The organism is Streptomyces sp. NPDC107581, assembly GCF_055657175.1.
In genome coordinates this window covers 1-53,162 of the sequence record NZ_JBVKBH010000028.1, presented here as the reverse complement: position 1 = coordinate 53,162, position 53,162 = coordinate 1, and the positions used below count along the sequence as shown (strand labels likewise).

The window sequence follows — 53,162 nt, the reverse complement described above, 5'->3', positions numbered from 1 at the left end:
CCCGAAATCGGTGGCCACCTGCTCGACCGTGACACCCGGGCCGCGGTTCCTCGCGACCCGCACGACGTCCTGGCGGAACTCTTCCGGATAGGGCTTGGGCACAGCGACATCCTTCCCACCCGCCCCACAGGGCAAGCCAGTTCAGATGTCACCCGATCGTGCAGCAGACCCCAGGATCAATCCGTAGCTTGGCAGCTCGTCAGAGCGACCCAGCGTCGATCCGGCGAACGCGATGCCTCGACGACACGACCAAGATCGTGTTACGAGGTCTTACGTGACCAATTTCTTCGCCGACTCCGTGTCAGTAGTCGAACTGTAATGGGCTCGGCCCTCTCTCTGACAGCCTCGGCTGTTGGTGAATGCGAGGGCCGGATTGTGACAACGGTCAATCCCCTTATGTGGCCAGCCTCGTGGTGAGAACGGCGCTACGGTGCGGACGAGCAGCGTGCGTGGTGCTCTCACGCGCGCACGGATCTTCACTGGTACCACCGGGCCTGCATGGAGTGCGGAGGTTGTAACGGTCCTTACCTGATGGATACGCAGTTTGGCGCCGAATGAAGTGGGGGAGTGGTGCACTCCGACCGTGTTGCGAGCGGAGCAACGTCGGATGACACTTGTAGGGGGGTCGGCAGGGGAAGAGGTAAGGAAAAGGCGGGGTATCGATGACCAGTCATACGAAAGCACCAGTTTATGCTGAAACTCCGGTGGCCGACACGCAGCCGGTCCACCCCGAGGGAGGGGCGATTAAGCCAAGGTCGTCCGTGCGACGCGGTTTCGGCGGTCATCATCGCCTCTTCAATCAAGGCTTCAACATCCCCGGTCTCACCGGGAACAGCTCCGTGTTTTGTAGCCTGACAGAGGTCGACGCGAACCAAAACCCCATATTCGCGACAGCAGGGGTGCACCTCTACAACGTTACTCCCACGAACGGTGTCGTTTTTGTTCGCGGGGAGATCGATTGGGACACTGATCTGCTGATCAGGTTCGACTTCCTTGTCGATTGATCGAACCCGGTTAACCTCGATTCGTCAACGGTCGTGAGTGCATGACCAGGTCGTTGGTTCGCCCTGTTTGTTCCGCGTGGTCGCGGGTGAGGCCTTCGCGTTTCGCTGCGGCTGCGCCGGGGTTCCACGGCTCCCGGAGTGTGCTGGTCCTGCTCCTTCCGGGTCTTCGACGGGTCTGGCGGCCGGTCGTCAAGTGACGGCGGGCAGGGCGGTCAGCAGGTGGCAGCAGGTCGTGAACGCCTCCGCCTAGCGCGTGTCTCTTTGATGGGTGGATCAGTTGATCGGATATGCCTGTCCGATTACTGATCACTGATGCGATGTGGGACCGGATTCTGCCGCTGATGCCGGCCGATCCGGTCCGCGGGCGGCGGTGGGCTGACCACCGCCGCACCCTCGAGGCCATCGCGTGGAAGTACCGCAACTTCGGACTCAAACCGAGCTGGCCGCGGCTCGGATTCTAGAGGACATCGGCCGTGAGGGCTGAGTCTGTGGCATTCCGTTCGGGATCGAAACTCCGGGCCTGATGACCGGACTTGCCAGCATCGGTTACGGCCTTCTCCGGCTTGCGAAGCCAAGTGCCGCCCGTGCTGCTGGCCGCACCGCCGGCCCCGGAGCGACATCGAGTCAGCTGACTTTTTGCGCCGACCTCGCCTCATTGCCCAGTGCAAGGTTCGATTGCCGCTGAGAGCAGGAAGTCAGCGAAGTGCTCGGTTAGCGGCTCGCCCGTAAGCGGTTCTAGGAACAGGAACTGTCCCTGTGGGTTTACTTCAAGCCATACTGGCTCGTCCTCTGGTGTCAGTTTAAGACGCCATCCGCTTATCGATCACGTGGATGGCCTGGTCGAACTGGGTTCCTGATCGGGTGATCGTGTGCGGACTGACGCATGGAAGCAGGGCCTCTTGGTAGTTCGGGGGTGCGATCCCATCCGAGTACCAGGAGGCCCTGTTGCCGCAGTCTTTCGTGTCCGCGTGCGTGGAGTCCAACTCGCTGTCACCGTCGTGTGACTGCCTCGCGCACAGGTTCGGCAACGCGGCGGACAGGCCGGAGCGCACTTCGAGCTATGGCTCCGACATGACGGAGGCGGAGTGGCGGGTCGTGCGGCCGTTGCTTCCGGTTCCGGCCTGGCTGGAGGGACGCGGCGGGCGGCCGGAGGGCTATGGCCACCGCGTCATGCTCGACGCAGTGCGCTATGTCGTGGACAACGGCGTGAAGTGGGCCAATCTGCCTGCGGACTTCCCGCCGTATCGGCGCGTGCATGCTTTCGCCCGCCGCTGGCAGGTCACGGGGCTACTCGCCGAACTCCACGACCGGCTGCGCGACCGCGTCCGGGAGAAGGAGGGCCGTCTGCGGGACCCGACGGCCGCGATCGTGGACTCGCAGTCGGTGCGGGCGGCGGCGAACATCCCGCGTCCGACGTCCGGGTGGGACGGCGGGAAGAGGGTGGGCGGCCGCAAACGGCACCTGGTGGTGGACTGCCTCGGCCTGGTCCTGGCCGTCGCAGTGAGCGCGGCGAGCGTCCAGGACCGCGACGCCGCCGTTCCGCTGCTTCAGCGGCTGCGGGGGCAGTACTTCTCCATCCGCCTGGTATGGGCGGACGGCGGCTATGGCGGCCGGCTCGTCGACTGGACCCGCGAAGAGCTCCGGATCACCCTCCAGATCGTCAGACGCACCGACGACACGACGGGATTCGTGGTGCTGCCGCGCAGCTGGGTGGTGGAAAGAACGCTGAGCCGGCTGATGCGCTCACGCCGCCTGGTGCGCGACTACGAGACGCTGCCCGCCATGCACGAAGCCATGGTGCTGTGGTCGATGACCATGCTCATGAGCGGTCGCCTGGCCGGACGCCGACCGGCCGGCTTCAGCGGGCCGGCATCGTGAGCGTGGTGAACACCCCCGGCCGCACCCGGAGTGCCCACCCTCGCTCCACCAGCCGTTTCGCCTTCGATCGCAGTCCCTCGACCTTCGCCGGGACCGCCTCCAGCCCCAGCGCGACGGCCAGCTGCTGGCAGCGCATGCCCTCCCGGCCCACGTCAGACTCCAGCACCGACAAGATCCGCTGGTAGTCCGGCGCGAGGGCTGTCGCCGCCATGCCCGCCTCCCGCAGCGGCACCGTCGAACCCGCCACCGCGCTTCCCATCGGCTCCGTGACCACCGAAGGCGGCCCGGCCAGCACCTCGGCCACTGTCACCCGGGCATCCACCAGACGCTGAAGGGCGCCTTCCGCCTCGCCGAGCGCGGCCTGCACCCGCTCGGCCTCCTCCCGCAACCGCGCGATCTCTTCCCGGACCTTCTTCTCCCGGACCTCCAGCAGACCGAGCACCGACGACACCAGCCACCTCCACGAGCAAGACGAACGGACGAACCACGCCCATCTCTCCCGCCACAAACCGGAGTCCATGCCCACCCAACCCGAACCAACCGATCACGTTCGGAAAGCGGATGGCGTCTGACAGCGAGCCAGACCAAAACCCGCGGCCCCCCAACCCCCCACCAAGACACTGTCTCGATGGGGGGTCGCGGGCATGCGCTGGTCAGTGGTTGTAGCGGGTGCACTTGTAGGGGGGCGGGGGGACGTCGGTCGAGCCGTCGTCCAGGCAGATACGGACGAACGCGGCGCCTCCCTCCACGTCGGCCTGCACGTCGAAGGTGAACGCTTCCGACTTCCCGCACACGCCCTTGTGGCTGTACCCGGCGGAGATCTCGTGGCCGGCGCTGTTCAGGGTGTAGCCGGTGGTCCCCCGGCAGGAGGAGGCCGACACCGACTTGTGTTCTCCGGCGATGGTGACGACGCGGTTGTACCAGGTGATCGTGCCCCGGGTGTACGTGTTGCCCACCGTCACGTCGAACGGGGTGACCGGGTAGGCGGTGGCGTGAGCTGCGGGCGCGGCAGTCGCCAGCAACGCGCCGGCAGTCAGCACGAAGGCGCTGAGGGTGGCTGCGGAACGGGTGCGCATGATGTCTCCAAAGTCGGGGCCGTGGTGGCCGGTAGCGGCCCCAGTCTCCCGACACCCGTCGACGACGTCCATGGTGCCGGCGCCCTGGCTCAACTCGTGGAACACCGCCGACGACTGCGGCCCCCACCGGGATACGTCGTCTCGGTGGGATCAGGCGGCAGCGTCCTCGGCGGTCTGTTCCGGGTCCAGGGTGGCGCCGGCGATGACGGCCGCTTCCAGTGCGCGAAGCCTCACGTAGTCTCGCACGAGCGCTTCCGGTACGACTGCGGCGACGATGCGGCCCTTACGGGGATGTGTCCAATCAACGGCTGATCTTGGTTGTTGAGTCAGTTGCTGGTGGTGAGGGTGAGGCGTCTCTCGAAGGCGATCTGGAAGGCGTTCAGGGGGGCCTTCCAGCGCATCGTCCAGCGGCGGCGGCCCTTGCCGGTCGGATCCAGTGACATGAGCGCCATGTAGACGCATTTCAACGCGGCGTTCTCCGAGGGGAAGTGGCCGCGGGCCCTCACGGCTTTGCGGATGCGGGCGTTCACGCTCTCAATCGCGTTCGTTGAACAGATCACCTTGCGGATCTCGACGTCGAAGGAGAGGAAGGGCACCATCTCGGCCCAGGCGTCGGACCACAGCTTGATCACGGCCGGATACTTGGTGCCCCACTTCTCGGAGAACTCCAGGAACCGTTCGCTCGCGGCGGCCTCGCTCGGCGCGGTGTAGACGGGCTTGAGATCCATGGCGACCTTGTCCCAGTCCTGCCGGGCCACGTAGCGGATGCTGTTCCGAATCAGATGAACTATGTATGTTTGCACCACAGTTCGCGGCCAGACGGTCTCGACCGCGTCCGGCAGGCCCTTCAGTCCGTCGCAGACGAGCATGAGCACGTCCTCGACGCCGCGGTTACAGAGCTCGGTGAACACAGTGAGCCAGTGCTTGGTACCCTCGCCGCCATCACCTGCCCAAATCCCCAGAATGTCCCCGGTGCCCTCGACGGTCACAGCCATGGCCAGGTAGATCGGCCGGTTGGCGACCTGACCGTCGCGGATCTTCACGTTGATGGCGTCCACGAAGACGACGGGGTAGACGCGGTCGAGCGGACGTGACTGCCATTCAGGCATGCCTTCCATCACCTTGTCCGTGATGGTGGTGATGGTCTGCTTGGAGAGGCTCCGTACACCTCGGCCAGATGAGCCGATATCTCCCCATGAGTGAGGCCCGTCGCCGACAGCGACAGCACCATCTCGTCGACACCGGTCAGCCGGCGCTGCCGTTTCTTGACGATCTGCGCCTCGAAGGTGCCGGCCACATCCCTCGGCACCTTCACCTCGACCGGACCGACATCGGTCAGCACTGTCTTGGCGCGGGGGCCGTTGCGGCTGTTGCCGCTGTTCCGGCCCGCCGCGTCGTACTTGCCATAGCCGACATGGTCGGTGATCTCGCCCTCCAGGGCGGACTCCAGCACCCGCTTCGTAAGCTGCTGCAGCAGCCCGCCCTCCCCGGTCAGCTGGGGCCCGTCATTGCGGGCACGATCGACCAGCATCGCGATCAACTGCTCGTCCGACACCGCCTCCGCCGCCGACTCGACGACCGGCTCTTCCACGATCTCGTGCTCGGTGATGACCTCGCTCATCAGGCGTCTCCTTGATCATCGGATCCGCCGTTGATTAGACACTCCCGCGGCAGGAGACCAGTTCGAGCAGTCCGTGGCCGCACTCCTGCACCATGCCGCCGAGCTTCACAAAGCCGCCTGCGGAGCGCACGAGAAATGACCTCCTGCGACGTCCCTGCCGACAAGCACCACGAGACCGTTCGCCCATACCCGTGCGGCTGGCGCTGTAACTCCCAGGCCTCATGGGCCCAGAAGGGCCTGCCCGAGCCGCAGCCCGGCCCCGTTTGGCCCGCCAGAGCCTGGACCACCTCCAGCCCCATCAATGCTCCCGCGTTCACGACCAGCGCGCCATCACCTCGGGAATCCGCTGGAAGTACGGGCATGGGCCCACGCCTGAGGGAGCGCATGCGAACGCTGAACCCTGACGCTATGGCCGCAGCGAGCGAACTACTGAGCCGAAACTGCTCAGTTTCCTACTGGGTCTGGAGCGCTGCTGCCGAAGAAGGAACAAGGGACGCGGGTTTCGGCCCTGGGGACGGCTGCCCGTGGAGACCGGCAGGTTGCTCAGGCGGTCCCGCCCTTATATCCTCACCGTTCTCCCGTACGACGAGGACGGACGGCGGCTCGCAAAGCCACCCCAGCCCGGTGCAGTGTGCCACTTGAACTGTGGGCAGCTCAAGAATCCACCGATGGAAAGCGCATACGAACGACTTTCGCTCATTTCGAGGGGGAACTTCTTCGTGGTGGCGCAGATTGTTGCCAGCATGATCCGGACACCACTCCAGCCCTCAAGGACGGGTACGAGAGTGCCACGTCTTTCGGAGGGATGGCACCACCACACGAAGGGGTCTACTGATGTATCGAGCCCTCGGAGCGGTCCTCACCACAGCTGCGTTGACCGCAACCGCCCAAGCCGGGATAGCCGCATCACCGGCTGCTGCCAGTTCTGTCCAGAACATGATCAAGAACGCGGCCACTGGCAAGTGTCTGCAAGGCACTGACAACGGCACCAAAGAGGCTCACGCAGTGAAGATGGTGCCCTGCACACGCAGCAATCAGGCCATCTGGTGGGGGCTCGCCGCCGGTCAGATCATGATGGTGCGCACCGGCGGAAGTGCCAGCCAGGTCTGTCTGAGCATCCCAATTTCGCCCAAGGGAGACTTCGCCCATGAGGTGGTGACGGCGCGCTGCGGAGATCGAGACTACAACCAGTTCTTCAGCACAATCCGTGGCACGAGCATAATCGGCTCCCCCGAACCCTGCCTCGTCGGTCACTACTCCTCCGGTGACACTTGGGCTTCCTGCTACGTCAGGAGCGGGAACTACACCAAGTGGACGTGGCTCTCCTAAGCCGTGTCTCTCCGATCATGACCGGAGCCAGATGAGGAGTGCTGCGGCGGTGGCGGTGCCGAGGTAAACGTATCCGCGCTTGTCGTAGCGGGTCGCGACGGCTCTGAACTGCTTGAGCTTGTTCACCGCTCGCTCGACGGTGTTGCGATGGCGGTAGCGCACGACGTCGAAGCCCGGGGGGGCCGCCCGCCGCGCGATCCCTTGCGGCGGCGGGCGGCCTTGCTGTCTCGTTTCTCCGGGATCACGTGGCGGATCCCGCGCCGTCTCAGGTAGGCGCGGATGACGCCGTTGCTGTAGGCACGGTCCGCGCTGACACTGTCAGGCGTGCGTCGTGGCCGGCCCACCCCGGTGCGGGGTACCCGGATCTGGTCCATCACCACTTCGAACTGGGTGTAGTCGGCCCGCTGCCCCGCGGTGACGACGAGTGCCAGTGGGCGGCACTTGCCGTCCGCAGCCAGGTGAAGTTTGCTGGTCAGCCCGCCGCGGGACCGGCCGAGCGCTTCGCCTTCTGAATCGCCTCCTGGAGGAACTCGCCCAAGCCCTGGTGAACCCGTCCGTGCACGGCCCCCTTTGCCGTGCTCGCCGCATCCTTACGGGCCCCGGCGGCGTGCTGATGGGCACGGATTGACGTGGAGTCGACGTTGATGTCCCAGTCGATGTCACCGGCCGCGTCGGCAACGGCCTGGACGTGCCGCAACAGCTTCTCCCAGGTGCCATCGGCCGACCACATCAAATGCCGCTTGTGCACGGTCTTCCACGGACCGAACCGTGCCGGCAGCTCACGCCACTGACAGCTGGTACTGAGCCGGTGAATGATCCCGTTGATCACTTGCCGGTGATCCCGCCACCGCCCGCACCGCCTGTTGCTCGTCGGCAACAGCGGCTCCAGCACTGCCCACTCGTCGTCACTCAAGTCCCCCCTGCTCAACACGACCTGGACAACGATCACATGATCGGAGAGACACGGCTTAGAGGTCATCTCATTTGGTGAGTCTGCGGTAGCAGATGAGGGTGCAGGCGATGCTGGTGAAGGCCAGGAAGTGTTCGGCTTTGCGTTCGTAGCGGCGGTGGAGGCGGCGGCATCCGGCGAGCCAGGCCATGGTGCGTTCGATGGTCCAACGGTGCCGTCCCAGTCGCTTGGAGGACTCGATGCCTTTGCGGGCGATGCGGTGCCGGATGCCGCGCTGACGTAACCATCGGCACAGGTGGTCGTAGTCGTAGCCCTTGTCACCGTGAAGTTTGGCCAGCCGCCGTCGGCGCGGACCGCGCCGGGAACGGATGGGCGGGATGCCTCGCACAAGCGGTTCGAGGGCCTGGCTGTCATGCAGACTGGCGCCGGAGATGCCGACAGAGATGGGCAGTCCAGTCCGCTCGGTGATCAAGTGGATCTTCGAGCCGTACTTGCCCCGATCCACCGGATTCAGACCTGTCAGGTCCCCCTTTTCAGGGCCCGCATGTTCACCGAGTCGATCGCACAGCGCGACCAGTCCAGTTCACCCCGGGAGCCGAGTTCATCGAGGACCAGGCGATGGAGCTTCGCCCACACCCGGGCTTTCGACCACTCGGTGAAACGCCGATGAGCCGTGGGTCCCGACGGTCCGAACGAGGCGGCCGGCAGCTGCTGCCACGTGCAGCCCGACGTGGCCACGAACACGATCGCAGCCAGCACCTCCCTGTCACCGTGCCGGCGCCGGCCGCCTCCCTGAGGCCGACTCGGCGCCTCCGGCACCACTCGCTGGAACATCTCCCACAACTCATCCGGCATCAACCGCTCAACGATCCCCACACCTGGAGCCTATCGAACACTCCAAATGAGATGACCTCTTAGGCGTCGGGCGTAGGTTCCTGGGTAGTGGTCCCAGGGGGTGGTTCGGGTGTCTGCGCGCGTGTCTGAGTTATCGGGGGCGGAACTCGCCGGCTGCCACCGGGGAAGTCACTCTGGTCGGCCGGCTGCCACAGCCCCCTTGACCACGGCTTCCACCAGATCGCTGACAGAACCGTTTTCAAATAGCGCCATCATGGCCGGCTGGACTGTCGGACACGGCCCTCAACGTTCCCTCGACCACACAGACCAGCAGGCCCCGCCACCACATTCCGGCAGTACCGAACCCCGCACCCACTGCGCGCAGCAGGTCGAACAGTGCAAGCGCACAGCAGCCGGACCCCGACCCGCCTGCGGGCCCGGCCCAGCACACCGGCCGCCGAAACCGCTGCCACCAGTCCTTCCAGGCCAGCCGTCAGCCGTCAGCCGTCAGCTGCTGCCATGCCTGCTTCCAGCCGATTCCGGGAAACAGAGCCCCGGCCAGCAACCGACCACCTCACAACAAGATCGTTGCGTCGGACGGTAGTTGGCAGTCTTCGCAGACACCGTCTGCGAAGTGCCTTGAGGGGCTTGTTCCCGATGGCCCGCGCAAGCGCACAGCTCCGCCACTTCCACCACATCCCCAGCGGTCACCGGCACCCCGCCCGGCTCCGCGTACCTGAACGGGCAGCGCCCGCCGGGATCGCCCACACGCCGCGCAAGGGTGCGGCCCGGCAGGACGATCCCGCCCCGACAACAGGCTGCCCAGGGACGGCCGCCCGGCGCCACCTGCAGGACCGGACTGAGACCGGAATCTGCCCCCCCACCATCCCGTTCACCGCACGCCACCACACCCACCACACCCGCCACAGGCCAGTGCCAGGAATGCCGGAGGATCGGGGGGCGGAGCGGGAGGCACCCGCCACACCCGCCACACCCGCCACAGGCTGACGTCCCCTCACAGCGACACCGTTCACTGCAGGCCGCCGACAACACTCCACAGCCGGCCCCGCCCCGCGTTCAAAACCCGTCACAGCCGTGCCGTTCACTACGCGCCGTTGCTGGCGCTCGCGGCCGATGCAGCATTGTTGTTGTTGATGATGATGATGTTGTTGCTGGCCTGACCGCTCCCCTGGCTGCCCCCCTGATGCCCGTAGCGGCAGTGACCGCCGCAACGGCCGTAATCACCGTGATCGCCGTAATCACCGTAGTGGCCGGAGCCGTGGCCGTGGCCGCCTCCCGCGGGCGCCATCGCGACGGTACCCGTGTGCGCCGGGGCGGCGAACGCGCTCGTAGGCAGCAGCACACCACCTGCAGCCAGAGCCGTCGTCGCAGTGAACATTGCCAGACGCCGAGTACGAATGCGAGCCATAATAATTCTCCTTCAACGAAAAACGAATGAATGGAAATGCCCAGCAGCCCCACCGATCAGAAAAGGACTGCATACACGGGAAATACTTCCCGTACACATAGCCACCGGAATAATTTCCCTGACCCCGGGGCCCCTGCGGATGGCCACCCGTTCCGCGTGACCTCATACATCCATTAAGCCCGCAACACATCCCCACGTCACGCTCCGGAAACTCGGGGCTTGACACACGACACCAACCCCCCCACGAACCACCCAGCCGAACACCACAACACCCACGACAAACAACCACACCCAAACCCCACCCACGACCACACCCTCACGAGACGCACGACCACACCCTCACAGGGCGGACAGACACACCCTCACGCGGCGGACGGACACACCGTCACGGAAGGACAGCCCGGCCGTATCCCGCCGCCGTCCCACCACCAGGCCCAACGGAAAGCCGCCACCGCCTGCCACCCCCACCCGACACCCCCGGCCACCCCACCCACACCCGCCGGCACAGCACCGACAACGCACACAACACCACACCCACCCACCCACCCACGGGCACAGAACCCGCCCCGTCCACGCCCCCCCACCACCACACCCCACCCGCCCCAGCCCAAAGACCCGGCCCCGGAAAAAGACAACCGCCGCAACACGGACCCCGAGGAACCACAAAACAGCCGCCGACACCCCCGTCACCCTTTTCGTGACTGCACAACGGGGCCTGCAGCCTTCGGGTCCGATCCGGCCTGACTTCCCCCTCCTGCAGTCGATGAACCAGGGGACAGGTGCCACCAGAGCCCGAAGCATCGACAAACCGCTGACGAGGCGCTTGAGCACCGGCTCCACCCGAACCGGAGCAACCCTGGAAAACCCGGATGCGGCAGCCCGGCACCCCGGCAAGACCGGACGAAAGCGTGACGGAGGGACCTGCACATGATCGACACCGGCGACACCGACGTCTTCCTCGGCCCGGACATCAGCAAAAACGACCACCACGCCACCGCCGTCACCCCAGCCAGGAAGAAAACCTTCGGCAAACGCCTGCCCAACACCGCACCCAAGCCCCACGAACCACTCGCGAAACTCCAGGCCAAACACGGCACGGTGCTGGCCGTGGCCGACCAGCCGGCCTCGATCGGGGCCCTGCCGCTGGCAGTGGCGAGGGACATGGGCTGCCCGGTCGCTTACCTGCCCGGGCTGACGATGCGGCGGAACGCCGACCTCTCGCCCGGCGAAGCCAAGGCCGACGCGAGGGACGCGTTCATCATCGCCGACGCCGCTCGCGCGATGCCCCACACTCTGCGTGCGATCGACGGCGAGGACGAGACGATCGCCGAGCCGAGATGATCGTGGGCTTCGACGACGACCTGGCCGGCGAGGCCACCAGGGTAGCCAACCGGCTGCACGTCCTGCTGACCCAGATCCACCCCTCGCTGGAACGTGTGCGCGGGCCGCGGCTGCAGCACCCGGCCGTCCTGGCCCTGTTGGAACGCTTCGGTTCACCCGCCCAGATCCGCAAGGCGGGCAGGCGCCGGCCGGTCACGCTGTTACGGCCGAAGGCCCCCAGAACGGCCGAGCGACTGGTCGACGAGATCTTCGCTGCCCCCGACGAACAGACCGTCACCGTTCCCGGCACCGCGGCCGCCTCGCTGACCGTCCCGAGCCTCGCCGCGTCGCCGACAGCCGTGCTCGACCAGCCGAAACTGCTGACCGGGCGAATCGAGGAACTGCCGGCGGCACACCCTCTCGACAAAGTCCTGACATCGATGCCGGGAACCAGCGTCAGGACCAAAACACGCATCCTGATCGAGGTCGGCGACGGCAGCACCTTCCCGACCGCCGGCCACTGGCCGCCCACGCGGGTCTCGCCCCGGCGACCCGGGGTTCGGGCTCATCAATCCGCGGCGAACAGCCTTCCCGGAGAGGGAAATAGCAGCTCAAGCGGGCCTTGTTCCTATCGGCGTTCGCGACGCTCGGTGATCCGGCCTCCCCGGCCTGCTACGACAAGAAGATCGCCCAGGGCAAGCACCACACCCAGGCCCTGCTCTGCCTCGCCAGACGCCGAGCCGACGTCCTCTACGCCATGCTCCGCGACGGCACCTTCCACGAACCGCGGCCGTCAGCCCCAATCACCCGACCTGCAGGTCTGCAAGGAGAACGACTCGATCAGCCTCGACGTCGAAGCCGAGCACCGGGCGGCCGTACTCGCCCTCCGGGTCCATCAGTACCGGCTTGCCCAACCGCCGCCCGACCTCCCGAAGGAAGCCGCAGAGCACATCAAGCCGGTCCTGGCCCTGCAACTCCCGCAGGTCGACGTCGAAGTCGACTTCGTCGTCGGCATGGAAACTGAAGATCGCCAACACATCGGCCGTCGGCCAGACCCGCAGGTCCGGGCACTCGGCATCCGCCGGGCGGGACAGCACAGACTCCGCCCGGGGCACCGCAAGCACCGTCTCTCCCTCGGAGTACTGGCACTCCCAGCCCCTCTCCGCGACAAGGTCGAGGACCGCCTGCCAGTCCTCCACCGAAGCATTCGGGACACGCACGTCCGGCATCGACCCCATCAAGTCCAGGTCGAAGAAACACTTCACGTCATCCCACAGCAGATCGCTCACCCCGCCATGCTGCCCGGGTCGCCGACCCAACGCACCCTCGTTTCCCCTGGCCAAGGACACAGGGACACCCCCCTTCAGGCCGATCATCAGTGCGCGGTGAGCCGATTCACCAGGTCGGACGGGTCCGTGTCCGCTCCGCACAGCACCACGCAGACCGCGAAACATTCCCAGTGACTTCCTCGGCGTGGCGCAGGACCGCCAGACGTCGCTGGACCTGACGATCCTGCTGCTGGTGCGGTGACGGGGGGGCATGGCTGGCTCCGTCGTAGTCGGAGATCCATGTGTCACCAATGTCCGGCAGTTTTAGACCCCCGCTCCTCTTCCTGGAGGGCGGGGGCGCCGCCGTTTCACCGCCGTACCCTCCCCGTCGCGCGGGCGCGGAAATGTGCCCTCGCGTGCTCCTGCGCGCCCGGTCGCACCGGCTACCGAGCCGTGCGGGGGGCGCACATGATGGCGGCGGCATCGAGCCGTAGCGGAGGGCGGGAAACACGGCCCGAGGCCGGTCGCCGCAGCACGTGAACTGATTCAGCTGGTTGAACCGACGCGGTCACCGCCGGCCGCACCGCACCCGAGCCGAGGGGGAACCGTGATCAGCCGTATCCGCCGTTCCGGCGTACCCGCACCGCCCCGTGCCGTTCGCTCCGGCAGCCGGCCACCACGGCAGCGCATCCGGCGCGGGTCCGCGGCCGTGGTGGCCCTGGTCCTCGCCCTGGTGGCGCTGGTGTCCGCGCCCACTGCGAGCGGGGCCGACCAGCCGCTCTGGGCCGACGCCGGCTATCTGGCGAACCCGACCACCGGTCTGGTCGCGGACGTGGAGGGCATGTCGACGAACGCCGGTGCCGGGGTGCAGCTGTGGTCCTTCCACGGCGGGCAGAACCAGCGCTGGCAGTTCAGCCCGCGTTCGTCCAACCCCTACACCTGGGAGATCAAGGCATCCCACAGCCGGATGTGCATGGACGTCGAAGGCGGGAGCCGCGCTGACGGTGCCCGCGTCCGGCAGGCCCCGTGCAACGGCGGCTGGAGCCAGGCCTGGGAGCCGTTCGTCGTGAGCCGCGACGGCTGGGGCCAGCCGCAGTACCACCTGGTCAACGACAACAGCCACCTGTGTCTCCAGGCCGCCGCCACCACTCCGGCGCAGGGCGCCGTGCTGTACCAGGCACCGTGCAGCGGCAACCGCGGCCAGGAATGGTCCTTGACCCACCCGGTGAGCAATCCCGCGAGCGGGAGGGTCATGGACGTGTGGGGCGTGTCCACCTCGCCCGGGGCGCCGGTGTGGCTGTGGGACTACCTGGCCGGCCGGAACCAGGACTGGTACACCAGCCCGCTGCCCGACGGCTTCGCCTCCCAACTCGTGGTCGTGCACTCCCGCCAGTGCCTGGACCTCGAGGGCGGCTCGACCGCCGACGGCACCGCTCTCGTCCAGCAGCCGTGCAACAGCGCCCGGTCCACGCAGCGCTGGGTGCTGGAGTGGGTCGCCTGGGACTCCTATCGCTATGCCCTCTACCGGATCCGCAACACGACCGCCAACCGCTGTATGACCGCGCTCGGCACCACCGCTGGCAGCCGCCTGATCATCCAGAACTGCAACGGCTCCGCCGGCCAGCAGTGGCGCAGGTGACGTGGGGACGGGGAGTTGAGCGTCCGGGCCCGGGTGGACGCATGAGCAAGAAGGAGGCGCTGACCCGGGCGGCGGGCGAGCTGCTGTGGGAGCGGGGGTACACGGGCACCAGCCCGGCCGTGATCCTGGATCGAGCGGGGGCCGGGCAGGGGAGCATGTACACCACGGCGCCGAGCCGGAACTGGACCCCTACCGCACTGAGCGGTAGCGCGTGGCCCGGGATGGCCATCGTTGCGTCGTCCCGGGCCACGCCTGCTAGGCGAAGTGCTGGTGGACTGCGACATCAGGTAGTTCTGCACCGCCTCCACGACGTGGTCCGGGTGCCCCACACGCTGCCCGCGCTGCAGGTACCGGTCGGCGACCGACGAACCGGCGGGTCATCCGCATCGAGCTAACCGACGACGGGCGCGGGGCACTGCCCGAGCTGCACGGCGGTCGGCGGTCGGCGGTCGGCGGTCGGCGGTCGGCGGTCGGCGGTCGGCGGTCGGCGGTCGGCGGTCGGCGGTCGGCGGCAAGAGATCCTGGCCCAGCTGACGGACGAACAGCGGTTGGTACTGGGCGAGTTGCTGGACACACTGATCGACGGGGTCGCCGAGCAGGGCTGTTGAGCGCCGACGAGGCCGGGCCGCAGAACCCGCGGCCTCGCATTGCGGCGACTTCGCCTCCCGGAGCGTGTCCGATCGGCTACGTTGAGCCGACGAGCATGCGTGTGGGGGAGGACATGTGCTGACACCGGCGGTTGCGCGGGTCCCGTTGGCGGACGGGGGCTCGATTCTGGTGCAGGTGGACCCGGACGAAGTGCCGGCCGACTCTCGGGGGCCGGTCAAGGCGGGCCGGGCCACGGACACCGTGCGGGAACTGCCGCAGCATCTGCAGGCGGCCATGGGACCGGTGACCGACATGGCCCGGGCCGTCCTGGAACAACTGCGGCAGGCCGGACCGGACGGAGTTACCGTGGAGTTCGGCGTGAACCTCGCCGCGCAGGCCGGGGCCGTCATCGCCAAGAGCGAGGCGGGCTGCCATCTGAAGGTGGCGATGACCTGGAACGCCGCCGCGAGTACGGGCGAAGGCGCGGGCTGAGGACGGCGCCGCCATGCTGACGGCACGGAGCGAAGGGCCGGCGTCGTCGCAGCCGCCCAGCCTCGAGGCCGCCGTCGCGCAGGTCCTCGCGTCCGACGGCACTGTGGCCGGCGCGGGGTTCCTGGCCGGCGATGGTCTGCTGCTCACCTGCGCGCACGTCCTGCACGCTGTCGGTCACGGCCCCGGCGACGACGTCCAGGTGTGCTTTCCGCAGGCCAAGAACGCGCCGCGTGCGCTCGGGACGGTCCTCGCCGAGCCCTGGCGGGACCCGGAGGGCGAGGACATCGCCGTCGTCCGGCTGCACGAGGTGCCCGTCGGCCTTCCGGTGCCGGCGATCGGATCGGCCCAGGGCTTCGAGGGGCAGCGGGTGCGGTCGTTCGGCTTTCCGGCCCAGGCGCACACCGGCGGCCACCACGGAACGGGCGTCGTCCTGGGGTATCTCAACGCCGACGGCCGCGTGCTCCTCCAACTGGACGGCGCGAACTCACTGGCGCAGGGCTCCAGCGGCGGACCGGTCCTCGACGTGGAATCAGGTCTCGTCCTCGGCATGGTCACCGAGATCACCGCCCCCGACCATCACCACCGCGGCCTGAACGTGGCGTACGCGACTCCGGGTGAGGCGCTGCGCGCCGCCTGCCCCGCGCTCGCTTCCCAGGAGACCTGTCCCTATCTGGACCTCGAACCCTTCGGCAAGGAGCACAGCAAGTGGTTCCACGGCCGGGACGCCGCCTCGAAGGAGGTGCTGCAGAAGCTGAAGCGGCACCGTGGCGTCCTGCTGCAAGGTCCCTCCGGTTCCGGCAAGTCGTCCCTGGTGCAGGCCGGCGTCCTCCCCGAGCTGCCGCACGACTGGCTCACCTGCACCGCGCGCACCGGCCGGGACTGGGCCGCCGACCTGGAACGCGAGGGGCTGCCGGGGATCCGTGAGACCGGGCTGCTCGACACCGTACGCCGGCGGCTGGCCGGCGAGGCGGACGGCCGCCGACTGCTGCTGGTCTTCGACCAGTTCGAGGAACTGCTCACGGCCGCCGGGTCGGCCGCCGAGCCGCCCGTCCACGCCGCCGACGCCCTGCGGCAGCTGACCGAGGTCATCCGCTCGTACGAGCCGGTGGTCGTGCTGCTGGTCATGCGCGTCGACTTCTACCACCGGCTGCACGTGCTCGCGCCCGACCTGCTGGAAGCCGTCAAGCACGGGCAGATCGACCTCTTCCCCACGCTCAGGGCCGAGGAACTGCGCGCCATCGTGACCCGGCCCGCGCACAGCGTAGGACTCCGTTTCGAGAAGGGCCTGCCGGAAGCCATCGTCACCGAGGCCCTGGCCGCCCGTCCCCGTTCGGCCCCGGACGGCAGGGCCGATGTCGCTCTGCTGCCGCTGCTGGAGAAGACCCTGACGTTGCTGTGGGAGCACCGCAGCGACAACCGGCTCACCTGGAAGGCGTACAACGACAGCATCGGCGGGTTCAGCGGAAGCCTGAAGGGCTGGTACGAGCGGGCCTTCCGGGAACTCGGCCCCGGTCGCCGGCCCGTGGCCGAACGTATCCTCAGCGCACTGGTCCGTCACGACGAGACGGAGCAGACGCTCGAGACCCGTCAGACGCGCTCGGTGGAGGAACTGCGCGATCTGATCGCCGACTCGTCCTTCGACGACGTCCTGGCCGTCCTGGCCCGTCACCGGCTCGTCATCACGCACACACCGTCGGGCGGCAGGTACCAGGGCCGCCCCATGGTCGATCTGGTCCATGAGTACCTCATCAGCACCTGGGACGAGTTGAGGAAGTGGGTGGCGCGGGACGCCCCGTTCGACGCCTGGCTGCGCCAGGTGGAGTCGCAGCGGCGCGAGTGGGAGGCGAAGCCGGACGCCGGCGGTCTCCTGCAACGCGCCGATCTCGACGCCGCGCTCGGCTGGGCCGCCCGCACCCGTACCCTCCCGCCCCGCATCAGCGCGTTCCTCCGGCGCAGTGACGAGCACCACAAGGCGCGCGAGCGGCGCCGGCTGCGGATCCGCCGCGCCGTCATCACGGTGCTGTCCCTGCTGACGGCCGGCCTGCTGGCCGTCTCCACCGTCGCCCTCGACTACGCCGAGGGCGAGCGGCAGGCGAAGGAGGAGAAGGCGCAGGGCCAGCTGGTCGCCACCGCCGAGGGGCTCGCCGCGCAGGCCGAGCGGCTGCGCGAGAGCGATCCGCGACTCGCCCTGCAACTGGGCATGGCCGCCGACCGGCTGCGCGGCACCGCCAAGGTCCGGACGAGCCTGGTCAACACGCTGAACACCACCAGGCTCGCGGCGACCTTCTCGGGTGTCGGCATCGGATTCACGGACGACCGGGGCGAGCGGCTCCTCGTCCAGACCGACAAGTCCGGCGAGGACGGCGTGCTCTCCACCACCTACGCCGTCGGCGGGACCCGGCCCGGACGGGCGCTGCGACGCCTCGACATCGGCGCCATGGCCGACCTCAGTCCGGACGGGAAGCGGCTGGCCACGTTCGACGCGGACCTGCGGGTGCGGGTGCGCTCCGTGGGCGCTCCCGGCGCCGACGAGGCCACCGTGTCGCCGGTGCTCGGCGCGGCGGCGAGCGACGCGGAGTTCGGCGTGGACGGCAGACGTCTAGTGATCGGCCACCGGGACGGCACGGTGTCCCTCTGGGACGTCTCCCGGCCTGCCCGCCCGACGGTCACAGGGGCGCCGTTCCGGGTACTGCCGAAGCCATCCGCCGACGATGCCACCCCGTGGTCGGCCTCGCCGTCGCTCTCCCCCGACGGCCGTCTCATCGCGGTGGCCGGCGAACGATCGGTCGCCCTGTGGAGCGTCGCCGCGCCACGGCGCGAGGTGGCGCGCCTGCGCCTGCCGCCGCTCACGACCGAGACGTTCACCGACCCGTACCAGATCTCCCAGATCTCCTTCAGCCGGGACGGGAGGACGATCGCCGCCGCCGCGACCGGCGGTGTCATGCGCTGGGATCTGGCCGATCCCGAGCATCCCGTGCTGCTCGAAACCCTGACCGACGCCCGCGCGGCGGCGGTCTTCGCACCGGACAGCCGGACCCTGGCGACGGCGGGCGACGACGGCAGCGCCGTGCTCTGGGACCTCACGGACCGCTCCCGGGCCCGTCGCGTCGACGCCTTCCCCTCGCCCCACGAGAGCGAGGCCGTCGCGATCCGCTTCTCGCCGGACGGGCGGCGCGTCATGGTGCGGCACGGCGGTTCCGCCGGGGGGTATGCGACGGTGTGGAACCTCCGCCCGCCGAGCCGACCACAGGCCCTGGGCGGCGAACTGCCGTCCCACTCCCCCGCCCTGGCCCTGCGGGCGGACGGCCGCGTCCTGGTCACCGCGCGCCAGGACGGCCGGATCGACTGCTGGGACATCACCTCGCCGGATCACGCGGTCCGGATGTCCACCGTGCGCACGCGCGTCCCGGGCGGCGTCACGGCTCTGGCGTTCCGCCCCGACGGCCTGGAACTGGCGGTGGGCGGCGCCGGCACGGCCCAGCTGTGGGACGTCAGCGACGCGAGGCACCCGGTACGGCGTGGCGCGACCCCGAGGACCACGCTCGACCGGGTCACCGCGCTGAGTTACACGCCCGACGGCCGGACGCTGTACATCTCGGACAGCGCCTACGTGGTGCGCTGGCGGACGGGCTCGCGCACGATCCCCCTCACCATGGGCACGGTCTACCCCCAATTCGTCACGCGGGTGGCGTTCAGCAGGCAGACCGGCACGATGGCGCGGATCGCGCCCAACCAGCCGCTGTCCCGGGTGGTCCGGGAGCGCGGCGACCCGGTCGGGGCGAGCGTGCAACTGTGGCCGGTAGGCGACTCCGGCCCCACGCCCGGCAGCGGGGCCCGGGAACTGCCCGGTCCGGGCAACGTGGGTTCGGCGGTGGAATTCAATCCGTCGGGACGGATCCTGGCCGTCGGTAGCCCGTCCGGCACGCTGACGCTGTGGCGGATCGGGGGTGCCTACGAGGGGCACCGCCGGCTGGGGCTTCCGGTCAAGGGTCACCGTACGGCGATCTCCGCCATCGCGTTCTCACCGGACGGGACAACGGCGGCCACCGGGGCGACCGACGGCACGATCGTGATCTGGGCGCCCGACGAGGACGGCCCGCAGAACCTCAGCGGCGCGGCAGCGGAGAGCCACTCGGGCCCGGTTCTCACGATGGCGTTCTCCCCCAACACCCGCACACTGGTCACCGACGGCGCGGACGGCGTGGTGCGGTTGTGGAACGTGGGGGCCATCGCGGACGCGCGCGCCGAGCCGACGGAACTGGCGTGCGCCCTCGCCGGCGGCGGGCTCGATGAGGTGGAGTGGGAGTCCTTCGTACCGTCGCTGCCGTACCGGGACACGTGTGCGTGAGCCGGGGCACCTCAGCGAGGGGGCCGCGGCCTGCGCCGGGATGGCACGGTGACCGCGGCGGTCCAGCGTGCCGGCGCCTGTGGTCAACCGGCCTCGGTGGCCTTGGCGGGCTGGGGTGCGGCAAGGGTCTGGGCCGATACGACGACGGGTTCCCGCAGGCGAAGCAAGGCGCGGGCCTGCCCGTACGACAGCCGGGCCAGCCCGGTGTCCGGGCACACATCGCGGGGGCTGACGACCTTGCCCGGACCCGGGCGGCGATGGGTGACGAACACCGGCGCCGGTTCCTTTCAGACGGATGTCGACCTGGGACGCGTCGATGCTGGTTGATACCGAGGGGCTCGGCAGTGCGCAGCGCGATCAGTGTCTTGCCCGTCCCGCACGCGGAGACCATGTGGCCGCGTGCGCCCGGCTTTCTCAGCCCGCGTACCCCGCAGTCGACCGCACGCTGCTGATCAGGGCGCAGCGTCCGGCGGATGGAGGCAGAGGAATCGGCTGGGGGCGTGTAGTTGTCCGGGGCGATAGCACTGGGTTCGGTGGCCATCAGGTGGCTCCTTGGACTGAAGGGCGCCGGGGCGGAGGAGAGGTCACTGGTACAGGAAGTCTGTCCACCACACCTGAAGCCCGTCGACCAGGGCGACAGCAGTGTCGGCTGCTTGACGGCGCTGCCCGGCGTCGCACGCGTGGTACACAGCATCGAAGGCCGGCGCTGAGTTGTGGTACTGGGCGGTGAGCCGGCAGAAGACGGCCGGAGGGCAGAAGACGGTCTTCGCCGCCGCGTCTACGTCCACGAGCTCCTCGGGTAGCCCGCCGTACACCTCGGAGGTGATCCAGCAGGCCCAGTCCACCAGTTTGCGCGTCGCCCTTACATCGTCGGCGACGCGGTCGAGCAGTGCCGGTCGGCACGCGAGGTCGGCGCATTCGTCGACCGTCGTGTAGAACAGCTGGTCCAGCAGGGCGTCGCCGGCTGGGGTCGAGATGCCTGGCAGGTACGACTCGGACGGTGCGACGAACGTCCGCTGCCGCTGTTGGGCTGTCTCAGCTCGGTGCACATGGTCGGCTCTGGTCATGCTTCTTTCACGGCCTCCTCCAGCAGGTTCGTTGTCTGGTGTCTTTGGTCCATCGTCGCGTGCTCTGTGTGCACGGCGGCCGTAGAGCGGCGAACACGCCGCACAGCGGGAGATCTTCTCGTAGGCCCGTCGCGCCCTCGCCGCACTTCCCCACCACTCGCTCCCGGGACGAGCCAGATCCACAGGCGCGGGCAACGGGCGTGGCAGTCATGGGCGAGGACGGCCTCGACGAGCTCGGCCAGGAGCCGAGGATGGTGCCGACAAGGTGTGGCCAGTGACGACTTGGCAGGACTGGCAGCACTTCGCGCCCCTCCCGCACGCCCGCGATCGAGACGCTCGCCACGGATGTGCGCACTCTGATGATCGGGGCGGCATCAGCAGACCACCACCGTCGCACCTGATTGCAGGATTCCTGACCTTTTCGTTCCTGTCGCATCAGCGCGCCCACTTGAATACGTTCTCCCGCCCTTACAACCCGGCATGTTCGTCAGCCAAACAACGTCGTGAACAGGGACGTTGAAACTCCCGCACCTCAACTGGCCACTCGGGTCCCGTAGATCACGTACAGAGCCGGACCTCTAGGCTGCAGTCATGCCAGAACTGACCCTCTCCGCCGACGAGGCGCGCCGGATCTTCCTGCGCGCTCAGGGACTGCTCGGATCTCCGTATGGCAGGCGCGGCAAACCCCAGGCCGTGCTGCAGCAGTTGGGCGCCGTGCAGCTCGACACCATCTCCGTGCTGGCCCGCTCGCACGAGCTGGTGCCTTACGCCCGGCTCGGCGCGGTCGGCCGCGGTGCTGTGGAGGCGGCGTACTGGCAGGGCACTCGCGCGTTCGAGTACTGGTCGCACGCCGCCTGTGTGCTCCCTATGAGCACCTGGCCGTTGTACGCCTTCCGGCGCCGGGCGTTCGTCAAGCGCGGTCACCGTTGGCACAAGATGGCCGACAGCGAACGCTCCTGCACCGAGGTTCTTGCCCGGCTGCGCGGCGAGGGACCGATGACGGCCACCGAGCTGGGCGGCGCGAAGAACGGTGGTCCCTGGTACGACTGGTCGGAATCGAAGATCGCCATCGAGTGGCTGCTGGATACCGGTGTGGCTGTCTGCACTGAACGCCGGGGCTGGAAGCGGGTGTACGACCTGGCCGAGCGCGTGGTACCCGCCGAGCTGCTGGTGCAGGACCTGGACGACGCGACCTGTCTGAGCGAGCTCACCGCGCGGGCGGGGACGGCTCTGGGGGTGGCCACGGTGAAGGATCTCGCGGACTACCAGCGGCTGACGGTGAAACAGATCCGCTCGGCGCTGCCCGACAGCGGGCTGGTCGAGGTGGAGGTCGCCGGCTGGGGCAAGGACGGTCGTACGGCTGCCGCCTGGACCGACCCTGCCGTCCTGGCAGAACAGCCGCACGGCCGCCATCGCACCACACTGCTCTCGCCGTTCGACTCGCTGGTGTGGGACCGGGCGCGCACCGAGCGGGTCTTCGGCTTCGCCCATCGCCTTGAGGCGTATGTTCCCAAGAGGAAGCGGGTACACGGCTATTTCGCGATGCCGCTGCTGTCGGGCGGGCGTCTGGTGGGCAGGGTGGATCCGGCGCGCGAGGGGCAGACCCTGGTGGCGCGTCAGATCTCGCTGGCCGACGCCAAACACGTACCGGCTGCGGCGAAAGCGCTGTGGGAGGCCGCCGAGTGGGTCGGCTGTACGGACGTACGCGCCGAGCGGGTGCTGCCCGAAACGCTCGCCGCGCCGCTCGCCGCCGCGCTCGCCTCGGCCTGATTGGACACGGTGCGGGTCCGGATCGCGGAACGCGGGTGGCCACCGGCGGACCGGTAGCCACCCGCGTGACCCGCGAGGCGCTCGGGCTACGCCTTGAAGACGCCCCGGTTGCAGCGCAGCGCCGCCACGACGACGGCGATGATGACCGCCGTGATGACGGCCGTCCCCACGACCGAGCCGGTGGCGGCAAAGATGCCACCGAAGCCGGCCACGCCCAGCGCCGCACCCACCGCGAGGGCCGTCTCCTGGAGGGCCGCGGCGCGCGCGACGTCCTTCGGCGGGACGCTGCCCAGCAGGTAGGCGTCGCCGGAGGCCATGGAGACGCCGACACCGAGGCCGATCAGGAAACTGGCGGGCCACAGGCCGACGAAGACGGCCACGATGAGGCCGACGGCGCAGGTGGCCAGGCTGACCTGGAGCATGCGCACCGCGGTGAAGCGAGCCTGGAGCTTGTGGAACGCGAACCCGCCGAGGGAGACCCACAGGGCCAGGACCGAAACCGGCAGGATCGACAGGAGCGAGTCGGCCTCCGCGCTGAACAGGAAGACCGATCCCGTGTAGCTGGCGGAACTCACGACGAGCGCGAGGGAAGGCGCGCCGAGCCGGGAGAAGCTGAGCATCCGTACGTCGATAAGCGGGTCGCGCGAGCGGAGCTGCCGCGTGCAGAAGACCGCCAGGACCAGGCAGCCCGCGACCGTCGCAAGGAGGCGCCCGAACGCGGCGCCATGGCTCTGCAGTCCGGCCACGAAGAGTCCGAAGCCCACGAAGGCGAGGGCGGAGGAGGCGACGTCGACTCTGGTCGACGAGGCCTGTCCCAGGGTGATGCCGCGCAGCAGCGCGGTGGCGAGCACCCCGCACACCAGGGCGACGGCGGCGGGCAGCCAGAAGAGCATCGTGTAGGCGTCCATGCCGACGAACGCCCGGCCGATCAGGGGTCCTGTACCGGCTCCGATGGCGTACGTGGTGATCCACAGGGAGTAGGCGAGGGTGCGCTCCGACGTCTCGGGCAGTCCGCCGATGACCGAGGCGACGCTGGAGACGATCAGTGCGTAGCCGAAGCCTTGGATGAACCGGCTCCCCGTCCACGTCGTCGCCGAGTCCAGCAGTGCGGGACTCGCCCCCGCGAGGGCGAAGACGAAGAGGCCGGTCGCCAGCGTCACGCCGGGACCCAGGCGTGCGCCCAGACGCGAGCCGAGGACGACGCTGGAGGCGAGGGCGATCGTGTACCCGTCGATGAACCACAGGCGCCATGAGTCGGTCAGGACCGGCAGGTCGTAGGCGATGGAGTTGAACAGTGTGGAGTCCACACCGCCCAGGAACATGGGGACCAGCAGCAGCGGGAAGAGGACCTTCTTCGACACGGCGGTGGACCGCGCTGGGGCAAGGACAGTTCCGGTCATGGCAGACCTCGTCTCAGTTGGCTTTCTTCGGCGAGCGCAGCAGGAGGAGGACCCTTGCGACGACGCCCGGCAGGACTGCTAAATCCGCCGTCGGTCTTCTCTCTCCGAGTCCGGTGGGACGTGCGTGCGCCGCGCGGTGGGCCGCAGGGCACTCAGGGCCGGTTCTCGAGGGCGCCATGAAGTCTCCGAGTCGATGATGAACCACCTGAGACGGTTCTACCAGTCCGCGGTTCTTAAGGCAACCGGCCAAGCCGGTTCCACGCTCCTGCCTGGGGCGCCGCGCGAGTAACGCGTCGGAGGCCGACCCCGCGACGGACCAGCGGCCGGAACTACGCAAGCCGGGCCCCGGCCCGTGCGACGCCCGGAGAGGGGGCGCGGACACGGCCGAGGCCAGCACGGCCTCACCTGTGCGGCGACGGGCGCGGGTGCCCTACATGCCCCGCGAGGAGGGGAATTCGCGGTTGCTGAGGTACTGCGGACGCGGCGCGTCCGCAGCGTAGGGTGCCCCCAGCGTGTTCTCCACGCTGTTGTAGACGATGAAGATGTTCGAGCGCGCGAACGGCGAGAGGTTCCCGTTGGAGCCGTGCAGCAGGTTGGAGTCGAACATCACCGCGGAGCCGGCGGGACCCGTGATCTGCTCGATCCCGTGCTCCTCCGCCATGCGCGTCAGGTGCTCGCGGTCCGGGGAGCCGACGCTGGGGGCGGCCACGCGGAGCGACTCCTTGTGGTAGTCCTGCGGGGTGGCCCCGACCGTGGGGACGAACGTCTTGTGGGTGCAGGGCATGACCATGAGCGGGCCGTTGAACGGGTGGTTCTCGGTGAGGGAGATCGAGACGCTGAACGCGCGCGGCCGGGGCATGCCGTCCTCGGAGTGCCAGGTCTCGAAGTCGGAGTGCCAGTGGAACGGGGCGCCGCCGAACCCCGGCTTGTAGTTGACCCGGCTCTGGTGGATGTAGACCTCGGAGTCGAGTACCTGGCGGGCGATGTTCATGAGCCGGGGCGACCGGAGCAGCTCGGCGAAGATCTCGCTGACCTTCTCGACCTCGAAGACGGAACGGACCTCGTCGGACTCCGGTTCCAGGATGACGCGCTCGCTCGCGCGCAGCGCCGGGTCCTCACCGAGGCGCCGGAGTTCGGAGAGGTAGAGGTCCACCTCCTGCGCGGAGAGCAGGTTGTCGAGGACCAGGTAGCCGTTGGACTCGTACTGCTTGAGCTGCTCGGCGTCGAGCGGGCCCGGAGCCTCTCCCCACACCGACGGGTCCGTCCGTGGCTTGGGAACGGCCTCACCGAGGACTCGGGTCGGATACAGGTCTGGGCGCTGAGCGACAGTCATGTGCTGTTCTCCTTTTCAGGGGAGCGGCGGCTTTTTCTGCCCGTACAGGAGCGCAATTCATCGGCTCGTGGGGCGAGGTGCCGGAATTCCAAGGCCTTTTTCTCGCGGCTCATTGGTCCGTCCTCCGGCCCTTTCGATACTGCAAGCTCGCAGAGAGTGAAGAAAGGGTCTTCGAGTGTCCTGAATCGTCCTTGGCCTCATCAGGACCGCGAAGCGCACCCTCCGTCCACGGAGACGCGGACGCGAGGTGCCGTGCCCTCCAGCAGCGCGGAACCACCTGGAGCAGTTCGCTTGCTTGTCCTCGACATGGCAACCGGCTAAGGTGGTTCCATGTTCGTCAAGCGATTCCCCGAGTTCCGTCTTGGCAAGGTGCTGGCGACCAGCTTCACGGCGACCCTCACAGAACGCTGCGGTGAACCCGTCGAACGCATTCCCGTCCCCGAGCGGCTGGTCGACTGGTTGGCGGTCAACGGGCTCAAGGTCGATTCGTGCAGCGATTCCCAGCTGGAGCATGCTCGGCAACTGCGTGAAGCGATCCACGAAGCCGCCACCGCCGTCGCGACGCAGGTCCCCCCTCCCGCCGCAGCCATCCAGGTCATCAATGACTGCAGTACGGGCGGCCAGGCCTCGGCGGTCCTTTCGCCCCGGGGCGAACAGGAGTGGTACCTGGGTTCCGCCTCCGTCGAGGACGCCCTCAGCGTGATCGCCGCCGACGCGGTCGACATCGTCTCGGGCGCGCGCGAGGGGAGGATGGCGTTGTGCGCGTCCCCGACGTGTCGGGCCGCTTTCTTCGACACCAGTCGGGGCGCCACGCGCAGATGGTGCGAGATGAACACCTGCGGGAACCGCGAGAAGAAGGCGCGTTTCCTCGCCAACAAGCGCCAGGACCCGAGCCGCGCCGGCTGAAGTCGACCGGGCGCCGTTCTACGCCGACGCCCCGCTGCCTCCTGGCCGTCCCTCCCCGTCAGGGAGGTGCCCGACCCAGTCGCATGGTGGCCGGAGCGCCTCGTGTTCGACCGTCGCAAGCGAGTAGCCGCGCCGTCGTCGCTCATCGCGACCGCGTCCAACGCCAGGACTTGCCTCGTGCGTTGGAAGCGGCCCGCGCCGCAGTGTGCTGCTCGCGAGTTCGGAATGCTGCCGCTCGACAACCGTCGGGCGCTGTAGACGACGAGGGCAGGGCGTCGTTGCCACCAGGCTCCCGCACCCCCTCGTCCCGCCACCGCACGCAGGTGCAGAGAGGGAAGTACATGCTGGACGTTCTGAAAATCGACGCCACCGCGGAAGTGGTCTACCGCGAGATGCTGGCGCATCCGCAGGAGGGCGTGGCCGAGCTGGTGCGCCGGCTCGAACTGACCGAGCAGGAGGTACGGGCAGCACTTGACACCCTCGGCGAGATGGCCCTGGTGCGGCACTCCCTCGAAGACCCCCAGAGCTTCCACGTCGTGGAACCTCACCTCGCCGCGGAGATCCTGCTCGCCAAGGAACGGGCCGAGCTCGCGGCCCAGCAGCAGCGCGTGCAGGAGGTCCAGGCCGCCGCCTTACAGCTCAAGTCGGAGTTCACCCAGGAGAGTCCCAAGGACGAGGTGCACCGCCTGACCGGGGTCGACTCTGTACGCGACTACCTGGCGGCGCTTCACGACGAGGTCCAGGACGAGCTGGTGACGTTCGCCCCGGGCGGAGCGCAGACGGAGGCCAACCTGCGCAGCTCGCGCCCGATCGCGGACGCCCTGCTCGCGCGAGGGGTGCGGATGCGCACCGTGTACCTGGACAGCGTTCGCAACGATCCCCTCACGGTCGCGCACGCGGACTGGCTCGCCGAACGGGGCGGCCGCATACACACCGCACCTTCGCTGCCGAACCGCCTGATCATCTGCGACAAGAAGATCGCCATCGTCGCCGTCGACTCAGACGACACCTCGGCCGGGGCGGTGGTCCTCCGGACGGCTGGAGTAGTGTCGTCCCTGTACGCCCTTTTCGAGAATATTTGGCAGGCCGCTCAACCCATGGGAGAGAGCGCTCAGTCGAGTGACGAACAGGACCTCAGTCCGCAACAACTGGAAGCCCTGAGGCTGTTGTCCCTCGGGCACACCGACGACTACGTTGCGGCGCGGCTGGGCGTGTCAGGCCGCACGGCACGCCGGATCGCCACGAAGCTCATGGGCCACCTCGGCGCGCGAAGCCGGTTCCAGGCCGGCCTGCACGCGGCTGCTAGGGGCCTCATCCGGCTGTAGCGGCCCGTACGTCGCCGATCGACAAGCAGTCGAAAGGAAATGACCATTCGGACAGGACACCCCACTCATGTACCTCGTACAGCTCACTCTCGCACCCTCGGGCGATGCCCACCCACCCGCCGAGATCAAGCAGGCGCTCCACGACGCGGCGCCGGACGTCGTCGAACACGTCAGCGTTCACACGCAGACGCGGCCCCACCTTGTCGTCAGCCTCTTCCTCCGCGCCGCCTCCCTGGACGAGGCCGAGGCGGCGGCGAAGCGGATCTGGCAGCACGCGACCACCAGCTGCAGCCCTCTGGCCGCCTGGTCCCTGCGGCGGGCCGAAGTGCCCCTCCACCCCTACGACGTGGAGTGAGCCCTGCTCCTCTCGACGCCCGTGCCACGCGCCGCCGCTGCCCGCGCCCGGGCGGTGCGTGGGACCTGCATGCACATTTTTGCGTGTCCCAAACGGTCCGGCCCGGAGAATGTCGCGATCGCCGTGGCCCTTTGACCGGATGACTAATCCGACCGCAGTCCTGAACAGGTCAGGACCCATTTAGGCCAACCGTCCGCCCTTCCTTCGCCGCTGCGAACATCGCAGACTCGTTATCGCCGGACAGCAAACCAGCGAGAGGCGAGTCATGAAAGAGCGAATGTTCATCTCCGATAGCTCACCGGTGGAGAGGGGAATTCCTTGCCTCTCACCCGAAGACGACGGCGGGTGGCAGTGACCGTATGACGACCTCGAAGAACAGTGTCCAGGGAAATTCGATGGCGGATCTCGCCGAGGAGTACGGCACCCCGCTGTTCGTCTACGACGCGAACGTCCTCGCGGACACGTACCGCACGTTGCGCGGCCTGCTCCCCGCCGGCGCCGACATCTTCTACTCGCTCAAGGCGAACCCGAACATCAGCGTCTGCGCCCTGCTGAACTCGTTCGGTACGGGAGCCGAGGTCTCCTCCTACGCCGAACTGGCCACCGCCCTGCGGGCGGGAGTCGACCCTGGCGACATTATCTTCCTCGGCCCCGGCAAGGACGAGAGGGAGCTCACCGCGTGCGTCGAAGCCGACATTCACGCGATTGTCTGCGAGTCACTGGACGAACTCGACCTGCTCGACTCGCTGTTGGCAGCGGCAGGACGTGACGACTTCCCGGTGCTCCTCCGGGTGAACCCGGCCTTCGGCAGCAAGGGGTCCGGGCTGGCCATGGGCGGTAAACCCCGGCAGTTCGGTATCGATGAAGCCGAACTGCGCGGTTCCAAGCACCGCCTCGCGGCCCTCCGCAACGTCCGAGTGAAGGGCGTGCACGCGTACATGGGGACGCGGTTTCTTCACCACGAGGACGTCGTCGAGAACACCCGGCGCATCCTCGCCACCGCGGAGGACCTGGCCGGACAGCTCGGTTTCCCCCTGGAGACCGTCGACTTCGGCGGCGGACTCGGCGTCGCCTACTTCGAGAACGAGGAGGACCTGGACCTCGATGCGCTGGGCGCCGGCCTCGCGGAGGTCATCACCCCCTTCTCGGTGCGCAACCCAGACTGCCGGATGATCATGGAACTGGGCCGCTTCCTCACCGCCACGGCCGGTACGTACGTGGTCCGCGCCCGCTACGTGAAGGAGTCCATGGGAGAGAGCTTCGTGGTGGCCGACGGCGGCACGAACCACCACATGGCGGCCGTCGGTGTCGGCAGCTTCGTCAAGCGCAACTTCCCGGTCCGCCACCTGGAGGACCGGGCCGCCGGAGCCTCGCGCCCCTACAGCGTGACCGGACCCCTGTGCACGCCCAACGACGTCGTGGCCAAGAAGGTTCGTCTGCCAGAAGTACGGCCGGGAGACCTGCTCGCGGTGGAGCGGTCCGGAGCCTACGGGCCGACCGCCTCACCTGGCCTCTTCCTGAGCCACGGCTTCCCGGCCGAGGTGCTCGTCCACGGCGGGCGCGCCCACCTCATCCGGGAGCGCGACACGACGGAGGACCTGCTGGCGAAGCAGCGCCTCGTCGATCTCCGTGCCCCGTCCGCCTGAACACGTGATCCGTATGGACACCTGATCCGAACGAGAACCTGATCCGAATGAGAACCGCAGCGAAGCAAGCTGCGCGAGTCGGACTGGACGTACTCGACCGCTCCGAACTCCGCCGCCTCATCGAACGACCCTGGTTCTTGCGCTTCAGTTTCGCCCTGGAGGAAATAGCCCATGCCGAGGCCCTCGGCGAAGATCGTCGCCTGGAATTCCTGGCCGGTCGGTTCGCCGCCAAAGAGGCTCTCCTCAAAGCCCTGGGAATCGGTTTCCTACAAGGTGTGACACCACGGGAGATCTACGTGGAACACACCGCGCACGGCGCCCCTGTCGTCCACCTCCGCGGACGAGCCGCGCAACTGACCCCGTCATCCGTCTCGGTCTCCATCACTCATAAGCAGAACGTCGTGGCCGCCGTCGCCATCAGCCTCCCCGAGGCCCTTGGTGCGACCGCCGACGACCCTACCGGCGAAGCCGCCGGAAGCGGACGAACCGAACCCACTGCACCGAAGGAGCTTGACGCCGTGCCGCCGCCGAACACTCCCGCGACCGCGACCATCGGGACCAGTACCCGCGACGACCGAGAAGCGCAGACCACCGCCTTCCTCCGCGTACGCGTCGGCCAGGAAGAGGCTCACTACGGGGGCGATCTCGTCGACGGTGCGCGCATCCTGCGCCTGTTCGGCGACCTCGTCACCGAGATCACCGTCCGCACGGACGGCGACGAAGGACTACTGGCCCAGTACAGCGACATCCGCTTCACCGCACCCGTGAGGCCTGGCGACTACATCGAGGCGCGCGCACGGCTGGTGCGCCGGACTCGTCTGCGCCGCGTGGTCGAGCTGGAGGCGCACAAGGTCATCCGCGCCAGCCCCGAAGAGGCCGACAGCGCCGGCGAGGTCCTCGACGAGCCTCAACTCGTGTGCGCTGCGACCGCCACCACCGTTGTACCCCACCGCCGGGCACACACGGCGACCGCCCGCACCCCCACGGCCGAGGAGGCCTGATGCCCCGCACTCCGCAGCTCCTGCACGAGATACTGGACCGAGCCGCCGACCGCGATCCGGAGTCGGCCGCACTGAGCTCACGCGATCGCGGCCTCACCTACCGGGAACTCGCCACCGCCACCACCGCCATGGCCGCCCGCCTGCGGCGCGAGGGCCTGCGGCGCGGCGACCGGATCATCGTCACCGCCTCCGACGGCATCGGCATCGCCATCCTGGTCTACGCCGCCTCGCGCGTCGGCGCCGTCTTCAGCGTGCTCCACGAGCAAGTACGCGGCGGGCCGCTGGAACACGTCCTGCGCGACTGCGAGCCCGCGCTGCTGGTCTCCGACGACCTCGACGCCGGACGGACCGCCGCCGAGCACGGCGTCCGCTCCCTCGGGCTCGACGAGCTCGTGCGCACGGCACTCGACGCGGACACCGCCGAGGCCGCTACCCCCGCCGGTCCGAACGCCCTGAGCGTGGACCCCGTCAGCCTGATCTACACCTCGGGCACCACCTCCCTGCCCAAGGCCGTGGTCAGCACCCACCAGCAGGTGCTATTCGCCGCCACCGCGATCCAGGAGTGCCTGGAGTACCGCAGCGACGACGTCGTCTACTGCCCGCTCCCGCTCTCCTTCGACTACGGCCTCTACCAGATCTACCTCGCGGCCCTCAGCGGCGCCCGACTCCACCTGGCCACGGTCGCCGAGGTCGGCCCCCCGCTGCTGCGCAGCCTGGAGGAGGCGGGCGCCACCGTCCTGCCCTCCATGCCTTCCGTCTCGGACCGACTCGCCTGGCTGCTCAGCCGCAGCAGCGGGGGGCCGAGCCGCCTACGCCTGCTCACCAACACTGGTGCGGCGCTCTCCGAGCCCACCATGACCGCGCTGCGCGCCGCCCTGCCCCACCTGCGAATCCAGGTGATGTACGGCCTCACCGAGTGCAAGCGCACGGCGATCATGCCCCCCGATGGGGACCTGGACCACCCGGGCTCCTGCGGGCTGCCGCTGCCAGGCACCGAGGTCTTCATCGTCGACGACGACGGAGACCGGCTGCCCGCGGGAGAGATCGGCCAGATCGTCGTCCGCGGACCCAACGTCATGGCCGGGTACTGGCGCCGCCCCGAGCTGACCGACGAGCGCTTCCCGCGCACGGAGGGACTGTTCCCCGAGCTGCACACCGGCGACTACGGCTGGCAGGACAAGGACGGCTACCTCTACTTCTCCGGCCGCAGGGACGACCTCTACAAGGAGCGCGGGTTCCGCCTCAGCACCACCGAGGTCGAGGCCGCCGCGACTCGGGTCGGCGGAGTGACCTCTGCCGCCGTACTGCCTCCCGAGGGCAAGCGGACCGCGCTCCTCGCCGTCGTCGCGGACCTCACCGCCGACCAGGTGCGCGAGGGTATGCGGGACCACATCGAACCCTTCAAGATCCCGCGCCGCTGCGTCCGCCTCGACGCCCTGCCCACCAACGGCAACGGCAAGGTCGACCGCAAGAAGCTGGCCGCCCTGATCGAACAGGACCCGCCCGCCTCGGTCACCACAGAGGCCCTCCAAGCGCGCCTGGCCCACTGACCCCCGCACGCCCCACCAGAGCAACGCCCGAGAACGACAACCACCCGACACACGTGAGGAACTGACCATGGACCGCCAGCACGTCGTCACCGCCCTCGAGAACGCCCTCACCGACGTCCTGGAGCGCCCCGTCACCGGTCTCACCGGCGACGTGAAGCTCTTCGCCGACCTGCACCTGGACTCCACCACCATGCTCGAGATGCTCATGTTCCTTGAGGACTCCATCGGCCTGGTCGTCGACCCGGAGGAGCTGGACGCGGACGACTTCGTCTCCGTGGACACCTTCACCGACTTCGTCCTCGCCACACAGGGCGAGCAGGTCGCGGCATGACGCTCACCCAGCCCGACCTCAGCGTCTTCACGACCCTGGAGTCCGAGGTACGCAGCTACTGCCGCAGCTGGCCCACCGTGTTCAACCGCGCGCAAGGTAGCCGCATGTACGACGAGGACGGGCACGAGTACCTCGACTTCTTCGCCGGGGCCGGTTCCCTCAACTACGGCCACAACAATCCCGTGCTCAAGCGCACCCTGCTCGACTACCTGGAGCACGACGGCGTCACCCACGGCCTGGACATGTCCACTACGGCCAAGCGCGCGTTCCTCGAGTACTTCCAGAACACGGTGCTGCGCCCGCGGGACCTGCCCTACAAGGTCATGTTCCCGGGCCCGACCGGCACCAACGCCGTCGAGGCCGCCCTCAAGCTGGCACGCAAGGTCAAGGGCCGCGAGTCGATCGTGTCGTTCACGAACGCCTTCCACGGCATGTCGCTCGGCTCGCTCGCCGTGACCGGCAACGCCTTCAAGCGGGCCGGCGCCGGCATCCCGCTGGTACACGGCACCCCCATGCCGTTCGACAACTACCTCGACGGCAGGACCCCGGACTTCATCTGGTTCGAGCGGCTCCTGGAGGACCAGGGCTCGGGCCTGAACCAGCCGGCCGCCGTCATCGTCGAGACGGTCCAGGGCGAGGGCGGCATCAACGTCGCCCGCGCCGAGTGGCTACACGCCCTCGCCCAGCTCTGCCGCCGGCACGACATGCTGCTCATCGTCGACGACATCCAGATGGGCTGCGGCCGCACCGGCGCCTTCTTCTCCTTCGAGGCTTCGGGCATCACGCCGGACATCGTCACCGTCTCCAAGTCCATCAGCGGCTACGGACTGCCCATGTCGCTCTGCCTGTTCCGAGCGGAGCTCGACGTGTGGGAGCCGGGCGAGCACAACGGCACCTTCCGCGGCAACAACCCGGCCTTCGTCACCGCGACCGCCGCCCTCAACACCTACTGGAGCGACGACACGCTGGAGCAGCAGACCCTGGCGCACGCCCAGACCATCGAGGCCGCGCTCCACGACACCGCCGCACACCACAGCGGATCGGCCTACCGCGGCCGTGGGATGGCCTGGGGCCTGGAGCTCGCCGACCCTCGGCACGCGGGGCGCGCCGCACGCCGCGCCTTCGAACTCGGGCTCCTCGTGGAGACCTCCGGGGCCCACGACGAGGTCTTGAAGCTGCTGCCCCCGCTCACCATCACCACCGACGACCTCGACGAGGGACTGCGCACCGTGCAGCGCGCGGTCTACGAAACGGCGTGACCGCGCCCGCCACCGACATGAGAGACACACGAAAGAAAGGCCCCGACCCGACATGACCACCACCATGCCCACTGCAGCCTCCACGGAGCCGAACACTGCCGAGAAGAAGCGGGCCGGCTTCCGCGCACCGGTCCCCCAGGACGGACCCGCCGTGTGGAAGATGGTCGAGGACACTCCCGGCCTGGACTCCAACAGCCTCTACTACTACTCGCTGTGGTTCCGGGACTTCGCCGACGGCTCGCTGGTCGCGACGGTGGACGACGAACTCGTCGGCTTCCTCACGGGCTACCGCCGCCCCGAGGAGCCCGAGACCTACTTCGTGTGGCAGACCGCTGTCAACCCGCGCCACGGCATCCCGTTCCTCGGCGTCAAGCTCTTCCAGGAGGCGGCCGACCAGCAGGTTGCCAACGGCGCCCGGTACGTCGAGGCCACTGTCTCCGCCGAGAACAAGGCGATCATCATGGTGCTGAAGCAGTACGCGAAGAAGCACTCGGCCCCCGTCGAGACCCGCGTGCTCTTCCCCAGCTCCCTCTTCGCCGACAGCGAGGGCCACCACGACGAGGTCCTGTACCGCATCGGCCCGCTGACCACCGGCTGAACCGGGCCGCCCGTCACTGGTCCGAGCAGCACCGCATCCGACGACTGGGAGCCGACCGCCATGGCCACGCAACCCACGACACTGCACCTCGACATCAGCAACGCCTACTTCCGCATGGACTCCGAGGAGGTGCGGAAGGCACGAGACGCCCACTGGTACGCACGTACGGATTGGGGCATCGCCGTCCTGCGCTACGAGGACAGCAGCGCCCTCCTGAAGAGCCCCCTGTTGACGCAAGGATCGGCCAAGTGGCCCGCCCAGCACGGGGTCGTCGAAGGACACTTCGACGAGTGGTGGCAGAAGACCCTGCTGGTGCTGGAGGGCGGCGAGCACAACAGGATTCGCCGCCTGGTGAACCCCGCCTTCTCGCCTCGCCGGATAGCGCCGCTGCACGCGAAGTTCCAGGATCTGGCGGACGGCCTGGTGGACGAGTGGATCGAGGACGGGCGCACCGAGTTCGCGAGCCGGTTCGCCGCACCGTACGCGACCAGGATTCTGTGCGTGTTGCTGGGCATCGACGAGAACGACTGGAAGAAGATCCACGAACTCGCCTCTACGATCGGCCTCGGCCTCGGCATCACCATCCAGGAGAACATCTCCCGGATCGACCAGGCCATCGTCGAGCTGACCGAGTACGCCGAGTCCCTGGTCCGCAGCCGCAGGGAGTCCCCCAAGGGCGACATCCTGAGCACCCTCGTGGACGCGAGGGACGAGGACGCGGGCAAGCTTTCCGACAAGGAGCTCATCAACCTCATCATCCTGTTGATCTTCGCGGGCATCGACACGACCCGGAACCAACTGGCCCTGAGCGTCGAGGCGTTCTCCAAGCAGCCCGACCAGTGGGAGAAGCTGGCATCGGACCCCGAGCGCTACTCCGCCGCGGCGGTCGAGGAGGCGCTGCGCGTCAACCCGATCGGCCGCTGGATCTCGCGCGAAGCGACGGAGACGTTCCAGTACAAGGAGCGCACGATCGAGAAGGGGACCACGCTCCACCTCTTCACCATGACGTCGGCCACCGACCCGGCCGCGTTCGACGACCCTGACCGCATCGACCTCGACGCCGAGCGCTCCCCGCACTTCGCGTTCGGCGGCGGACTGCACCACTGCCTTGGGCACTTCGTCGCCCGTGCGGACATCGGCGTGGCCCTCTCGACGCTGGCCACGCGGCTGACCGACCTGCGCGTGGGGAAGGACGCCGAGTGGCTGCCCGACTCCGGCAACACGGGGGCGGTTGTGCTGCCCATCACGTTCACCTCGCGTTCCTAGACCGCGCTTCCGATCGGAGGAGACCATGAAGATCACCGTTGACGAGGTCAAGTGCCAGAACCACGGCCTGTGCGCCATCTCGGCGCCGGATCACTTCGAGCTCGACGCCGACGGGAAGCTGGCGTACCAGGAGACGTTCGACGAGGAAAACCTCGATGCGATCGAGGACGCCATCGACTCGTGCCCCTTGCAGGCGATCGTCATGGACCGTGACGCCGCATGACTGGCGCAGCGCCGCGCATCGGCATCGTCGGCTCCGGCATAGCCGGCCTGCGGGCGGCCCAATCGGTCCTCACTTGCGAAACCGGTGCCAGGATCACCGTCTTCGGGGACGAGGCCCACCGCACGTACAACCGGCCGGGACTCACGAAGAAGCGGTACCCGCCGTCGGCCGACCTCAGGGAGGCCATCACTGAGGACCTGAGAGTCAAGGGGGCCGAGACCAGCGCGCTCGACTGGCACCTCGGCACCCGCGTCGAGGCGGCGAACCTGCGCGGCAGGGTCCTGCACCTGAGCACCGGCGGAACGTTCGCCTACGACGGCCTGGTAGTCGCCTCGGGAGTACGCCCGCGGACCGCCGCCCGTGACGACGAGGAGTGCGCCTCACACGCGCACAGGACCCTGCGCGGCCTGGACGACGCCCACTCCATCCACCAGGAGCTCCACAGGAGAGAGGTGGTGACGATCGCGGGCGCCGGGTTCGTCGCGTGCGAACTGGCCTCGTTGGCCAAGGAGTACGGCTGCGACGTGATCATGCTCGAAGCGATGAGGCACGGGCCCTTCGAGAACATCCTGGGCGAGGACGTCGCGCGAGCGCTCGGACGCTGGGTCACCGCGAACGGCGTCACCCTGCTGACAGGCGAGGCAGGGAAGGAGCTCCTCTGCGACCGCTCGGGAAGGCGCTCCGGAGGCGGACACTCGGCGTCGCCTCCCGGGGCGACGTCCGAACGACCGCTCTTCATCGAGGCCATCGGCAGCGTTCCCAACGTGGAATGGCTGGACGGGAACGGCCTGGACCTGTCTGACGGGGTACGGGTCGACGAGTATATGCGCGTACTGGGGTGCGATGGCGTTTTCGCAGCCGGCGACATCGCCCGCTATCCCGACCCGTGGGGCACAGAAAAGCTAACCCGCATGGAATTCTGGAAAAATGCGATTGACACCGGCAATATCGCCGGGAAAGCGCTAGCGTCGTCTCTGGGATACGGATCGAAGATGACCCGGATCGCGTACTTCCCCAGCATGGCTACCGAAGTATTCGGACTTCGCATCCAGATCGCAGGGAACCCCAGGAACGCGGACTCCATGGAGATCGTTCGCGGCGACCTCGAACGCCCCGGTGACGGAGTCCTCGTCACGTACCTGCAGGAGAGCGTGATCGTCGGGGCGGCCTACCTGGACAAAGGGGCCCAGTTCAACCGCCTCTACATCGAGCTCCTGAAGTCGCTGAAAACGCGCTAGCCCTATCGACCTCACCTCATTTGTCATAGCGCCAAGAATTCGAGAACGATCAGGAGGAACATCATGCAGGTTCGCAGGATTTCGGAGATCGAAGGTACTGACCGCGATGTCACGGCGGCGAGCGGCGCGTGGCGCAGCAAGCGCATCCTGCTGGCTTCGGATGGATTCGGGTACTCGGTTTCCGAGACCGTCGTGTACGCCGGAACCGAGACCGACATCTGCTACGCGAACCACGTGGAAGCCGTCTTCTGCATCTCCGGGAAGATGATTCTGGTCGACCGCGACGAGAACGAGGAACACGTCATCACACCCGGCACCCTCCACATCCTGGACGACGCCGACAACCACACGATCAAGCCGATCGAGGACAGCACGTTCCTGTGCATCTTCACCCCGGCCCTCACCGGCCGTGAGGACCACGACGAGAACGGAGTCTATCCGCTGCTGACGGACGAGGTGGTGGAGGCCAAGTAGGCCGCGCCGCGACACCCGCGCATCCCTGGAGTCCCTGCCAGGCCACTGGCGGGGACTCGGCGTCACCGCGTCCGGGACGGTCCCGGCGGCGGGTTGCCCACGACGGGCCGGGCAGGTGCGCACGATCATGGATCTGCCAGAAGGGAACCTGCAGTGAAAGTCCTGTGGCTCACCGCCCACCCCGAACCCCGTTCCCTGAACGGCTCCTTGTACCGCGACGGTGTCCAACACCTCCTGGACCAGGGGCACGAGGTGCGCACCAGCGACCTGTACGCGATGAAGTTCGACCCGGTCGTCAGGGCCAGTGACTTCTCCCACTCCGACGGCGAGCGGCTCGTCGTCGGCAGCGCGGCCCAGCAGGCCTTCGAACGGGGCGCGTTGTCCCCTGACATCGCCGTCGAACACGACAAGTTGTCCTGGGCGGACACGCTCGTCGTGCAGTTCCCGTTGTGGTGGTACGGGATGCCGGCCATCCTCAAAGGCTGGTTCGACCGCGTCTTCGTCGGCGGGTTCGCCTTCGGCGTCCGCGACGCCCGGGGGCGCCAAGTGCGCTATGGCGAGGGGGCGCTCGCGGGTAAGCGCGCGATGGTCGTCGTCAGTGCCGGTGCTCGGGAGGCGAGCCTCGGCCCTCGCGGCGTCAACGGTGAGCTCAACGACCTGCTCTTCCCTCTCCAGCACGGCACGCTGTGGTACGCGGGGATCGAGGTCCTGCCCCCGCTGCTCGTCCACGGAGCCGACCGTGTGGACGAGGCCGCGTACGCCTTTCACGCGAACGTCCTACGCCAGCGTCTCGAGGACCTTCCGTACACCGGACCGCTGCCGTTCCGCCACCAGAACGGCGGCGACTACGACGAGGACCTGGTCCTGCGCCCCGAACTCAACCCGCACGCCACCGGGACCGCCGCCCACTACCGCACTGAGAGCTGACGACGAGGCCGTCCTCGTCACATCAGTCATCAACTGTCGCTCTCTGCACGGGAGTTACACCACTCACCGTACGGACCCGGCCAAACACGGCACGGTGCTGGCCGTGGCCGACCAGCCGGCCTCGATCGGGGCCCTGCCGCTGGCGGTGGCGAGGGACATGGGCTGCCCGGTCGCTTACCTGCCCGGGCTGACGATGCGGCGGAACGCCGACCTCTAGCCCGGCGAAGCCAAGGCCGGCGCGAGGGACGCGTTCATCATCGCCGACGCCGCTCGCGCGATGCGCCACACTCTGCGTGCGATCGACGGCGAGGACGAGACGATCGCCGAGCCGAGATGATCGTGGGCTTCGACGACGACCTGGCCGGCGAGGCCACCAGGGTAGCCAACCGGCTGCACGTCCTGCTGACCCAGATCCACCCCTGGCTGGAACGTGTGCGCGGGCCGCGGCTGCAGCACCCGGCCGTCCTGGCCCTGTTGGAACGCTTCGGTTCACCCGCCCAGGTCCGCAAGGCGGGCAGGCGCCGGCCGGTCACGCTGTTGCGGCCGAAGGCCCCCAGAATGGCCGAGCGACTGGTCGACGAGATCTTCGCTGCCCCCGACGAACAGACCGTCACCGTTCCCGGCACCGCGGCCGCCTCGCTGACCGTCCCGAGCCTCGCCGCGTCGCTGACAGCGGTGCTCGACCAGCCGAAACCGCTGACCGGGCGAATCGAGGAACTGCCGGCGGCACACCCTCTCGACAAAGTCCTGACATCGATGCCGGGAACCGGCGTCAGGACCAAAGCACGCATCCTGATCGAGGTCACCGACACCATCTCCAACCCGGCCGGGCGCATCGGTGAACTCGTCGCACTCGCCGAGCTGCTACAGGTCGCCTCGCGCGGCGGGCATCCGGAGCTGACGCCGTTACTGGCCGAACGCGCCCAGCAGCTCACCGGCGAAATGCCTGCGACGCTCAACCGGTAGGCGCCATGGCCGACGAGGAGGCACTGAGCGGCTGGGCCGCCCGCCGCGATCCACGGCGCCCGCAGCTCGGGGAGCGCCCGGCAAGCCGCGGGGCTCCCACATCGAACCCGAGGAACCGCGAATGATCTCGGAGTGGGGCGCGTTCGGCTGGGTCACGGTCGGCGTTGCCCCCGGCTACGCCTCCACACAGCGGATGCTGCACCCGCACGTCGGGCCGCCCACGACTCCGCCGGCCGGACCACCACCGATGCAGGAGGGGCACCGGCCGCCGTGCGGCATGCCCGGGAGGACCCGGCTGCCCAATAGCCGGTGCGCGGAGCTACTGCGTCTCGGGCCAGGAGGCCAGCACGTCAGCGGTCTCCTCGTCAGTGCGCCAGATCTCAACGGTCACGTTGAGGTCGCTTCAAATGGCGCTTCCACCTGGCGCGGTCGGCGTGGAGCCCACGCTCGTAGTAGGACAGGCAGGCGTGTTCCAGTGCCCGCTCGAGGCCTTCGCGTGGGATCTCGACGGCGGGGACGATCTCGGGACCCTCTTTCGTGCCGCCCCTTTTGCCACGCGCGCGAGACCTGGAGCGGACCCTCTATGGTCCCAGGCCATTCGCCGAGGGGCCTCACGCGTCACACCAGACGCCAACTGCACTGAGCTGCCATTCCGATTCCGCCGCGGCGCACTTCGTAGGTTGTGGACGCGCCAACGCGCGGTGGAGCGCGCCTTGTGTGAGCTGGGGTGATTGGGTCCACAGTGAGGCGGTCCGCCTTGTTCCGTAAAGTGATTCGAGGCACTGATATGGCAACTGCAGCCCATCCGAGTGCCGGCTTCTGCGGCACAGGTGCCGTGCGCACCGCAGCAGTGCGGGGTGCCGGGATGGGGTGGCTAGGGGCCCGATGGTCGCCCGAGTGCGTGAGGCACCCCGGGAGCTGGAAGAATTCAGTATCGGCGTCACCGTGGTCGAACTGTGCCGAGTACTGCCCTTCAGCCCGGCCGCCACGGATGTGGCCGCCCGCCACCGCTTGGTGGTCACTATCGAGGACATTGCGCCACGGCGCGGTGGGCATCGACCTGCTGCAGACCCTCAACGGCCGTGCGGTCGGTCTGCCGGGAATGCGGCTCCGCCTGCCACATGCGTTCATCGCCAAGGACAGCCGCGAGACCACTTTCGAACGAGAGGGGCTGAGCGCGAAGGTCGTCACCACGCCGTCCCGATGGCCCGCTGCACCCAGCGCCGTGATGAGGCGGTCTTGTAGGGAGCATTCCGCCTGGCCGAGTCCGCCGACACCGAGCCTATCCAGACGCACCAAGGCGCAGGGGGTGAGTCGTCATGACTGTGCCCGTCTTTGAACCCGTGCCTGCGCGACCTGTACAGGAGCTACCGGATCCACAGCTGGTGCACCGGCAGGTTACGGGGATCCTGAACAGCTTCATGGCAGGCAAGGTAGCCGCGGCGCGAGAGGAAGGGCTGCCTGTCGATGTGCCCGGGGAGTTGGCCGAGTTCCTGGCAGCGGGGGGCAAGCGGATCCGGTCGTTGCTGTGCGTGCTCGGCTGGTATGCAGCCCGAGGCACTGGCAGCGCCTTGGCAGCCGTGCGTGTCGGTGCGGCGCTGGAAATGTTCCACGCCTTCGCGCTGATCCACGACGACGTAATGGACCACTCCGACACCCGGCGCGGTCGGCCCACTGTGCACCGGGCGTTCGCCGCCCTTCACAGCCCGGGCCGCACTCCTGCGGTGACAGCAAATCTTGGTTCCGGGGCGGCAATCCTGGCGGGCGATCTCGCCCTGATCTGGTCTGAGGAACTCCTCCGAGGCTGTGACTGCGGCCTGGACCAGGCACTCCTTCAGCGGGTGCTACCGCTGATCGACATCATGCGCACCGAGGTCATGTACGGGCAGTACCTCGACCTGGCCGCCACCGGGAACCCCACTCGCGACATCGAACACGCCTTGCGCATCATCCGCTACAAGAGCGCCAAATACACCATCGAACGCCCCCTGCACATCGGTGCCACCCTCGCCGGCGCCGACGATCAACTCCGTGCGGCACTGAGCGCTTTCGCGCTTCCACTGGGAGATGCCTTCCAGCTGCGCGACGACCTCCTCGGAGTCTTCGGCCATCCCGGAAAGACCGGCAAACCGACCCTGGATGATCTACGCGAAGGCAAACACACCGTGCTCATCTCCTACGCCTTGGCTCATGCGGACCATTCCGAGGCGCAGCTGTTGCACGCCCTGTACGGCAACCCGCATCTGGACGAGACCAACGCCACAATCCTGCGCGCGGCGCTGGAAGCCACCGGAGCGCGGGCGGAGACGGAACGCCTGATCGCCGACCGCTACGAACAAGCCGTGACTGCCCTGGAGTCCACCCCCATCCCGCCTGAAGTGCGCGTACGGCTGCACGAACTGGCCGACCAGGCCGCGTGGAGGTCCACATGACGACAGGACAAGCCGCCAGCATCGTTCGGAGCGAGCTGCCCGAGATGTCCGACAACCTTCAAATCCCGAACCTGATCTGCCCATTTCCCGACAGCACGCATCCCGGCATCGACCGGAGCGGAAAGCGCCTGCTGAAGTGGATGACGAAGTGGGATCTGCTGCCGAACGAGGCCAGCGTTCAGCGATTTCTGAGTGCCGGATTCGAGCGGTTTGCTGCCTATACTCACCCATTCGCCGAGGAACTGGATCTCATCGCCGAGTGGTACGGGCACATGTGGACCATCGATGACGCCCTCGACGAGGGAACGGCCGGCGATCAGGTCGAGGTGGCGCGCGACCTGCTCAGACAGATGCGTATCGACCTCAGCACCCCCTCGCCGTATCCCGAGACGGCTCTCGGCGCCGCAATGGCCAACTTGTGGAGTCGAACGGCACCACCCCGCACCGAGCGCTGGCGAGCTCAGATCGCCATGCACTACCGCACCGCCATCGCCTACTCACTCAAGGCCCACGAGCGCAGCAGCCACATCCATGAAACCGAGACGCTGGACACCGTCATCCGGCGCCGCCGCGTGCTGTCCGGCGTCGACATCGCGGAGTCCTTGCTAGAAGTCGCCAGCGGCCATGAAATGCCTCCGGCCATCTCGTGCAGCACTCCGGTACGCGCCGTCCATCTGCTCTTCAACGACATCACCAGCTGGCACAACGACATCCACTCCGTCCGCAAGGAACTCCACCACGGCCACCTGGACAATCTGGTCACCGCCCTGGTGCTCACCCGCCAGTACACCTGGGAAGAAGCCATGACTACCGCAGCAGAGATGACCAACGACGCCACACGTGAATTCCTGATCGCCTGCGATGAGCTGCGCCAGTCCCTCCCCTTCTATGACGTCAGCGAGAAGGACTGGTCCCGCCTCGAGGATTACCTGAACACCCTCGGTGAATTCATCGCCGGGCACTTGCGATGGGACAGAGAATCACCCCGTTATGACTCCGCTGCCCTCTTGGGCGGTCAGTCGACCCGCAGTAAATCGTGCGAGTCGATGGCGGGAGACACACGGTGACCGCCCCCAGCAGGGTGACTCGGGCACCCGGCGGCCTGCCACTACTGGGCCATGCACTGCCGCTGTTGCGGAACCCCCTGCGGTTCCTGACCTCATCGGCCGACAAGGGCGATCTGGTCGCCGTCCGGATCGGCTCCTTCGAGGTACTGCTGGTGTGCGATCCCGAGCTGACTCGCCAAGTCCTTCTCGACGACCAGACCTTCGACAAAGGAGGATTCTTCTACGACGGGCTACGTGAGGTGATCGGGAACGGCCTCATCGTCTGTCCGCACGCCGAGCATCGCCGGCAACGACGCATGGCTCAGCCCGCTTTCCACCGTGAGCGAATGCCTGGCTATGCCCAAGTCATGATCGAACAGATCACCGCCGTCACCGGTTGCTGGAAAGACGGCCAGACCATTGACGTCCTCGCCGAGATGATGACGATCACCTCCGGGACGATCGCAGGAGCACTGTTCGGCACGGCTTTTCCCGCTCACAAACTCGGTGAGCTCCTCCAGGATTTCTCCACCCTCGTATCAGGCGGCTATCGGCGCATGGTTCTGCCCGCGCCGTTGGCCAGGCTGCCCCTACCAGACAGTCGGCGCTATCACCGGGCACGCGCCCGGCTCCGCAGCACCATGGACGCCCTCATCGCCGACCATCGGGCCGCGGGAGCAGGGCGGGACGACCTCCTGTCTCTCCTGCTGGCCACCCACGACACACCCGACCATGACGTTCCCGGCCTGTCCGACGCTGAGATCAGCGACCAGATCATCACCTTCTTCGTCGCCGGCACGGAGACCACCGCCTCCGCCATGGCCTGGGCACTTCATCTGCTGGCACAGGAGCCCCGTATCCGGCAACGGCTCAGGACCGAGATCGACACTGTCCTCGCCGGGCGCACCCCTGCCTTGACGGATCTGCCCACGCTGCCACTGACCTGCAACATCATCATCGAAGCCAAGCGCCTGTACGCACCCATCGCGATGGCGACCCGCATCGCCACAGTCGACACGCAGTTGGGGGAACATTCGATACCTGCCGGCACGACGCTCATCTACAGCCCGTACCTCATCCACCATCGACCCGACCTCTACTTCGAGCCCGAACGGTTCGACCCGGACCGATGGAACGACCAACTCCTGGCGAACCCCTCCCAAAACGCCTACATTCCCTTCGGCAGAGGCGCGCGCAAATGCATCGGCGACGTCTTCAGCCACACCGAGGCATCCCTCGCCCTGGCCACCATCATTGCCCGCTGGGATCTGGAACCCATTCCCGGCCGCAAGGTCCGCCCTGTGCCGGGGGCCGCGTTGAGGCCACGCGGACTGTTGATGCGCACCAGAGCCCGCGAGTCTGTGGTCACTGCAGAGGCATGACCACCCAGTGACGTCATACGCCTGAGGCCGCATGGGGAATGCGCGCGGGCGAAGCACGTCTGACAACGACCGGCCGGTCATCGCGCCGGAACGGGGCGGCAGCGGATCAGCGCTGCGACTCACCGCCAACTCGCAGGACCGCAGCCCGGACGCCGGTTCGCCGACCCATGCCGCGGCCCCGGCCATTGACCTCAGGAGATATGGATGCGCGAACGAGCCTATCTACGCCGAGCAGGCCAACTCGGAATCCTCCCGCCGATTCTGTTGATCGCGGCGGTCGCCGTGGGCGGCCTCCCCTACCCCAACAACAACCTCCAAGGGCACCGCTACCTGGACTATCTCCTCCCGCACCACGTCGCCGAACTTCAGGAGATCATCTGGCTCGCTGTCGTCGGGGCTCTCCTCGGGTTCGTCATCATGCTGGCCCTCGCCTACATCGACCGGGCAGGACATCTGACCGCCCCCGCCCTGTTCATGGTCACCACGGTCACGGCGTACATGGCCGCTACCGTGGCCAGCGCAGCAGTTGCCTACGCCATCACCCACATGGCCCGCGGATACGCCTCCTTCAAAAGCGATCCGGGGAACCAGGTACTGGCCACCTACTCATGGGAGAACGGACAGATCCTCTTCAACCTGAGTACCACACTGGTCGGGATGGCGTGGCTGGCCATCGCCGTCGCCAATCGAGCACACCCCGTCCTCCCGCGCGCATTGGGAACGCTGGGCGCGGCTGCGGTGGCGGCCATGAACTTCGCCTCCCTGGCCTGCCTGTTCATCTCCACCGGACCATGGTCACCCACCTCACCACTCAGCCTTCTGCTCCAGGCAGCCCCCACCTACGGGTGGATGATCGCAGCAAGCGTGGTGCTGCTGCGCACTCCCCGCACCAACTCCGCTACCGGCTTCGGGGAACATGCGAACCACCTCGTGAAATAGACGGTTTCGTCACTGTCCGGGAACCGTAAGACCCCTCAGTGGCCCCTCACAGATACGCCACTTTGCGGGTTCTGCCCGAGGTTGCGTGATGGTTACGCCGTATGACGGAGCGCTGCCGCGCTCCGAGCGTGGGGTCATCGTGGCCCAGGCCGTTTGAGACGCTGTCCTCCCTCACCGTGCGGGGTAGAACTGCCGAGCCCAGTGGCGGAACATGCCGATGGCCTCGTCGCTCACGGCGAGGCGGGGCCGTGGCTCGTAGCGTTTGGTGTTCCAGATCCTCAGGTCCTGATGAACCTTACTGACAGCGGTGCGCAGCATCGCGCGGGCGAAGGCACGGTGCAGGCCGCGCCGTGGGAGCGGCACTACAGGGGCGTCCTGCTTGCGGATGTCCGCACAAGCCGCCGCGACCAGCATGCGGGTGCGCCGAGGCCCGGTTGGTGTGTGCATCGCCCAGAGGTAGCTGACGAGTCCGAGTGAGGGCAGCGGGAGCTCGACGCGGAGATATCCCAGCCCCGCCAGGAGGAACGTATGGTCGGCCTGGATCTTCTGCTTGAGGGCGGGAGGCCGGTCCGGCCCGAGACGCAGTCGCATGCGCAGGAGGGGGCCTTGGGTCGTGGGCGGGGCGAGTTCTTGCACGGCCACGTGGTGCAGGATGGGCAGATGTCGGTAGTCGAGGGTGTTCTCGATGATCTCCTGGGCGTAGGTGTGCACTTCCGTGCTCCAGGCGGCTGTCGGAACGACTCCTACCGGAGCGGTGTCGGGGATTTCCCAGGAGGGTGGAGCGCCATCCGGTTCGTACCAGGTGAAGAGGAAGCCGTTGCCCTCGCTGATGGTGTGGTGTTGCAGGCGGGCGCGCGGGGGCGGGCCGACGGGCGTGCCGACGCAGGTGCCGTCAGGGGCGAAGGCGAAGCGATGGAAGGGGCATAACAGGTTCTGGCCCTCCACGGTGCCGCCCGCCCCGAGATGAGCGCCCAGATGTGGGCAGTAGGGATGCACTGCGCGGGGCCGGCCGTCGCGAGTGCGGTAGAGGACGATGTCCTCGTTCATGAAGCGGCGCGTCAGGACTTTACCGGGGGCCAGCTCTCGTGAACGCGCCAGGCAGAACCAGCCACTGGGATAGGGCAGATGCCGCCCCGGCTCATCGACGTCGGCGTGCGCACTGCGAGACCGGGGCAGTTTGTCCCTCATCGTCATGACTGGCAGCCAAACACAGAAAACCGACTGACATTTAGCTCACTAAGTAAGATCACCCCTATGAGGTATTTATCGGCTGTATAGCCACATACGCTCGCGGACGACTCTAAGATTGGTTGCTCTGAGTAAGTGGTTGGGGGCGGTTCGGCATAAGTACCGGGTCGTTCACGAGGCAGGCAGGGGGCGCCGGTGACCGACGACAGCTTCGACAGCGCGGGAAATGAAGCCGAAGTCGTCGTCATCGGGGCCGGCCTCTCCGGCGTGGCCGCCGTGATCGCGCTGCGCCGGGCCGGATTCGACGACGTCGTCGTGCTGGAGAAGTCCGGCCGCCTCGGCGGGACTTGGCGCGACAACACCTATCCCGGATGCGGCTGCGACGTACCGTCGGTACTGTACGAATACTCCTTCGCATCCCACTCGTGGAGCCGGGGCTTCGCCGAAAGATCCGAGATTCTCGACTACCTCGACACCACCGCGGCAACGCACCGTGTGGACAGGGCGATCCGCTACGACACCGAGGTGCTGAGCATCCGCTGGCACCCAGGAACTCACCACTGGAACCTGCAGACCACGTCGGGCACGTACACCGCGCGCGCCGTGATCGTCGCCACCGGCCCTTGGCATCGGCCCCACCATCCTGACATCCCCGGCCTCGACACCTTCCCCGGCACCGCCTTCCACTCCGCCCGTTGGAACCACGAAGTCGACCTGACCGGACAGCGTGTCGCAGTGGTGGGCACCGGAGCTTCCACCGTCCAGTTTCTGCCCGAGATCCAGCCGAAGGCGGCTCATATCGACGTCTTCCAGAGCACACCGCAGTGGGTGCTTCCGAAACCTGACTACCCCCTCCCTCCGGGTCTCCACCGTTTCTTCGCGCACCATCCGGCAGCGCGCCGCGCACTACGCGGACTGCACCACTGGGCCCAGGAAGCCATCGGCTTACCCCTACGCCACCCCCGCCTGCTGCGGCCCTTGGAAGCCCTGGCCCGCTTCTATCTGCGTACCTCGGTACGGGACCGCGGCCTGCGGCAGGCCCTTACTCCTGACTACCGCTTCGGCGGCCGCCGCCTGATTACCTCCAACACCTACTACGCCGCCCTCACCCGGCCCAACGTGCGGCTGCATCCCACCCGCGTGACCGCTGTGGATGGCTCCGACGTCATCGGCGCCGACGGCACCCGCACCCGCACCGACATCATCATCATGGCGACCGGATTCCACATCGGTGACATCCCCCTGGCCCCCCAACTGCACGGCAACGACGGCACATTGGCACAAACCTGGGCCGACAGCCGTCGCGCCTACCTGGGTACCAGCGTCAGCGGATACCCCAATCTCTTCCTGCTCATCGGCCCGAATCTGCTCACCGGAACCACCGCCGTCCCCACCATCCTTGAAGCCCAACTCCGCTACATCACCACCGCCCTCAACCACCTGCGCACCAGCGGGTCGTCCGCACTGGATGTCAAGACCGAGGCCGAAGCAGCACACCAGCAGGCCCTGCACGAGGCGCTGCGCAACACCGTCTACAACACCACCGGCGGCACCGGTTACTACTTCGGCCTCCCGGGCATCAACACCTTCTGCTGGCCCTGGTCGACCGCCAAGCTCGTCAAGCGGCTGCACTCCTTCGACCCGGACGTCTACACCTGGACGCTGCCACTGCCGACCCAGGCCAGCGCCGAGCGGGATGGTCTGCCCACCCACCGGTCGGCCTGACCCAGGCAGGTCCCTCCCGGTCTCCGACCATGCCCTCTGGCAGCGGGTTGCTGGTGCGTTGGGCGAGGCTTCCATGCGAGTGGGGCATCAAACGAGTGCACAGGCTCTGCGTTCAGGGGCTCAGCGTTCGACTACCTCAATATGATGCTTCAGCTCCTCGAGGATACGCGTCGTATCGCCGCCTGCGGGCATACGCCAGTCGGACTCGATGCCCTTTTCGACAGCGGGCTCTGAGCTGAAGCGGATCAGGTTCGGATCGGGCAGGAACGAGTCACGGAGCCAGGCGATGAAAACAGCCGCTTCATGAGGGGTGTTGTCCGTAACGACGATGGTGTCGCGGCCTTCGTTGCTGGCAAAGCCGGTGAACTCAATCCCGTCCTCTGTCACAGCCCAGAAGGACAGCCGCAGTTGCCGGCCCTGCCGGGTCTCGTAGCGGACTTCGGAAAAGCAGCCTCGAGAGCGGAACCGAAGGACGCCAGGTCGAGATTCCAGCCGCTGGGGTTCCTGGCAGATGCGTAGAGCGGGACTGTAAGACGTTCGGGTCTGTTCCGTAGTCGGTGGTGGCGGTGAGTGTGGTCAGTCCAGGAGGATGGCGGTGGCGGAGGAGGGGGAAGCTCGCGCGGCCGTACATCTGGCGCTTGATCAGTTTGGTTTTGTTGTTGACGCCTTCGGTGCCGCCGTTGTGGTGCGGCAGGGTAAAGGCGGCGTCGACTGCGGCGCGGTCCTTTTCGAGGCCTCGAGTGAAGGCATGTAGGTGGGGCAGGTCCTCGGCCTGGGCCGAGGCGATCCAGGTGCTCAGCAGGGGCGGCATTGCCGTCGGCGGGATCCAGCAGGGTGGCGAAGCGGTGGACGAGGTCGGCAAGAGCAGTCATCTCCTGGCAGGCAGCGCGGGCGGCCTCGGTAAGAAGTCCGACTCCGCGCTCGCGCAGGGCGTGGACCTGCTGCCAGCGCTCGCGGGTGGTGGCGGCCTGTCTTCCCTCGCCCGGGGGCGGGCCCGCTTTCGCCCAGCAGGTGCTGTGCGCGGCGACCTCCCTGCGGACGGCCTCGGCGAGGTTGTGCCACAGGTGCCAGCGGTCGCTGATCTGGACCGCGTCGGGCAGGGCGCGGCGGACCGCCTCGGCATAGGCGGCCGATCCGTCCCGGCACACGGCCTCAATGCCGGGATGCCTGCGCAACCAGGCTTCCAGAGTGGCGGCTTCGCGGCCGGGCAGTACCTCGATTCGCTCACCGGTCTCGGCGTTGATGATGATCGTGGCGTAGCTGTGCCGACGCCGCAGGGCGAAGTCGTCGACCCCGATCACCCGCGGGGTCCGCACCTCAGGCACGGGCACCCGCCGCAGCAGCCGCAGGGCGGAGGCGTACGACACTGGCACGGCCAGCGATCGGGCGAGTCGGGCGGACGCCCGGCCGCATAACTCCTTGACCAGCTCAACGAGCTGGCCGGTCAGACGTGTGGTGCGGCGCTGATGGCGCTCCAGAAGCCCGGGGATCTGCTCCCGGAAGGTCTGCCGCCTGCAGCCCAGGACCGGACAGACCAGCCGTCGTATCCTCACCCGGACCACGACCTGCCGGCCGTCGACCGGCACATCCCGCACCGTCCGGCCGTGATACCCGTGGACCCTCCCCGTCACCACCCCGCACACCGGACAGGGAACGGGAACGTCCCGGGTCCGAGCCGACACCCGGACCATCTCGCCACCGTCCGCCACTTCCTCGATGACCAACGCCGACAACCCCGAAAACACCGTTCCTACAAGCGTGTCCGCATCATCCACGCTCAATGATCACAGGCAAGCACTCACCGTCACCACCGACTACGGAACAGACCCGAACGTCTTACAGTCCCGACGGCGACGGAAGCTGGTTCACGTCCCTGACACGAGCCCGGCTCCCTGGCGGGGGGATCGACTGCTGGGAAACCGACGTGACAGGCGATGTCTGCTGAGGAAGACTCGCGTCGTGCGCGATCGTGTAGATACCTCCTCTGGCCTGGTGCTGCGGAGATGGAAGGCCGAGGACGCCTGGGCGGTGATGACCGCGTTCGCGGATCCGCTCATGCGTGCCCAGTCCATCGAGCCGGTCGATTCTGTCCAGGCCGCCGAGCGGTGGCTAACGGCCCGTGGTGACCAGTGGGCTGCGGACTCTTCCTATTCCTTCGCCGTCGTCGACGGCGGTGGCCTCGTTCTCGGCCAGGTGCGTGTTGGCCCAGTGGACCGGCGCCATGCAACTGGATGGGTGTCCTACTGGACGACGGCAACGGCCCGTGGCCGGGGCATAGCGTCCCGTGCCTGCCGTGCTGTGGCCCGCTGGGCTTTCGACGACGCGGAACTCTTCCGGCTGGAGCTTGGGCACCGGGTGAACAATCCCGCCTCATGCGAAGTTGCTCGCGCGGCCGGCTTCGCGGTGGAAGGACAACAACGACAGAAGCTCGAATACGACGGTGTCCGCTTCGACGTGGAATTCCATGCCCGCCTGGCAACGGATCCGGAGCCCGTTTCGTTGTGAGGCTCTCCCCTGAGTGTCTGTATCAGCTGACCTTGGCGGGTTCTTCGGCTCGGGCTCGGGTGCTGGCCAGGCGGTAGGAGTCGGTGCCGGTCTCGATGATGGTGCCGTTGAAGGTGAGCCGGTCGACGATGGCCGCGCAGAGCCTTGGGTCGGTGAACGTCTTGGTCCAGCCGCCGAAGGACTCGTTGGAGGCGATGGCGACGCTGTTCTTTTCCTCGCGTTCGGTCAGGTCTCCTCCGGAGACGGGCGGCCGGCCCAGACGTGCTGATCGCGCAGGGCCTGGCCGAGGTGCGCCAGGCTATTGATGAGCGCTGGGTCTGGAGCCTTGTGCAGGTAGTACGGCGCCCGGGTCGCACGGCGCGCCTGGATCCACAGCTCCCGGCCGCGTGCCTCGGCGGCGACGAGGGTGTCGGTGAGTTCCTCCTTCTTGGACATGGCGGTCTTGATGAAAGTCTCGATGGTGTCCCATGCGGGGACGCTGGCGCCGGAGGCCGCGCGTTCGAACGTGGCCTTCGACGGCTCGCCGTTCACGCGGTCGGACATCTCCTGGTAAGTCAGGCCTGCTTCGGTCTTGCGGACCCGTAGGAAGAGCGCGAGCCGTGCGCAGGCCGGCACGGTGCGGTCCACGGGGTTCTCGGGGCGTCCCATGGCGGCCGCTTCAGTTGTCAGAGCTGTTGTAGTAGGCGCGCATGAGGCGGCCGCGGGCGCGGCGGCCGCCGGTGACGGCCACGACGAGAATCGTGGCGCCGATGCCGTCGGCTCCGGCGAGAAGGCCCAGGACCTGGCCGACGCTCAGCGCAAACGACACAGCCCCAGTTCACACAACATGGCCTCCTCGCTCGAACCACCCACCTGGCCTCTCAATCAATCAGCAACACACCAAGTCAGACAGCACCCGGCACTCCAACAAGCTCCCTCCGAGCGTCAGCGCTGTTCGAGCTGAGGGCGCCGTGATGCCGGGTGGTCACAACTGCTCCACCACGGCAGCGGTGATCACCGCCACAAGGTTGTCGGTCCAGCAGTCGGCCTCCTTGGTCGCCACCTCCGCACCGCAGCCGGCACACACGAGGTTGGGACCGTCCTGCCAGGCGGGCCCGCAGCACCCGCTGAGACGGTGACGGTCGGGATGCGGCACCATGTGGGGCACGTCGTCGGGGTGGAGGATCAGCAACGAGCCGTCGAAGCTGGGCGTGTACGTTCCCCGTGCCATACGGGGTGAGACGACCTCATGATTAAGCGGACGCTCCGGGCCTCGTTGCGGCATCCCCTGCCGGACGTCCCCGGTGAGCGGCCGACGACAATTCGCACAGAGAAATACAGTCAATTATTCACCGGCCCCGGGCGGGGTAAGCCTGTCCGCTGACTCTGCGAATTCCACCAGGCCATCCTCGGAAACCGCGATGGGCATGGCACCACCGGCATCGGTGATCAGCCACCCCAGGACGTCCTGCGTGACAGGCCCGTCGTCCTCGTCGTCCCATGTCGCGCGCCAACCGTTTCCAGGCAGGACACCGACCACACGACCCGCCCGCTCAAGGCGTACAAAATCGGCATAGGACGTCACAGATCTGAGAGTCCCCGCCTGCATATCGACAACGAGAGCGGAACCGGTCGCCGGGTCCCACGCTTCGACGGGACGCATGCGCGCCATTTCCCCTCCTTCGACGCCGGAGAAATAAGCGGTCCATCCCGTCTTGTTGAAGTACTTCACACCTGTCTCCAGAATTCGGTGTCATGAAATCCGCAGGACCCCTGCCGCACAGGTCGCGCGGTAGGGGACCATCAGCCGGAGCCTACCTCAACTCACTCGAACATCCTGTTGATGTGCGCCGTTCGAAGCGTCCCATTCTCATTGATGATCACGCGAATACCGGATTCCGGATATCCGCCATAATTGGGACTGAGAGTTCCTATTTTGTCACCGAAAGCATATTCATAAACCGTTCCGGTCCTCGGTTCTCCTGTTTTGGGATCCGGGGTGTTCGGCTTGCCGGTGCCTCGCTCGACCGTCTCCATGATCCGCTGCTTGACAAGCTTCGCCTTGCCGGTGAACAGCCCCTTGCTGTCATCGACTCCCACCCCACCTTGCCTGTGGTTGTCGACAATATGCTCCCACGACTTCGGGTCATCGAAGAGCTTGGCGCTCGGACTCTCGGCGGAGGAAGCGGCACCGTCAGCTTCGCGGAATGCCTTTCCTTTAAGGGCTGTCCCGTTATCGGTGTCCCTGTTCGACGTAGGGTCTGCGGAACGGCGCTGCGGCGCTGCTGCATCGGCGACATGAGAGGGCATCGTTGAATCCGAACCCCACCTGCTGCTTCTGCTATCAGGTCATCGATCTCGACCAGGACGGGGCCGCGACCGAGCTCAGGCTGGGCGCGGTTGACTCAGTGCGAGGCGGTGCCGTGCGGCAGCAGGCCTATTCACACTCAGACTGTCTGCGTGAACGGATCCACCCGAACATCGACTTGTGGTTTGAGTTCTGAGACGCCATCCGCTTTCCGAACGTGATCGGTTGGTTCGGGTTGGGTGGGCATGGACTCCGGTTTGTGGCGGGAGAGATGGGCGTGGTTCGTC

43 protein-coding genes and 9 pseudogenes are annotated in these 53,162 nt (G+C 67.7%); 32 read left to right on the top strand and 20 right to left on the bottom strand.

Translation table 11 applies throughout. The features are described from left to right. Positions 1 to 662: 662 nt before the first annotated feature. From ACZ7P3_RS40785 to ACZ7P3_RS40775, 3 genes and pseudogenes are all read left to right on the top strand, one after another. Positions 663 to 1,004, top strand: coding sequence for a hypothetical protein (locus ACZ7P3_RS40785; RefSeq protein ID WP_472089696.1), 342 nt, complete (start codon positions 663 to 665; stop codon positions 1,002 to 1,004). A gap of 287 nt (positions 1,005 to 1,291) precedes the next feature. Then, positions 1,292 to 1,423 (top strand): annotated as a pseudogene (locus ACZ7P3_RS40780) (IS5/IS1182 family transposase); the annotation flags it as partial. A 652-nt stretch (positions 1,424 to 2,075) separates the two neighbouring features. Then, on the top strand, positions 2,076 to 2,882 hold the full coding sequence (locus ACZ7P3_RS40775; RefSeq protein ID WP_472089694.1) for an IS5 family transposase: 807 nt from the start codon (positions 2,076 to 2,078) through the stop codon (positions 2,880 to 2,882). Here the strand turns inward: ACZ7P3_RS40775 and ACZ7P3_RS40770 are convergent. From ACZ7P3_RS40770 to ACZ7P3_RS40760, 3 genes and pseudogenes are all read right to left on the bottom strand, one after another. Beyond that, positions 2,863 to 3,333, bottom strand: coding sequence for a hypothetical protein (locus ACZ7P3_RS40770; RefSeq protein WP_472089693.1), 471 nt, complete (start codon positions 3,331 to 3,333; stop codon positions 2,863 to 2,865). The genes ACZ7P3_RS40775 and ACZ7P3_RS40770 overlap by 20 nt on opposite strands. A gap of 202 nt (positions 3,334 to 3,535) precedes the next feature. Continuing rightward, the gene (locus tag ACZ7P3_RS40765; RefSeq protein ID WP_472089691.1) at positions 3,536 to 3,958 is read right to left on the bottom strand and encodes a hypothetical protein; all 423 of its coding nucleotides are present in this window, start codon (positions 3,956 to 3,958) and stop codon (positions 3,536 to 3,538) included. A gap of 326 nt (positions 3,959 to 4,284) precedes the next feature. Next, positions 4,285 to 5,489: pseudogene (locus ACZ7P3_RS40760) on the bottom strand (IS256 family transposase). Between the two features lie 1,026 nt (positions 5,490 to 6,515). On the opposite strand from ACZ7P3_RS40760, the gene ACZ7P3_RS40755 reads away from it, so the two are divergent. Continuing rightward, positions 6,516 to 6,908 (top strand): ricin-type beta-trefoil lectin domain protein, encoded by a 393-nt coding sequence (locus ACZ7P3_RS40755; RefSeq protein WP_472089689.1) that lies wholly within the window; start codon positions 6,516 to 6,518, stop codon positions 6,906 to 6,908. Positions 6,909 to 6,923: 15 nt separating this feature from the next. Here ACZ7P3_RS40755 and ACZ7P3_RS40750 read toward each other — a convergent pair. The 3 genes and pseudogenes from ACZ7P3_RS40750 to ACZ7P3_RS40740 all read right to left on the bottom strand — a co-directional run bounded on the left by ACZ7P3_RS40750 (position 6,924) and on the right by ACZ7P3_RS40740 (position 10,081). Next, a pseudogene (locus ACZ7P3_RS40750) lies at positions 6,924 to 7,836 on the bottom strand (IS5 family transposase). 52 nt (positions 7,837 to 7,888) lie between these two features. Continuing rightward, positions 7,889 to 8,673, bottom strand: a protein-coding gene (locus ACZ7P3_RS40745) for an IS5 family transposase (protein WP_472089700.1) whose coding sequence is annotated in 2 segments (ribosomal slippage) — positions 7,889 to 8,350 and positions 8,353 to 8,673 — 783 coding nt in all. Because the reading frame shifts where the segments join, the coding sequence is not laid out codon by codon here. Positions 8,674 to 9,757: 1,084 nt separating this feature from the next. Further along, entirely contained in the window at positions 9,758 to 10,081 is a 324-nt protein-coding gene (locus tag ACZ7P3_RS40740; RefSeq protein WP_472089687.1) for a hypothetical protein, read from the bottom strand. 927 nt (positions 10,082 to 11,008) lie between these two features. On the opposite strand from ACZ7P3_RS40740, the pseudogene ACZ7P3_RS40735 reads away from it, so the two are divergent. After that, a pseudogene (locus ACZ7P3_RS40735) lies at positions 11,009 to 12,194 on the top strand (IS110 family RNA-guided transposase); the annotation flags it as partial. 10 nt (positions 12,195 to 12,204) lie between these two features. Here ACZ7P3_RS40735 and ACZ7P3_RS40730 read toward each other — a convergent pair. Next, the gene (locus tag ACZ7P3_RS40730) at positions 12,205 to 12,690 is read right to left on the bottom strand and encodes a hypothetical protein (protein ID WP_472089685.1); all 486 of its coding nucleotides are present in this window, start codon (positions 12,688 to 12,690) and stop codon (positions 12,205 to 12,207) included. A 586-nt stretch (positions 12,691 to 13,276) separates the two neighbouring features. On the opposite strand from ACZ7P3_RS40730, the gene ACZ7P3_RS40725 reads away from it, so the two are divergent. The 4 genes and pseudogenes from ACZ7P3_RS40725 (at position 13,277) to ACZ7P3_RS40710 (ending at position 19,736) form a co-directional block, all read left to right on the top strand. Beyond that, positions 13,277 to 14,308: an RICIN domain-containing protein gene (locus ACZ7P3_RS40725; protein ID WP_472089683.1), complete on the top strand. Its 1,032-nt coding sequence runs from the start codon at positions 13,277 to 13,279 to the stop codon at positions 14,306 to 14,308. Positions 14,309 to 14,648: 340 nt separating this feature from the next. After that, positions 14,649 to 14,916, top strand: a pseudogene (locus ACZ7P3_RS40720) (hypothetical protein); the annotation flags it as partial. A gap of 175 nt (positions 14,917 to 15,091) precedes the next feature. Further along, on the top strand, positions 15,092 to 15,388 hold the full coding sequence (locus ACZ7P3_RS40715) for a CU044_2847 family protein (protein ID WP_472089682.1): 297 nt from the start codon (positions 15,092 to 15,094) through the stop codon (positions 15,386 to 15,388). 13 nt (positions 15,389 to 15,401) lie between these two features. Next, positions 15,402 to 19,736: an nSTAND1 domain-containing NTPase gene (locus ACZ7P3_RS40710; protein ID WP_472089680.1), complete on the top strand. Its 4,335-nt coding sequence runs from the start codon at positions 15,402 to 15,404 to the stop codon at positions 19,734 to 19,736. Positions 19,737 to 19,897: 161 nt separating this feature from the next. On the opposite strand, the pseudogene ACZ7P3_RS40705 reads toward ACZ7P3_RS40710, so the two are convergent. After that, positions 19,898 to 20,011: pseudogene (locus ACZ7P3_RS40705) on the bottom strand (site-specific integrase); the annotation flags it as partial. A 309-nt stretch (positions 20,012 to 20,320) separates the two neighbouring features. Continuing rightward, positions 20,321 to 20,803 (bottom strand): hypothetical protein, encoded by a 483-nt coding sequence (locus tag ACZ7P3_RS40700; protein WP_472089678.1) that lies wholly within the window; start codon positions 20,801 to 20,803, stop codon positions 20,321 to 20,323. Positions 20,804 to 21,394: 591 nt separating this feature from the next. On the opposite strand from ACZ7P3_RS40700, the gene ACZ7P3_RS40695 reads away from it, so the two are divergent. Then, the gene (locus ACZ7P3_RS40695) at positions 21,395 to 22,573 is read left to right on the top strand and encodes a winged helix-turn-helix domain-containing protein (protein WP_472089676.1); all 1,179 of its coding nucleotides are present in this window, start codon (positions 21,395 to 21,397) and stop codon (positions 22,571 to 22,573) included. 86 nt (positions 22,574 to 22,659) lie between these two features. Here the strand turns inward: ACZ7P3_RS40695 and ACZ7P3_RS40690 are convergent, their stop codons facing one another. After that, complete coding sequence (locus ACZ7P3_RS40690; protein ID WP_472089675.1) at positions 22,660 to 23,973, bottom strand: MFS transporter; 1,314 nt, start codon at positions 23,971 to 23,973, stop codon at positions 22,660 to 22,662. Positions 23,974 to 24,403: 430 nt separating this feature from the next. After that, positions 24,404 to 25,306, bottom strand: coding sequence for an ectoine hydroxylase (gene thpD, locus ACZ7P3_RS40685; RefSeq protein ID WP_472089673.1), 903 nt, complete (start codon positions 25,304 to 25,306; stop codon positions 24,404 to 24,406). Positions 25,307 to 25,636: 330 nt separating this feature from the next. Here thpD and ACZ7P3_RS40680 point away from each other — a divergent pair, with 330 nt between their 5' ends. The 20 genes and pseudogenes from ACZ7P3_RS40680 to ACZ7P3_RS40585 all read left to right on the top strand — a co-directional run bounded on the left by ACZ7P3_RS40680 (position 25,637) and on the right by ACZ7P3_RS40585 (position 45,170). After that, a complete protein-coding gene (locus ACZ7P3_RS40680) occupies positions 25,637 to 26,212 on the top strand; it encodes a CGNR zinc finger domain-containing protein (RefSeq protein WP_472089671.1) in 576 nt (191 codons plus the stop codon). Between the two features lie 341 nt (positions 26,213 to 26,553). Next, a complete protein-coding gene (locus ACZ7P3_RS40675; RefSeq protein WP_472089669.1) occupies positions 26,554 to 27,537 on the top strand; it encodes a helix-turn-helix transcriptional regulator in 984 nt (327 codons plus the stop codon). A 67-nt stretch (positions 27,538 to 27,604) separates the two neighbouring features. Continuing rightward, a complete protein-coding gene (locus tag ACZ7P3_RS40670; protein ID WP_099918038.1) occupies positions 27,605 to 27,892 on the top strand; it encodes a hypothetical protein in 288 nt (95 codons plus the stop codon). 359 nt (positions 27,893 to 28,251) lie between these two features. Continuing rightward, a complete protein-coding gene (locus tag ACZ7P3_RS40665; RefSeq protein ID WP_472089667.1) occupies positions 28,252 to 29,538 on the top strand; it encodes a type III PLP-dependent enzyme domain-containing protein in 1,287 nt (428 codons plus the stop codon). A gap of 47 nt (positions 29,539 to 29,585) precedes the next feature. Beyond that, the gene (locus tag ACZ7P3_RS40660; protein WP_472089665.1) at positions 29,586 to 30,539 is read left to right on the top strand and encodes a holo-ACP synthase; all 954 of its coding nucleotides are present in this window, start codon (positions 29,586 to 29,588) and stop codon (positions 30,537 to 30,539) included. Then, entirely contained in the window at positions 30,539 to 32,089 is a 1,551-nt protein-coding gene (locus ACZ7P3_RS40655) for a class I adenylate-forming enzyme family protein (protein WP_472089663.1), read from the top strand. Before ACZ7P3_RS40660 ends, ACZ7P3_RS40655 begins: the two co-directional genes overlap by 1 nt. Positions 32,090 to 32,156: 67 nt before the next feature. Continuing rightward, positions 32,157 to 32,420 (top strand): acyl carrier protein, encoded by a 264-nt coding sequence (locus ACZ7P3_RS40650; protein WP_099918042.1) that lies wholly within the window; start codon positions 32,157 to 32,159, stop codon positions 32,418 to 32,420. Next, positions 32,417 to 33,679, top strand: a complete 1,263-nt coding sequence (gene ectB, locus ACZ7P3_RS40645; RefSeq protein ID WP_472089661.1) for a diaminobutyrate--2-oxoglutarate transaminase — start codon at positions 32,417 to 32,419, stop codon at positions 33,677 to 33,679. The genes ACZ7P3_RS40650 and ectB overlap by 4 nt, the downstream gene beginning before the upstream one ends. 52 nt (positions 33,680 to 33,731) lie before the next feature. Beyond that, the gene (gene ectA / locus ACZ7P3_RS40640; RefSeq protein WP_472089660.1) at positions 33,732 to 34,277 is read left to right on the top strand and encodes a diaminobutyrate acetyltransferase; all 546 of its coding nucleotides are present in this window, start codon (positions 33,732 to 33,734) and stop codon (positions 34,275 to 34,277) included. A 60-nt stretch (positions 34,278 to 34,337) separates the two neighbouring features. Beyond that, positions 34,338 to 35,543 (top strand): cytochrome P450, encoded by a 1,206-nt coding sequence (locus ACZ7P3_RS40635; protein ID WP_472089658.1) that lies wholly within the window; start codon positions 34,338 to 34,340, stop codon positions 35,541 to 35,543. A 25-nt stretch (positions 35,544 to 35,568) separates the two neighbouring features. Further along, a complete protein-coding gene (locus tag ACZ7P3_RS40630) occupies positions 35,569 to 35,766 on the top strand; it encodes a ferredoxin (protein WP_099918045.1) in 198 nt (65 codons plus the stop codon). Further along, positions 35,763 to 37,004, top strand: a complete 1,242-nt coding sequence (locus tag ACZ7P3_RS40625; RefSeq protein WP_472089656.1) for an NAD(P)/FAD-dependent oxidoreductase — start codon at positions 35,763 to 35,765, stop codon at positions 37,002 to 37,004. The genes ACZ7P3_RS40630 and ACZ7P3_RS40625 overlap by 4 nt, the downstream gene beginning before the upstream one ends. 63 nt (positions 37,005 to 37,067) lie before the next feature. Continuing rightward, a complete protein-coding gene (locus tag ACZ7P3_RS40620; RefSeq protein WP_255918540.1) occupies positions 37,068 to 37,478 on the top strand; it encodes an ectoine synthase in 411 nt (136 codons plus the stop codon). A gap of 153 nt (positions 37,479 to 37,631) precedes the next feature. Further along, positions 37,632 to 38,405, top strand: coding sequence for an NAD(P)H-dependent oxidoreductase (locus tag ACZ7P3_RS40615; protein ID WP_472089654.1), 774 nt, complete (start codon positions 37,632 to 37,634; stop codon positions 38,403 to 38,405). Positions 38,406 to 38,487: 82 nt separating this feature from the next. Then, positions 38,488 to 38,798: pseudogene (locus ACZ7P3_RS40610) on the top strand (IS110 family transposase); the annotation flags it as partial. Between the two features lie 553 nt (positions 38,799 to 39,351). Beyond that, positions 39,352 to 40,014 carry a DUF6087 family protein gene (locus tag ACZ7P3_RS40605; protein WP_472089698.1) on the top strand — a complete coding sequence of 221 codons (663 nt, stop codon included), beginning with the start codon at positions 39,352 to 39,354 and terminating at the stop codon, positions 40,012 to 40,014. A gap of 676 nt (positions 40,015 to 40,690) precedes the next feature. Continuing rightward, positions 40,691 to 41,803: a polyprenyl synthetase family protein gene (locus tag ACZ7P3_RS40600; RefSeq protein WP_472089652.1), complete on the top strand. Its 1,113-nt coding sequence runs from the start codon at positions 40,691 to 40,693 to the stop codon at positions 41,801 to 41,803. Further along, a complete protein-coding gene (locus ACZ7P3_RS40595) occupies positions 41,800 to 42,870 on the top strand; it encodes a terpene synthase family protein (protein WP_472089650.1) in 1,071 nt (356 codons plus the stop codon). The genes ACZ7P3_RS40600 and ACZ7P3_RS40595 overlap by 4 nt, the downstream gene beginning before the upstream one ends. Then, a complete protein-coding gene (locus ACZ7P3_RS40590; protein WP_472089648.1) occupies positions 42,867 to 44,231 on the top strand; it encodes a cytochrome P450 in 1,365 nt (454 codons plus the stop codon). The genes ACZ7P3_RS40595 and ACZ7P3_RS40590 overlap by 4 nt, the downstream gene beginning before the upstream one ends. 204 nt (positions 44,232 to 44,435) lie before the next feature. Further along, complete coding sequence (locus ACZ7P3_RS40585; protein WP_472089646.1) at positions 44,436 to 45,170, top strand: hypothetical protein; 735 nt, start codon at positions 44,436 to 44,438, stop codon at positions 45,168 to 45,170. 171 nt (positions 45,171 to 45,341) lie between these two features. Here the strand turns inward: ACZ7P3_RS40585 and ACZ7P3_RS40580 are convergent, their stop codons facing one another. Next, the gene (locus ACZ7P3_RS40580) at positions 45,342 to 46,364 is read right to left on the bottom strand and encodes an aromatic ring-hydroxylating oxygenase subunit alpha (RefSeq protein ID WP_472089644.1); all 1,023 of its coding nucleotides are present in this window, start codon (positions 46,362 to 46,364) and stop codon (positions 45,342 to 45,344) included. Positions 46,365 to 46,553: 189 nt separating this feature from the next. Here ACZ7P3_RS40580 and ACZ7P3_RS40575 point away from each other — a divergent pair, with 189 nt between their 5' ends. Then, positions 46,554 to 48,083: a flavin-containing monooxygenase gene (locus ACZ7P3_RS40575; RefSeq protein ID WP_472089643.1), complete on the top strand. Its 1,530-nt coding sequence runs from the start codon at positions 46,554 to 46,556 to the stop codon at positions 48,081 to 48,083. Between the two features lie 120 nt (positions 48,084 to 48,203). Here the strand turns inward: ACZ7P3_RS40575 and ACZ7P3_RS40570 are convergent, their stop codons facing one another. Continuing rightward, positions 48,204 to 48,470 carry a hypothetical protein gene (locus ACZ7P3_RS40570; protein ID WP_472089641.1) on the bottom strand — a complete coding sequence of 89 codons (267 nt, stop codon included), beginning with the start codon at positions 48,468 to 48,470 and terminating at the stop codon, positions 48,204 to 48,206. A gap of 205 nt (positions 48,471 to 48,675) precedes the next feature. Continuing rightward, positions 48,676 to 49,858 (bottom strand): annotated as a pseudogene (locus ACZ7P3_RS40565) (ISL3 family transposase); the annotation flags it as partial. A 184-nt stretch (positions 49,859 to 50,042) separates the two neighbouring features. Here ACZ7P3_RS40565 and ACZ7P3_RS40560 point away from each other — a divergent pair. After that, positions 50,043 to 50,588, top strand: a complete 546-nt coding sequence (locus ACZ7P3_RS40560) for a GNAT family N-acetyltransferase (protein ID WP_472089640.1) — start codon at positions 50,043 to 50,045, stop codon at positions 50,586 to 50,588. A 22-nt stretch (positions 50,589 to 50,610) separates the two neighbouring features. Here ACZ7P3_RS40560 and ACZ7P3_RS40555 read toward each other — a convergent pair. The 6 genes and pseudogenes from ACZ7P3_RS40555 to ACZ7P3_RS40530 all read right to left on the bottom strand — a co-directional run. Further along, positions 50,611 to 50,817 (bottom strand): annotated as a pseudogene (locus tag ACZ7P3_RS40555) (ATP-binding protein); the annotation flags it as partial. Further along, positions 50,814 to 51,236: a hypothetical protein gene (locus ACZ7P3_RS40550; RefSeq protein WP_472089638.1), complete on the bottom strand. Its 423-nt coding sequence runs from the start codon at positions 51,234 to 51,236 to the stop codon at positions 50,814 to 50,816. The gene ACZ7P3_RS40550 and the pseudogene ACZ7P3_RS40555, both read right to left, overlap by 4 nt. A gap of 10 nt (positions 51,237 to 51,246) precedes the next feature. Next, positions 51,247 to 51,396, bottom strand: coding sequence for a hypothetical protein (locus ACZ7P3_RS40545; RefSeq protein ID WP_472089637.1), 150 nt, complete (start codon positions 51,394 to 51,396; stop codon positions 51,247 to 51,249). A 156-nt stretch (positions 51,397 to 51,552) separates the two neighbouring features. Then, a complete protein-coding gene (locus ACZ7P3_RS40540) occupies positions 51,553 to 51,798 on the bottom strand; it encodes a hypothetical protein (protein WP_472089635.1) in 246 nt (81 codons plus the stop codon). A gap of 114 nt (positions 51,799 to 51,912) precedes the next feature. Beyond that, entirely contained in the window at positions 51,913 to 52,299 is a 387-nt protein-coding gene (locus ACZ7P3_RS40535; protein ID WP_472089633.1) for a hypothetical protein, read from the bottom strand. A gap of 92 nt (positions 52,300 to 52,391) precedes the next feature. Continuing rightward, positions 52,392 to 52,877, bottom strand: coding sequence for a hypothetical protein (locus ACZ7P3_RS40530; RefSeq protein ID WP_472089631.1), 486 nt, complete (start codon positions 52,875 to 52,877; stop codon positions 52,392 to 52,394). Positions 52,878 to 53,162 lie beyond the last annotated feature (285 nt).

What these genes read in the sequence shown, in the direction of transcription:
- ACZ7P3_RS40595 (WP_472089650.1), top strand. Translation starts at nt 41,800, where the DNA reads ATGACGACAGGACAAGCCGCCAGCATCGTTCGGAGCGAGCTGCCCGAG.
- ACZ7P3_RS40755 (WP_472089689.1), top strand. Translation starts at nt 6,516, where the DNA reads ATGATCAAGAACGCGGCCACTGGCAAGTGTCTGCAAGGCACTGACAAC.
- ACZ7P3_RS40740 (WP_472089687.1), bottom strand. Translation starts at nt 10,081, where the DNA reads ATGGCTCGCATTCGTACTCGGCGTCTGGCAATGTTCACTGCGACGACG.
- ectA (WP_472089660.1), top strand. Translation starts at nt 33,732, where the DNA reads ATGACCACCACCATGCCCACTGCAGCCTCCACGGAGCCGAACACTGCC.
- ACZ7P3_RS40700 (WP_472089678.1), bottom strand. Translation starts at nt 20,803, where the DNA reads ATGACCAGAGCCGACCATGTGCACCGAGCTGAGACAGCCCAACAGCGG.
- ACZ7P3_RS40775 (WP_472089694.1), top strand. Translation starts at nt 2,076, where the DNA reads ATGACGGAGGCGGAGTGGCGGGTCGTGCGGCCGTTGCTTCCGGTTCCG.
- ACZ7P3_RS40675 (WP_472089669.1), top strand. Translation starts at nt 26,554, where the DNA reads ATGCTGGACGTTCTGAAAATCGACGCCACCGCGGAAGTGGTCTACCGC.
- ACZ7P3_RS40630 (WP_099918045.1), top strand. Translation starts at nt 35,569, where the DNA reads ATGAAGATCACCGTTGACGAGGTCAAGTGCCAGAACCACGGCCTGTGC.
- ACZ7P3_RS40655 (WP_472089663.1), top strand. Translation starts at nt 30,539, where the DNA reads ATGCCCCGCACTCCGCAGCTCCTGCACGAGATACTGGACCGAGCCGCC.
- thpD (WP_472089673.1), bottom strand. Translation starts at nt 25,306, where the DNA reads ATGACTGTCGCTCAGCGCCCAGACCTGTATCCGACCCGAGTCCTCGGT.
- ACZ7P3_RS40550 (WP_472089638.1), bottom strand. Translation starts at nt 51,236, where the DNA reads ATGGGACGCCCCGAGAACCCCGTGGACCGCACCGTGCCGGCCTGCGCA.
- ACZ7P3_RS40680 (WP_472089671.1), top strand. Translation starts at nt 25,637, where the DNA reads ATGTTCGTCAAGCGATTCCCCGAGTTCCGTCTTGGCAAGGTGCTGGCG.
- ACZ7P3_RS40650 (WP_099918042.1), top strand. Translation starts at nt 32,157, where the DNA reads ATGGACCGCCAGCACGTCGTCACCGCCCTCGAGAACGCCCTCACCGAC.
- ACZ7P3_RS40710 (WP_472089680.1), top strand. Translation starts at nt 15,402, where the DNA reads ATGCTGACGGCACGGAGCGAAGGGCCGGCGTCGTCGCAGCCGCCCAGC.
- ectB (WP_472089661.1), top strand. Translation starts at nt 32,417, where the DNA reads ATGACGCTCACCCAGCCCGACCTCAGCGTCTTCACGACCCTGGAGTCC.
- ACZ7P3_RS40540 (WP_472089635.1), bottom strand. Translation starts at nt 51,798, where the DNA reads ATGGCACGGGGAACGTACACGCCCAGCTTCGACGGCTCGTTGCTGATC.
- ACZ7P3_RS40785 (WP_472089696.1), top strand. Translation starts at nt 663, where the DNA reads ATGACCAGTCATACGAAAGCACCAGTTTATGCTGAAACTCCGGTGGCC.
- ACZ7P3_RS40585 (WP_472089646.1), top strand. Translation starts at nt 44,436, where the DNA reads ATGCGCGAACGAGCCTATCTACGCCGAGCAGGCCAACTCGGAATCCTC.
- ACZ7P3_RS40530 (WP_472089631.1), bottom strand. Translation starts at nt 52,877, where the DNA reads ATGCCCTCTCATGTCGCCGATGCAGCAGCGCCGCAGCGCCGTTCCGCA.
- ACZ7P3_RS40670 (WP_099918038.1), top strand. Translation starts at nt 27,605, where the DNA reads ATGTACCTCGTACAGCTCACTCTCGCACCCTCGGGCGATGCCCACCCA.
- ACZ7P3_RS40620 (WP_255918540.1), top strand. Translation starts at nt 37,068, where the DNA reads ATGCAGGTTCGCAGGATTTCGGAGATCGAAGGTACTGACCGCGATGTC.
- ACZ7P3_RS40625 (WP_472089656.1), top strand. Translation starts at nt 35,763, where the DNA reads ATGACTGGCGCAGCGCCGCGCATCGGCATCGTCGGCTCCGGCATAGCC.
- ACZ7P3_RS40690 (WP_472089675.1), bottom strand. Translation starts at nt 23,973, where the DNA reads ATGACCGGAACTGTCCTTGCCCCAGCGCGGTCCACCGCCGTGTCGAAG.
- ACZ7P3_RS40635 (WP_472089658.1), top strand. Translation starts at nt 34,338, where the DNA reads ATGGCCACGCAACCCACGACACTGCACCTCGACATCAGCAACGCCTAC.
- ACZ7P3_RS40665 (WP_472089667.1), top strand. Translation starts at nt 28,252, where the DNA reads ATGACGACCTCGAAGAACAGTGTCCAGGGAAATTCGATGGCGGATCTC.
- ACZ7P3_RS40765 (WP_472089691.1), bottom strand. Translation starts at nt 3,958, where the DNA reads ATGCGCACCCGTTCCGCAGCCACCCTCAGCGCCTTCGTGCTGACTGCC.
- ACZ7P3_RS40695 (WP_472089676.1), top strand. Translation starts at nt 21,395, where the DNA reads ATGCCAGAACTGACCCTCTCCGCCGACGAGGCGCGCCGGATCTTCCTG.
- ACZ7P3_RS40600 (WP_472089652.1), top strand. Translation starts at nt 40,691, where the DNA reads ATGACTGTGCCCGTCTTTGAACCCGTGCCTGCGCGACCTGTACAGGAG.
- ACZ7P3_RS40580 (WP_472089644.1), bottom strand. Translation starts at nt 46,364, where the DNA reads ATGACGATGAGGGACAAACTGCCCCGGTCTCGCAGTGCGCACGCCGAC.
- ACZ7P3_RS40660 (WP_472089665.1), top strand. Translation starts at nt 29,586, where the DNA reads ATGAGAACCGCAGCGAAGCAAGCTGCGCGAGTCGGACTGGACGTACTC.